52 protein-coding genes and 1 pseudogene (1 of these 53 running past the window's edge) are annotated in these 56,738 nt (G+C 69.3%); 21 read left to right on the plus strand and 32 right to left on the minus strand.

The window, feature by feature from the left end; genetic code table 11:
* Positions 1 to 94 precede the first annotated feature (94 nt).
* On the minus strand, positions 95 to 1,060 hold the full coding sequence (locus ACFXKA_RS10240) for a hypothetical protein (RefSeq protein ID WP_354835450.1): 966 nt from the start codon (positions 1,058 to 1,060) through the stop codon (positions 95 to 97).
* Positions 1,061 to 1,161: 101 nt separating this feature from the next.
* Here ACFXKA_RS10240 and ACFXKA_RS10245 point away from each other — a divergent pair, with 101 nt between their 5' ends.
* Entirely contained in the window at positions 1,162 to 1,797 is a 636-nt protein-coding gene (locus ACFXKA_RS10245) for a TetR/AcrR family transcriptional regulator (RefSeq protein ID WP_354835452.1), read from the plus strand.
* A gap of 83 nt (positions 1,798 to 1,880) precedes the next feature.
* Here the strand turns inward: ACFXKA_RS10245 and ACFXKA_RS10250 are convergent, their stop codons facing one another.
* From ACFXKA_RS10250 to recO, 3 genes are all read right to left on the minus strand, one after another.
* On the minus strand, positions 1,881 to 2,288 hold the full coding sequence (locus ACFXKA_RS10250; RefSeq protein WP_379426930.1) for a hypothetical protein: 408 nt from the start codon (positions 2,286 to 2,288) through the stop codon (positions 1,881 to 1,883).
* Positions 2,285 to 3,088 (minus strand): isoprenyl transferase, encoded by an 804-nt coding sequence (locus ACFXKA_RS10255; protein ID WP_354835454.1) that lies wholly within the window; start codon positions 3,086 to 3,088, stop codon positions 2,285 to 2,287. The genes ACFXKA_RS10250 and ACFXKA_RS10255 overlap by 4 nt, the downstream gene beginning before the upstream one ends.
* A 268-nt stretch (positions 3,089 to 3,356) precedes the next feature.
* Entirely contained in the window at positions 3,357 to 4,148 is a 792-nt protein-coding gene (gene recO / locus ACFXKA_RS10260) for a DNA repair protein RecO (protein ID WP_379426931.1), read from the minus strand.
* A gap of 307 nt (positions 4,149 to 4,455) precedes the next feature.
* On the opposite strand from recO, the gene ACFXKA_RS10265 reads away from it, so the two are divergent.
* Positions 4,456 to 5,865 (plus strand): amidase, encoded by a 1,410-nt coding sequence (locus ACFXKA_RS10265; protein WP_379426932.1) that lies wholly within the window; start codon positions 4,456 to 4,458, stop codon positions 5,863 to 5,865.
* Between the two features lie 190 nt (positions 5,866 to 6,055).
* Here ACFXKA_RS10265 and era read toward each other — a convergent pair whose 3' ends face one another.
* The 10 genes and pseudogenes from era to hemW all read right to left on the minus strand — a co-directional run bounded on the left by era (position 6,056) and on the right by hemW (position 16,109).
* A complete protein-coding gene (gene era / locus ACFXKA_RS10270) occupies positions 6,056 to 7,009 on the minus strand; it encodes a GTPase Era (protein ID WP_354835460.1) in 954 nt (317 codons plus the stop codon).
* Between the two features lie 137 nt (positions 7,010 to 7,146).
* Positions 7,147 to 7,464, minus strand: a pseudogene (locus ACFXKA_RS10275) (cytidine deaminase); the annotation flags it as partial.
* Positions 7,457 to 8,782 (minus strand): hemolysin family protein, encoded by a 1,326-nt coding sequence (locus ACFXKA_RS10280; protein WP_379426933.1) that lies wholly within the window; start codon positions 8,780 to 8,782, stop codon positions 7,457 to 7,459. The pseudogene ACFXKA_RS10275 and the gene ACFXKA_RS10280, both read right to left, overlap by 8 nt.
* Positions 8,779 to 9,336 carry an rRNA maturation RNase YbeY gene (gene ybeY, locus ACFXKA_RS10285; RefSeq protein WP_379426934.1) on the minus strand — a complete coding sequence of 186 codons (558 nt, stop codon included), beginning with the start codon at positions 9,334 to 9,336 and terminating at the stop codon, positions 8,779 to 8,781. The genes ACFXKA_RS10280 and ybeY overlap by 4 nt, the downstream gene beginning before the upstream one ends.
* A gap of 22 nt (positions 9,337 to 9,358) precedes the next feature.
* Positions 9,359 to 10,429, minus strand: coding sequence for a PhoH family protein (locus tag ACFXKA_RS10290; protein ID WP_354835996.1), 1,071 nt, complete (start codon positions 10,427 to 10,429; stop codon positions 9,359 to 9,361).
* 209 nt (positions 10,430 to 10,638) lie between these two features.
* A complete protein-coding gene (locus ACFXKA_RS10295) occupies positions 10,639 to 11,379 on the minus strand; it encodes a 16S rRNA (uracil(1498)-N(3))-methyltransferase (protein ID WP_354835463.1) in 741 nt (246 codons plus the stop codon).
* 4 nt (positions 11,380 to 11,383) lie between these two features.
* The gene (dnaJ, locus tag ACFXKA_RS10300) at positions 11,384 to 12,538 is read right to left on the minus strand and encodes a molecular chaperone DnaJ (RefSeq protein WP_354835464.1); all 1,155 of its coding nucleotides are present in this window, start codon (positions 12,536 to 12,538) and stop codon (positions 11,384 to 11,386) included.
* A 37-nt stretch (positions 12,539 to 12,575) separates the two neighbouring features.
* Positions 12,576 to 13,619, minus strand: a complete 1,044-nt coding sequence (gene hrcA, locus ACFXKA_RS10305) for a heat-inducible transcriptional repressor HrcA (protein WP_379426935.1) — start codon at positions 13,617 to 13,619, stop codon at positions 12,576 to 12,578.
* 196 nt (positions 13,620 to 13,815) lie between these two features.
* Complete coding sequence (locus ACFXKA_RS10310; protein WP_379426936.1) at positions 13,816 to 14,670, minus strand: lipase family alpha/beta hydrolase; 855 nt, start codon at positions 14,668 to 14,670, stop codon at positions 13,816 to 13,818.
* 272 nt (positions 14,671 to 14,942) lie between these two features.
* The gene (gene hemW, locus ACFXKA_RS10315; RefSeq protein WP_379427209.1) at positions 14,943 to 16,109 is read right to left on the minus strand and encodes a radical SAM family heme chaperone HemW; all 1,167 of its coding nucleotides are present in this window, start codon (positions 16,107 to 16,109) and stop codon (positions 14,943 to 14,945) included.
* Between the two features lie 205 nt (positions 16,110 to 16,314).
* Here hemW and ACFXKA_RS10320 point away from each other — a divergent pair, with 205 nt between their 5' ends.
* The 7 genes from ACFXKA_RS10320 (at position 16,315) to ACFXKA_RS10350 (ending at position 23,167) form a co-directional block, all read left to right on the plus strand.
* Positions 16,315 to 17,178, plus strand: coding sequence for an immunity 49 family protein (locus ACFXKA_RS10320; RefSeq protein ID WP_354835467.1), 864 nt, complete (start codon positions 16,315 to 16,317; stop codon positions 17,176 to 17,178).
* Between the two features lie 166 nt (positions 17,179 to 17,344).
* Positions 17,345 to 17,437 (plus strand): Ms4527A family Cys-rich leader peptide, encoded by a 93-nt coding sequence (locus tag ACFXKA_RS10325; protein ID WP_354835468.1) that lies wholly within the window; start codon positions 17,345 to 17,347, stop codon positions 17,435 to 17,437.
* Positions 17,438 to 17,558: 121 nt separating this feature from the next.
* The gene (locus ACFXKA_RS10330) at positions 17,559 to 19,349 is read left to right on the plus strand and encodes a nitrite/sulfite reductase (protein WP_379426937.1); all 1,791 of its coding nucleotides are present in this window, start codon (positions 17,559 to 17,561) and stop codon (positions 19,347 to 19,349) included.
* A 15-nt stretch (positions 19,350 to 19,364) separates the two neighbouring features.
* Positions 19,365 to 20,075 (plus strand): phosphoadenylyl-sulfate reductase, encoded by a 711-nt coding sequence (locus ACFXKA_RS10335; RefSeq protein WP_354835471.1) that lies wholly within the window; start codon positions 19,365 to 19,367, stop codon positions 20,073 to 20,075.
* Positions 20,054 to 20,980, plus strand: a complete 927-nt coding sequence (cysD, locus tag ACFXKA_RS10340) for a sulfate adenylyltransferase subunit CysD (protein WP_379426938.1) — start codon at positions 20,054 to 20,056, stop codon at positions 20,978 to 20,980. Before ACFXKA_RS10335 ends, cysD begins: the two co-directional genes overlap by 22 nt.
* Entirely contained in the window at positions 20,980 to 22,269 is a 1,290-nt protein-coding gene (locus ACFXKA_RS10345; protein ID WP_379426939.1) for a sulfate adenylyltransferase subunit 1, read from the plus strand. Before cysD ends, ACFXKA_RS10345 begins: the two co-directional genes overlap by 1 nt.
* A gap of 181 nt (positions 22,270 to 22,450) precedes the next feature.
* A complete protein-coding gene (locus tag ACFXKA_RS10350; protein ID WP_379427210.1) occupies positions 22,451 to 23,167 on the plus strand; it encodes a sirohydrochlorin chelatase in 717 nt (238 codons plus the stop codon).
* Positions 23,168 to 23,182: 15 nt separating this feature from the next.
* On the opposite strand, the gene ACFXKA_RS10355 is transcribed toward ACFXKA_RS10350, so the two are convergent.
* Positions 23,183 to 23,890: a TIGR00266 family protein gene (locus ACFXKA_RS10355; RefSeq protein WP_379426940.1), complete on the minus strand. Its 708-nt coding sequence runs from the start codon at positions 23,888 to 23,890 to the stop codon at positions 23,183 to 23,185.
* A 136-nt stretch (positions 23,891 to 24,026) separates the two neighbouring features.
* On the opposite strand from ACFXKA_RS10355, the gene ACFXKA_RS10360 reads away from it, so the two are divergent.
* The 3 genes from ACFXKA_RS10360 to ACFXKA_RS10370 all read left to right on the plus strand — a co-directional run bounded on the left by ACFXKA_RS10360 (position 24,027) and on the right by ACFXKA_RS10370 (position 26,146).
* Complete coding sequence (locus ACFXKA_RS10360) at positions 24,027 to 24,593, plus strand: hypothetical protein (RefSeq protein ID WP_379426941.1); 567 nt, start codon at positions 24,027 to 24,029, stop codon at positions 24,591 to 24,593.
* Between the two features lie 24 nt (positions 24,594 to 24,617).
* Positions 24,618 to 25,265, plus strand: coding sequence for an HAD family hydrolase (locus ACFXKA_RS10365; RefSeq protein WP_379426942.1), 648 nt, complete (start codon positions 24,618 to 24,620; stop codon positions 25,263 to 25,265).
* 116 nt (positions 25,266 to 25,381) lie between these two features.
* Positions 25,382 to 26,146, plus strand: a complete 765-nt coding sequence (locus ACFXKA_RS10370) for an SDR family NAD(P)-dependent oxidoreductase (protein ID WP_379426943.1) — start codon at positions 25,382 to 25,384, stop codon at positions 26,144 to 26,146.
* 717 nt (positions 26,147 to 26,863) lie between these two features.
* On the opposite strand, the gene ACFXKA_RS10375 is transcribed toward ACFXKA_RS10370, so the two are convergent.
* From ACFXKA_RS10375 to ACFXKA_RS10405, 7 genes are all read right to left on the minus strand, one after another.
* Positions 26,864 to 29,110 carry a hypothetical protein gene (locus ACFXKA_RS10375; protein WP_379426944.1) on the minus strand — a complete coding sequence of 749 codons (2,247 nt, stop codon included), beginning with the start codon at positions 29,108 to 29,110 and terminating at the stop codon, positions 26,864 to 26,866.
* 689 nt (positions 29,111 to 29,799) lie between these two features.
* Positions 29,800 to 31,383: an FAD-dependent oxidoreductase gene (locus ACFXKA_RS10380; protein WP_379426945.1), complete on the minus strand. Its 1,584-nt coding sequence runs from the start codon at positions 31,381 to 31,383 to the stop codon at positions 29,800 to 29,802.
* A gap of 16 nt (positions 31,384 to 31,399) precedes the next feature.
* Positions 31,400 to 32,404: a diiron oxygenase gene (locus ACFXKA_RS10385; protein ID WP_379426946.1), complete on the minus strand. Its 1,005-nt coding sequence runs from the start codon at positions 32,402 to 32,404 to the stop codon at positions 31,400 to 31,402.
* Between the two features lie 157 nt (positions 32,405 to 32,561).
* Positions 32,562 to 33,572, minus strand: a complete 1,011-nt coding sequence (locus tag ACFXKA_RS10390) for an Hsp70 family protein (protein WP_379426947.1) — start codon at positions 33,570 to 33,572, stop codon at positions 32,562 to 32,564.
* Between the two features lie 334 nt (positions 33,573 to 33,906).
* Positions 33,907 to 35,685 (minus strand): N-acetylmuramoyl-L-alanine amidase, encoded by a 1,779-nt coding sequence (locus ACFXKA_RS10395; protein ID WP_379426948.1) that lies wholly within the window; start codon positions 35,683 to 35,685, stop codon positions 33,907 to 33,909.
* Positions 35,686 to 36,051: 366 nt separating this feature from the next.
* Complete coding sequence (locus ACFXKA_RS10400; RefSeq protein ID WP_379426949.1) at positions 36,052 to 36,513, minus strand: ubiquinol-cytochrome c reductase iron-sulfur subunit; 462 nt, start codon at positions 36,511 to 36,513, stop codon at positions 36,052 to 36,054.
* Positions 36,514 to 36,645: 132 nt separating this feature from the next.
* On the minus strand, positions 36,646 to 37,203 hold the full coding sequence (locus ACFXKA_RS10405) for a sigma-70 family RNA polymerase sigma factor (RefSeq protein WP_379426950.1): 558 nt from the start codon (positions 37,201 to 37,203) through the stop codon (positions 36,646 to 36,648).
* 184 nt (positions 37,204 to 37,387) lie between these two features.
* Here ACFXKA_RS10405 and ACFXKA_RS10410 point away from each other — a divergent pair, with 184 nt between their 5' ends.
* Positions 37,388 to 37,768 carry a hypothetical protein gene (locus ACFXKA_RS10410; protein WP_379426951.1) on the plus strand — a complete coding sequence of 127 codons (381 nt, stop codon included), beginning with the start codon at positions 37,388 to 37,390 and terminating at the stop codon, positions 37,766 to 37,768.
* Between the two features lie 113 nt (positions 37,769 to 37,881).
* Positions 37,882 to 38,634: an alpha/beta fold hydrolase gene (locus tag ACFXKA_RS10415; RefSeq protein ID WP_379426952.1), complete on the plus strand. Its 753-nt coding sequence runs from the start codon at positions 37,882 to 37,884 to the stop codon at positions 38,632 to 38,634.
* A 15-nt stretch (positions 38,635 to 38,649) separates the two neighbouring features.
* Here ACFXKA_RS10415 and ACFXKA_RS10420 read toward each other — a convergent pair whose 3' ends face one another.
* The 4 genes from ACFXKA_RS10420 to ACFXKA_RS10435 all read right to left on the minus strand — a co-directional run bounded on the left by ACFXKA_RS10420 (position 38,650) and on the right by ACFXKA_RS10435 (position 42,925).
* Complete coding sequence (locus ACFXKA_RS10420) at positions 38,650 to 40,023, minus strand: phosphatidylglycerol lysyltransferase domain-containing protein (RefSeq protein WP_354835501.1); 1,374 nt, start codon at positions 40,021 to 40,023, stop codon at positions 38,650 to 38,652.
* A gap of 112 nt (positions 40,024 to 40,135) precedes the next feature.
* Positions 40,136 to 41,098: a DUF5996 family protein gene (locus ACFXKA_RS10425; RefSeq protein WP_379426953.1), complete on the minus strand. Its 963-nt coding sequence runs from the start codon at positions 41,096 to 41,098 to the stop codon at positions 40,136 to 40,138.
* A 28-nt stretch (positions 41,099 to 41,126) separates the two neighbouring features.
* A complete protein-coding gene (locus tag ACFXKA_RS10430) occupies positions 41,127 to 41,783 on the minus strand; it encodes an FMN reductase (RefSeq protein ID WP_354835505.1) in 657 nt (218 codons plus the stop codon).
* Positions 41,784 to 41,791: 8 nt separating this feature from the next.
* Positions 41,792 to 42,925 carry an LLM class flavin-dependent oxidoreductase gene (locus tag ACFXKA_RS10435; protein WP_379426954.1) on the minus strand — a complete coding sequence of 378 codons (1,134 nt, stop codon included), beginning with the start codon at positions 42,923 to 42,925 and terminating at the stop codon, positions 41,792 to 41,794.
* Positions 42,926 to 43,230: 305 nt separating this feature from the next.
* Here ACFXKA_RS10435 and ACFXKA_RS10440 point away from each other — a divergent pair, with 305 nt between their 5' ends.
* The gene (locus ACFXKA_RS10440) at positions 43,231 to 43,593 is read left to right on the plus strand and encodes a hypothetical protein (protein ID WP_379426955.1); all 363 of its coding nucleotides are present in this window, start codon (positions 43,231 to 43,233) and stop codon (positions 43,591 to 43,593) included.
* Positions 43,594 to 43,867: 274 nt separating this feature from the next.
* Here the strand turns inward: ACFXKA_RS10440 and ACFXKA_RS10445 are convergent, their stop codons facing one another.
* The 3 genes from ACFXKA_RS10445 to ACFXKA_RS10455 are packed head-to-tail and all read right to left on the minus strand — an operon-like array spanning position 43,868 to position 47,280.
* The gene (locus tag ACFXKA_RS10445; protein ID WP_354835519.1) at positions 43,868 to 44,980 is read right to left on the minus strand and encodes a zinc-binding dehydrogenase; all 1,113 of its coding nucleotides are present in this window, start codon (positions 44,978 to 44,980) and stop codon (positions 43,868 to 43,870) included.
* Positions 44,980 to 46,104, minus strand: a complete 1,125-nt coding sequence (locus tag ACFXKA_RS10450) for an acyl-CoA dehydrogenase family protein (RefSeq protein ID WP_354835522.1) — start codon at positions 46,102 to 46,104, stop codon at positions 44,980 to 44,982. The genes ACFXKA_RS10445 and ACFXKA_RS10450 overlap by 1 nt, the downstream gene beginning before the upstream one ends.
* 9 nt (positions 46,105 to 46,113) lie before the next feature.
* On the minus strand, positions 46,114 to 47,280 hold the full coding sequence (locus ACFXKA_RS10455) for an acyl-CoA dehydrogenase family protein (RefSeq protein WP_354835524.1): 1,167 nt from the start codon (positions 47,278 to 47,280) through the stop codon (positions 46,114 to 46,116).
* Positions 47,281 to 47,407: 127 nt separating this feature from the next.
* Here ACFXKA_RS10455 and ACFXKA_RS10460 point away from each other — a divergent pair, with 127 nt between their 5' ends.
* On the plus strand, positions 47,408 to 48,361 hold the full coding sequence (locus ACFXKA_RS10460; protein ID WP_379426956.1) for a patatin family protein: 954 nt from the start codon (positions 47,408 to 47,410) through the stop codon (positions 48,359 to 48,361).
* Positions 48,358 to 48,942 (plus strand): QsdR family transcriptional regulator, encoded by a 585-nt coding sequence (locus ACFXKA_RS10465; protein ID WP_379426957.1) that lies wholly within the window; start codon positions 48,358 to 48,360, stop codon positions 48,940 to 48,942. The genes ACFXKA_RS10460 and ACFXKA_RS10465 overlap by 4 nt, the downstream gene beginning before the upstream one ends.
* Positions 48,943 to 48,973: 31 nt before the next feature.
* Here the strand turns inward: ACFXKA_RS10465 and ACFXKA_RS10470 are convergent, their stop codons facing one another.
* Positions 48,974 to 50,128: an alkaline phosphatase family protein gene (locus ACFXKA_RS10470; protein WP_379426958.1), complete on the minus strand. Its 1,155-nt coding sequence runs from the start codon at positions 50,126 to 50,128 to the stop codon at positions 48,974 to 48,976.
* 37 nt (positions 50,129 to 50,165) lie between these two features.
* On the opposite strand from ACFXKA_RS10470, the gene ACFXKA_RS10475 reads away from it, so the two are divergent.
* The gene (locus ACFXKA_RS10475; RefSeq protein ID WP_379426959.1) at positions 50,166 to 50,768 is read left to right on the plus strand and encodes a GNAT family N-acetyltransferase; all 603 of its coding nucleotides are present in this window, start codon (positions 50,166 to 50,168) and stop codon (positions 50,766 to 50,768) included.
* A gap of 293 nt (positions 50,769 to 51,061) precedes the next feature.
* On the opposite strand, the gene ACFXKA_RS10480 is transcribed toward ACFXKA_RS10475, so the two are convergent.
* A complete protein-coding gene (locus tag ACFXKA_RS10480) occupies positions 51,062 to 53,578 on the minus strand; it encodes a heavy metal translocating P-type ATPase (protein WP_379426960.1) in 2,517 nt (838 codons plus the stop codon).
* 134 nt (positions 53,579 to 53,712) lie between these two features.
* Complete coding sequence (locus ACFXKA_RS10485) at positions 53,713 to 54,006, minus strand: hypothetical protein (protein WP_379426961.1); 294 nt, start codon at positions 54,004 to 54,006, stop codon at positions 53,713 to 53,715.
* A 208-nt stretch (positions 54,007 to 54,214) separates the two neighbouring features.
* Here ACFXKA_RS10485 and ACFXKA_RS10490 point away from each other — a divergent pair, with 208 nt between their 5' ends.
* The 3 genes in view from ACFXKA_RS10490 to ACFXKA_RS10500 are tightly spaced (at most 41 nt apart) and all read left to right on the plus strand, a layout consistent with a single transcriptional unit that may run on beyond the window.
* Complete coding sequence (locus ACFXKA_RS10490; protein WP_354835538.1) at positions 54,215 to 54,568, plus strand: YciI family protein; 354 nt, start codon at positions 54,215 to 54,217, stop codon at positions 54,566 to 54,568.
* Complete coding sequence (locus ACFXKA_RS10495; protein ID WP_379426962.1) at positions 54,565 to 55,797, plus strand: RNA polymerase sigma factor; 1,233 nt, start codon at positions 54,565 to 54,567, stop codon at positions 55,795 to 55,797. Before ACFXKA_RS10490 ends, ACFXKA_RS10495 begins: the two co-directional genes overlap by 4 nt.
* A gap of 41 nt (positions 55,798 to 55,838) precedes the next feature.
* On the plus strand, positions 55,839 to 56,738 hold the 5' portion of the coding sequence (locus ACFXKA_RS10500) for an alpha/beta hydrolase family protein (RefSeq protein ID WP_379426963.1). It continues 216 nt past the right edge of the window; 900 of the gene's 1,116 nt are visible here — the first part of the coding sequence; it begins with the start codon at positions 55,839 to 55,841; its stop codon lies beyond the right edge, outside the window.

Consider the following 56,738-nt stretch of genomic DNA (forward strand, 5'->3'; position numbering starts at 1 on the left):
CCACAACCCCGCCCACACCCGCTCCCCGCCCCCCGCGCCGCCCCCCCCCCCCATCGGGCGGGGGCGCGCGGCTTCTGCTGTCCGGATACCGAGTTCAGGCCGCCGGCACCAGGTCCGGGGCGAGGGCCGGGACGGTCCGCCGAGTGCGGGCGATCCCCACACCGAGGAGAGCGAGACCGGCCGCGGCCCAGCACAGCAGGACCGTCAGCGGGCCCGCGATGGCGGCGTCACCGAAGAAGGCCGTCGAGCGGAGCAGCGTGGCGGCGGCACCGGGCGGCAGCAGCTGGCCGATCTCGCCCCACGGCTTGGGCAGCAGCTCGGGCGCGGAGGTGGCTCCGGAGAAGGGGTTTCCGACCAGCAGCATGGTGAGCGCGCCCAGGCCGATGCCCGCCGGACCGAGCACGGCGGCCAGACCGACCACGGTGCCGGCGACGGCGAGGGAGACCAGGCCGCTGATCGAGGCCATGGCCAGGTACGCGCCGGGGAGCAGGTGCAGCCAGCCCTGGACGATCGACATGCTCAGCAGCCCACCGGCGATCGCGAAGACGGCCAGGCCGAGAGCACGGGCGCGCAGCGACGGCACCAGCAGGGTCAGCAGCACGCCACCGGCCAGGCCGGACATGACCAGCGGGAGAACCATTGCGCCGAAACCGCTTCCGCGCGGATCGTGGACGTCGGCGGCGACCACGTCCTGCACCGGTGCCGCCTGCGCGCCGTTCAGCTGTTGCGCGAAGGCCGAGAGCTGCTGGGCCACAATCGGACTCGCGGCCGAGGCGATCAGCACCCGGGGCTGTCCGCCGGTCAGGATGGCCCCGTACACATCTCGATGTTCGATGGCGTCGCGAGCGGTGGATTCGTCCGCGACGGTGCGGATGTCGAAGCCGCCGGGCTCACGATCGGTCAGCTGCTGCGCGACCGCGGCGGCCTGCGGGCCGGTGATGGCGATGGGCAGATCCCGGGGCGCGACGCGGGCGGCGGGCCAGGCGAAGGCGATGAGCATCAGAGCCTGAATGGCGGCCGCGGCGAGACCGAGGGCGAGGGAACGCTGCACTGTGTTCATGACACATCCAAAGAAAGCGAAGGTTCGTTCTTTTATTGAGGACAAGGCTGACACCCCAATGTCACCTTGTCAAGAACGGATATTCGTTTTACTTTGGGCCCATGCCCAGAGTCAGCGAGGAACACCTGGAACGCCGTCGGCAGCAGATTCTCGACGCCGCACAGTCCTGCTTCGCCCGTAAGGGCCTGCACGCCACCACCATGCAGGACGTCTTCGCCGAATCCGGCCTCTCGGCCGGGGCGGTCTACCGGTACTTCAAGTCCAAAGACGACATCATCGCAGCGCTCACCTCCGAAGCGAGCACCGAACTACACGCGGCCCTGTACGAGGCGGTGCACAGCGACCCGCTACCCAGCCCCGCCGAGCTGATCAGCACGGTCGCGGACGCCATCGTCCGGCTCAGCGCCCCTGGCGGCCCGGTTCGTCTCATTCCCCAGGCCTGGTCGCTGGCCCTGACCGACCCCAATATCGCCGACTACGTCCGCACCACCCTCGGCGGCATCCGCCGCCTCTGGCACGAATACGCGCTGCGCATGCGCGAAATCGGCTGGCTACCACCTGATTCCGACACCGACGCGGTCGCCAAGACCATGCTGGGCATCTTGCCCGGCTTCATCCTGCAGCACCTGATCATGGGCGACGTCGATCCCGATACCCTGTACCGCGGCGTGGAACTCCTCGTCCCCGACTACCGGCGCAGCGCCGCGGTCGGCATCCCTGAAATCGCACCCACCTGACGAGGGCTGCTCAGCGCAGGCCGAAACCCACAGCGCCTGCGCAGCCCTCGACGGATCGAGAAGCCCGCGGGTCCGGTCCAGCGTCAGGGCAGCAGGCCCTGGCGGGCACGGCCCGCGCCGGAGAGGGTCAGCAGCAGGATGGTCGCCAGGGGCTCGTCCTCGAGCCCCGCGGCCGGGAAGGTGTAGCGCAGGATGACGTCCGCGAGCTTCTCGCGGGACACGACGGTGAGCGTGCCGAACTGGAGCGCGGCATTGCGTTCGGCGACCCGCTTGTGCAGCTGCGGTTTCACCGGACGGTCCCAGGCCAGGATGCACATGAGGGCCAGGACGTCCAGGCCGGGCGACAAATTGACACCGCGCAGCGAGCAGAGCGCGCCCTCGTACTCGAAGCCGAGACCGCCCTCCTCCTCGCGGACGTCGACGCCGTAGCGCATGAGCAGGGCCTTGGCACGTAGCTGGAGTTCGTCGGCCGGAGTGAGCTGGTCGGTCATTTCACGCCTCCGAAGCGACGGTCACGCTTGGCGTACTCCAGGCAGGCGTCCCAGAGGTTGCGGCGGTCGAAATCGGGGAAAAGCGTTTCCTGGAACACGAATTCGGCGTACGCGGCCTGCCAGATCAGGAAGTTGGAGGTGCGCAGTTCACCCGAGGGACGCAGGAACAGGTCCACGTCCGGCATATCGGGTTCGTCGAGGTAGCGGGCCACGGTGGCCTCGGTGATCTTCTCCGGGTCGAGTTCGCCGGCGGCCACCCGGCGCGCGATTTCCCGTGCGGCGTCGGCGATCTCGGCACGGCCGCCGTAGTTGACGCACATGGTGAGGGTCATCACCGTATTGTCCCGGGTGAGCTCCTCCGCGATCTCCAATTCCTTGATCACGCTGCGCCACAGGCGCGGTCGGCGGCCGGCCCAGCGCACCCGCACACCCATCTCGTGCATCTCGTCACGGCGGCGGCGGATCACATCGCGATTGAAGCCCATCAGGAAGCGCACCTCGTCGGGGCTGCGCCGCCAGTTCTCGGTGGAGAAGGCGTAGGCCGACAGCCACTTCACGCCCATCTCGATACAGCCCTCGACGGTGTCCATGAGCACCGCCTCGCCGCGCTCGTGGCCCGCGGTGCGGGGCAGCCCACGCTCCTGGGCCCAGCGGCCGTTGCCGTCCATCACCAGCGCCACATGCCTGGGCACGAATTCCGCCGGAATCGCCGGCGGCTTCGCCCCCGACGGATGCGGCGACGGCGGCCGCACAACACGCTGCTCAGTCGATGACTTCCGGTTCCCGATCACGCCCACCATCCTGCCCGACGCTCCGCGAGGCCGGACGGCGCCCACACCATTGCCACCGGACCTCCACATTTCCTCCACCGGACGGCGTACGGCGGCGGGGAAACCGGCATTTCCCCGCCGCCGAGTGCCCGGCCGGTCAGCTGGGCGCTGAGGACAACCCGACACGCCGTGAACTTCAGGCTCCCTGACATTCAATGGCGCTGCATCGAATCTCACTGATCCGGACCCGCTTTCCCGCGCCCGCTCACCGGGACTCCCCGGGTGATTCGCCCCAGGATCAGCCGATGGCGGCACGGGGACGCGCGGCCACGGCGTCGCGGTCGACGGCCTCGTGCGGGCGGGTGCGCTCGATGAGCGGCAGCGTGCGCAGCTGCCGCTCCAGGTGCCACTGCAGATGCGCGGCGATGAGACCGCTGGCCTGGCGGCGCATGGCGTCGGGGACGGCGTCGACACCGGACCAGTCGCCCCGATTGAGAGCGCTCATGTGGTCGAGAACGCCGACCATGGGCGTGGCCGCGCCGGGCGGACGGCAGTGCACGCACACCGCGCCGCCCGCGGCCACATGGAAGGCGCGGTGCGGGCCGGGGGTGGCGCAGCGGGCGCAGTCGTCGAGGGCGGGCGCCCAACCGGCGAAAGCCATGGCGCGCAACAGGTATGCGTCCAGGATCAGTTCGTGGGGGCGGCGGCCCAGCGCGATGGCGCGCAGCGCGCCGGCGGTGAGGGTGTGCAGGCGGGTGGCGGGTGCGCCCTCCTCGCCCGCCAGGCGCTCGGCGGTCTCGAGCACGGCGCAGGCGGTGGTGTAGCGGCCGTAGTCGGCGACGATATCGGCGGCGAAGGTCTCGATCGTGTGCACCTGGGTGACGGTGTCGAGATTGCGGCCCGGATGCAGCTGCACATCCACATAGGCGAACGGTTCCAGCCGGGCCCCGAACTTGGAGCGGGTGCGCCGCACACCCTTGGCGACCGCGCGCACCAGGCCGTGCTGGCGGGTCAGCAGCGTGACGATGCGGTCCGCCTCGCCCAGCTTGTGCTGGCGCAGCACCACCGCCTGATCCCGATACAACCGCACCGCAACAGTCTCGCACGCGCGACCGACCGGACCACGACGAGTTACCGGGTGTGTGCCGATTAGAACTTCGTTGGCCCGCGATTGGCCGCGCGACGCACGCTGAGCGCGACCCTCGGACCGAGGAGTCGGATGCGCTACACCGGCACGCCGCTGGTGTGGATCGCCGTGGGACACATCGGCCGCGCCCTCGCCGCCGATGAGGCGTGATCGACCACTGCCCGGTCGATCACGCCGCCACACGTTGGACGTGTGACCAGAATCGCGCTAGGTTACTCCCGAGTACGGGAGAGACGGGATTCACATGACAATGGCGTCGGTTGGCGAGCTCGGGCTGGCGGAACTCGCGGCGGCACTGGCGGCAGGCACACTCACCTCGGTCGAAGCGACCAGCGCGGCACTCGACCGGATCGAGGCCAGCCAGGGAGCGCTCAATGCCTTCCGGATCGTGCGACGGGCCGAAGCGCTCGCCGAGGCCGCCGACGCCGACCGCAAACTCGCCGCCGGGCACCGCGAGCCCCTGCTCGGGGTGCCGCTGGCCATCAAGGACGACACCGACTTGACCGGCACCCCAACAGCTTTCGGCTGCGGCGGCGAATTCCCCGCCAAGACCGAGGACGCGGAGTCGGTGCGGCGGCTGCGCGCGGCCGGGGCGGTGATCGTCGGCAAGACCAATACCTGCGAGCTCGGGCAGCTGCCGTTCACCAGCGGAGACGCCTTCGGGCACACCACGAATCCCTGGAGCGCCGGCCACACGCCGGGCGGGTCGTCCGGCGGATCCGGCGCGGCGGTGGCGGCCGGATTGGTACCCGCCGCACTGGGATCCGACGGCGCAGGCTCGGTGCGCATCCCGGCGGCCTGGAACAACCTGGTCGGCATCAAGCCGCAGCGCGGCCGCATCTCCACCTGGCCGCTGCCGGAAGCCTTCTACGGGCTCACCGTGAACGGCCCCTTGGCCCGCACCGTCGCCGATGCGGCGCTCCTGCTGGACGCCGCCGCCGGACCTCATCCGGGCGACCTGCACACCCCGCCCGCACTGCGTGTCTCCGACGCCGTCGGCCGCGATCCCGGCCGCCTGCGCATCGCGCTCTCCCTGCGAATCCCGTTCACCGCCACCAGGACCACGCTCGACCGCGAGGTGGAGGCCCGGGTGCACGCCACCGCCGCCACGCTGCGCCGCCTCGGTCACGAGGTCACCGTCGCCGACGTCCACTACGGCGTGCTGATGGGTGCGACCTTCCTCCCGCGCTCCATGGTCGGCATTCGCGAGGCGCTGGACCGCCTCCCCGGCGCGCAGGTGGATCCGCGCACCATCCACAATGCCGCCGTGGGCCGCATCCTCTCGCCGCTGCTGTTCGCCGCCCGCCGCGCAGAACCCCTGCTGCGCATGCGAACCGGCCGCATCTTCGACGACTTCGACCTGGTGCTGGCCCCGACCACGGCCACCCCGCCGCCGGGCGTCCACGAGATCGACGACATCGGCAGCTGGGCCACCGACGAACTCATCACCGCGGCCTGCCCCTACACCTGGCCCTGGAACGTCCTCGGCTGGCCCGCCGTCAACATCCCCTCCGGCTTCACCGCCACCGGCCTCCCCGTCGGCTCCCAGCTCATGGGCCCCGCCAACTCCGAACCGCTCCTGGTTTCGGTTGCGGCCCAATTGGAATCGGAGCTGGAATGGCACAAGAACCGCCCGACACCCTGGTGGCCCCAGCCCTGACCCGCGGCCAGGAGGCGACCCGTCCGATGCACTGACGGCCTGGACTACGCGCCGACGCGTCCGCCCCACAGGGACTTACGCCCAGCCGACACCTGGCCCCGCGCTGCGGCGACCCCGAAATCACCGACGGCACAGAGCGATCCGCCGAATCTGCCCGCGGCCGCTCAGGTGGCCGCGGGCAGGCAGCGGGTCAGAAGCCGAGCTTGCCGAGCTGTTTCGGGTCGCGCTGCCAGTCCTTGGCGACCTTCACGTGCAGGTGGAGGTAGATGCGGGTGCCGAGGATGTGCTCGATCTGCTTGCGGGCGTTGGTGCCGACCTCCTTGAGGCGGGCGCCGCCCTTGCCGATGATGATGGCCTTCTGGCTGGGCCGTTCGACGTAGAGGAGGGCGTGGACGTCGAGCATGCCCTCGGCGGAGCGGCGGCCGTCGGTCTCCTGGTCCTCGTTCTCCTCGCGTTCGAGGACCTCCTCGATCACCACCGCCAGCGAGTGCGGGAGCTCGTCGCGGACGCCCTCGAGGGCCGCCTCGCGAATGAGCTCGGCCATCAGGACTTCCTCGGGCTCATCGGTGAGTTCGCCGTCGGGGTAGAAGGCCGGTCCCTCGGGCATCTGGGAGGCGATGACGTCGACGAGCACCTCGACCTGCTCGCCCTTGACCGCGGAGACCGGGACCACCTCGGCCTCGGGGCCGAGCAGCTGGGACACCGCCATGAGCTGGTGGGCGACCTGGTCGCGACTCACCTTGTCGATCTTGGTGACCACACCGAGCAGGGTCGTCTTGGGCGCCATGGTCTTGATCTGATCGACGATCCAGCGGTCACCCGGACCGATCTTCTCGTCCGCCGGAATGCAGACGGCGATGACGTCGACTTCCGAATACGTGTCGCGCACCAGGTCGTTGAGGCGCTGGCCGAGCAGCGTGCGCGGCCGGTGCAGACCGGGGGTGTCCACCAGGATCAGCTGCGCGTGATCGCGGTGCACGATGCCGCGAATGGTGTGCCGCGTGGTCTGCGGCCGCGAGGAGGTGATGGCGATCTTCTGCCCCACCATGGCATTGGTGAGCGTGGACTTGCCGGTGTTCGGCCGGCCCACGAAACACACGAAGCCGGACCGGAATTCACCGCTGTCCTGACCCTGGCCGCTCACTCGAAAACCTCCGATTCGGTCTCCACGTCGAAGCCCGCCGGGACCTCGCGCTCACCGGCCGCGTCACCCGCCATGGGCTGCTGTGCCGCAATGGGATTCTCGACGCCGTAATCCGCGGGCGTACCGGCCTCCAGCACGTCGAACACCGCGCCCTTGGCATCGGTGAAAATGATGCGCGCCGACGGCGAAACCTCACGCACGGCCGACACCCCGGGATCCGACAGCTTGCCCGCGACCACCACGGCCGCCTCGAAACCGCCTGCGCCACTGGAGATCGCGGCCGCCACCGCCGACTGCAACGCGGTCAGTTTCAGCGCGGTCAGCGCCACGGTTCCGGCCGCGTAGGTGCGTCCGTCCGAATCACGCACGGCCGCGCCGCCATTGCCGCCGGTGCGGCCCATGGCGCCACGGGCGAGGACCAACAGCTTGTTGTCCTCCGCATCCAACTCAATCATCGGCCTCTCCATCCTCGTGTGCGCCGTCGGCCGGTTCGTGTTCCGCCGGTTCGGTTCTCGTCTGCTCCGGGCTCTTGCGCACCACCACGGTGTGGATCCGCATGCGGCCGCGCGCGTCGGCCGCGCCCTCCCCCTTCAGTTGCAGGCCGTGGATGACGGCCTTGGAGCCGGGCAGCGGGACGCGGCCCAGGGCGTGGGCGAGCAGACCGCCGACGGTGTCGACGTCCTCGTCCTCGATCTCCATGTCGAACAGCTCGCCCAGGTCGTCCACCGGCAGTCGCGCCGAGACCCGGAACTTGCCCGGGCCGATCTTCTCGATCGGCGCGATCTCGTCCTTGTCGTACTCGTCGGCGATCTCGCCCACGATCTCCTCGAGGATGTCCTCGATGGTGACCAGCCCGGCGATGCCGCCGTACTCGTCCACCAGCACCGCCATATGGTTTCTGCGCCGCTGCATTTCGTCCAGCAGCGCATCCAGCGGCTTGGAGTCCGGCATGAACACGGCGGACCGCATGACCTGCCGCACCTTCACCTTCCGGCTCCGATCCGCGTACGGCACCAGGTCTTTCAGGTAGACGACACCCAGAATGTCGTCGACGTTCTCGCCCACCACCGGAATTCGCGAGTGCCCCGACCGCACCGCCAGCGACATGGCCTGCGCCGCAGTCTTCTCCGCCTCGATCCACACCATCTCGGTGCGCGGCACCATGACCTCGCGGGCCGGGGTGGTGTCGAGCTCGAAAACAGACTGGATCATGCGGCGCTCGCCGGCATCCACCACGCCGCGCTCCCCCGCCAGATCCACCACCTCGCGCAGCTCGATCTCGGAGGCGAAGGGGCCGTTGCGGAAACCCTTACCGGGGGTGATCGCATTACCGATCAGAATCAGCAGCCGGCTGACCGGGCCCAGCAGCGAGCCGATCGCCTGCAACGGCAGCGACGCGCCCAGCGCCAGCGAATACGCGTGCTGGCGGCCCAGCGTGCGCGGCCCGACACCGATCACCAGATAGTCGACCAGCACCATGACCGCCGCGGTGATCAGCAGCGCCGGGCCCTCGTCCAGCCAGTCCATGAGCACCGCCGCCAGCAGCACCGTCGCGGTGATCTCGCACGTGAGACGCAGCAGCACCATGAGATTCACATAGCGCGGCCGATCCGCGATGATGCGCGCCAGCCGCGCCGCGCCGGTCCGATCGGCACGCACCAGATCCTCCACGCGCGCAGGCGAAATCGTGTTCAGCGCCGAATCCAGCGCTGCGAACACGCCACCGGCGGGGACCAGGACGATCGCCAGCAGGAGCAGAACGAATGAATTCACGCCGGGCCCAGCGGATCACCGGCGGTATCGGTGAATCCGGTCTTGCCCAGCAGCCGCTGGTCGCGCTCGGCGAGCTCCGCGCGGCGCATTTCCTGGCGCACGTTCTCGTACCAGCCCTCCAGCAGGGAGGCCTGCAACGCGAACATCTCCTTCTCCTCCTCCGGCTCGGCATGGTCGTAGCCGAGGAGGTGCAGGACGCCGTGCACGGTCAGCAGCGCCAGCTCGTGATCCATGGAGTGCCCGGCCTTCTCGGCCTGCTGGGCCGCGAACTCGGGGCAGAGCACGATGTCGCCGAGCATGGAGGGGCCGGGCTCGGCGGCATCGGGCCGCCCGCCCGGCTCCAGCTCGTCCATGGGGAATGACATGACATCGGTGGGACCCGGTAGGTCCATCCAGCGCATGTGCAGATCCGCCATGGTGTCGAGATCGACCAGCACCATCGACAGCTCGGCCGCCGGATGCACATCCATCTGAGCGATGACGAACCGCGCGACGCTGACCAGTTCTTCTTCGGATACCTCGATACCCGATTCGTTGGCGATCTCGATACTCACCCGAACAGCCTAGAGGGAGAGGTCAGCGTCGCTCTCCTCGGCTCGCGGCACGTCGCTGTGCCCGATTGCCGGGGTAGTGGACCGCGGCCGGGGGCCGCGACTCCGCCTCGAACCGGTCGTAGGCGTCGACGATCTCCCCGACCAGCCGGTGACGGACCACATCGGCGCTGGTGAGCTCCGCGATATGGATGTCGTCGATGCCGTGCAGGATCTCCGTCGCCGCGCGCAGACCCGAGCGCGCGCCGTGCGGCAGATCGACCTGGGTGATGTCACCGGTCACCACGATCTTGGACCCGAAGCCCAGGCGGGTGAGGAACATCTTCATCTGCTCGGCCGTGGTGTTCTGCGCCTCGTCCAGAATGATGAACGAGTCGTTGAGCGTGCGACCGCGCATGTAGGCCAGCGGGGCGACCTCGATGACACCGGCCTGCATGAGCTTCGGGATCGCCTCCGGATCCATCATGTCGTGCAGGGCGTCGTAGAGCGGGCGTAGGTACGGGTCGATCTTCTCGTTCAGCGTGCCCGGCAGGAAGCCCAGCCGCTCCCCCGCCTCGACCGCGGGCCGGGTCAGGATGATGCGGTTGACCTGCTTGGTCTGCAACGCCTGCACGGCCTTGGCCATGGCCAGATACGTCTTGCCGGTACCGGCCGGCCCCACCCCGAACACGATGGTGTGCGCGTCGATGGCGTCGACATAGCGCTTCTGATTGAGCGTCTTGGGCCGGATGGTCCTGCCGCGCCGCGACAGGATGTCCAGGCTCAGCACCTCCGCCGGAGAATCCGAGGAGCCCTCGGTGAGCATGGAGTAGGTGTGCCGCACGGCCTCGGGCGAGACCACCCGATTACGCGCGGTGAGCGCGACCAGCTGTGCCACCACTCGTTCCGCCAGCGCGACATCGGCCGGTTTGCCGGTCAGCGTGACGGAGTTGCCACGAACGTGGATGTCGGCATCGAGGAGGCGCTCGAGCTCACGCAGGTTCTCGTCAGCCGAACCCAGGAAACCGAACACCGATTCCGGTGCCAATTCGATACTGGAACGAACGGTCCGTCCCGCCGGTCCGGAACCGTTGACGCCGGCGCCGATGCCGGCAATGGGTGTGCTCTGATCGCCGATTTCGCCTGGTGTTCTCAAAAGTGGCTATGGCCTGCTTTCCGGTCTCGATGCCGTTTTCGTTGACAGAAGTTTACCGCCGCCCACCGACACCGCCCAGTGAATAGACGGCTACCAGCAGGGGTAACACACCGGTGTCATCCAACTGCCGCACCCCCGAATCCATTCCGTGGCGAACGGCGCGAGGCGGCCTACCAGCGCGGGGTGAGCGCGCCCAGCGCGCCGAGGGCGACGGCGGCCGCGGTGGAGGTGCGCAGCACGGTCGGGCCGAGCAGGACCACGTCGGCGCCGGCATCGGCGAGGGCCTTCAGTTCCGAGTCGTCGAGGCCGCCTTCGGGGCCGACGATCAGGACCACTTCGGGGACGCCGGTGAAAGAAAGGTCGGTCAGGCGGGATTCGCCGGACTCGTGGAGGGCGGCGACGATAGCGCCGTTCGCCTTAGCGGTGCGGACCAGGTCCAGGAGGTCGCGCGTGGTGTGGAGGTCGGCGACGTCCGGGATGTAGGCGCGGCGGGATTGGCGGGCGGCCTGTTTGGCGGCGGCGCGCCACTTCTCGACGCCCTTGCGGGCCTTGGCTTCCCAGTTGGAGACGCAGCGCAGGGCCTGCCAGGGGACGATGGCGTCGGCGCCCGCCTCCGTCATGAGTTCGACTGCCAGTTCCGAACGGTCGGACTTGGGCAGGGCCTGGACCACCGTCACCTGCGGGGTCCAGGGCGGTGCCACCCGTTTGGCCAGCACCTCGAGTTCGAGGCGATCCTTCTGGGCCGCAACCACTTCCGAGTCGGCGAGGATCCCGTGCCCGTCGGAGAGGGTGATGGGTTCCCCGACCCGGATGCGGCGCACCGTGGCGGCGTGGCGGCCCTCGGGGCCGTCCAGCACCGCGGTCGCACCCGGTTCGGGAATGTCGTCGAGGTAGAAGACGGTGGCGGCCAACGGATCAGCGTCCGCTGAAGGAGGCGCGCAGGCGTGCGAACAGGCCCGAGTTGTGCTCGGACTGCGCCGAGAGGACCTCGGTGTGCTCGTTCACCCGCATGCCCTTGTACTTGCGCAGCAGGTCGGCCTGCTTGGAGTCGAGCTTGCTCGGCACCACGATGTCGAGGTGCGCGATCAGGTCGCCGCGCGAGTTGGCGCGCAGCTTGGGCATGCCGTGGCCGCGCAGCACCGACGCCTCGCCGGGCTGGGTGCCCGCCGGGATGGTCAGCTCCACCGGGCCGTCGAGGATGGTGTCGATGACGACGGTCGTGCCGAGCGCGGCGTCCACCATGGGGACGCGGATGGTGCAGTGCAGGTCGTCGGCGTCGCGCACGAACGTGTCGTGCGGCTGCTCGACGATCTCCACGTACAGGTCGCCGGCGGGGCCGCCGCCGGGGCCGACCTCGCCCTGCGCGGCCAGCCGCACCCGCATGCCGTTGGCGACACCGGCCGGGATGGGCGCGGCGATCTCGCGGCGCGAGCGCACGCGCCCGTCGCCGCCACACTTGCGGCAGGGGTCGGGGATGGTCTCGCCCGCGCCCCGGCAGGTGGGGCAGGGGCGGGAGGTCATGACCTGGCCGAGGAAGGAACGCTGCACGGTCTGCACCTCGCCCGCGCCGCCACAGGTCTCACAGCGCACCGGCTTCGAATTGCCGTTGGTGCCGGAGCCCTGGCACAGGTCGCAGAGGATGGCGGTGTCGACGGTCAGGTGCTTGGTGACACCGACCGCGCACTCCTGCAACGACAGTCGCGTGCGCAGCAGCGAATCCGCGCCCGGCTGCACGCGGCCGCGCGGCTTGCGGGTGCCGCCGGAGGCGTTCATGCCGCCGAAGAAAGCCTCGAACACGTCGCCGAGGCCACCGAATCCGGCGCCGGAGAAGCCGCCGCCCATGCCGCCGGCGGATTCCAGCGGATCACCACCGAGGTCGACGATGCGCCGCTTCTCCGCGTCGGACAGCACCTCGTAGGCCGTGGAGACCTCACGGAACTTCTCCTGGGCCTCCGGGTCCGGATTGACGTCGGGATGCAGTTCACGCGCCAACTTCCGGTAGGCGCGCTTGATCTCCTGGTCGGTCGCACCGCGTGCGACTCCGAGCAGTGCGTAATAGTCCCGTGCCACGTGCGCTCTCTAGTCCTGTTTCGTCCTTTTACGCTGCTCACCGTTCGGCGAGCACCTCACCGATGTATCGGGCGACAGCCGCCACCGAGGCAATGGTCCCCGGGTAGTCCATGCGGGTCGGTCCGAGCACCCCCATACCTCCGAGCACCGTACCGGTCAGCCCGTAACCGGTGGACACCACGGCCGTCCCGCGCATCTGCTCGACCTTGGTCTCCTCGCCGATCTGGACCGTCACGGTACCGGGGACCTGTGCCGCGGCCAGCAGCTTCAGCACGATCACCTGCTCCTCGAGGGCCTCCAGGACCGAACGCAGCGAACCCGGGAAACCATTCCCGGCGAAGTCGGAGGCATTGCGGGTGAGGTTGGCGGTACCGCCCAGCACCAGGCGCTCCTCCGGATGCTCGACCAGCGTCTCGACCAGCACGGTGGAGACGCGGATGAGCACATCGCGGAGCTTGGGCGACGGGGAATGCTCGGGAAGTTCGGCGACCGACGCGGACGCGGCGGCCAGGCGCTTGCCCTCCATGGCCTTGCCGAGCATGCCGCGCAGGGCGGCCAGATCGTCCTCGCTGACGACGGCGCCCAGATCGACCAGGCGCTGGTCGACGCGGCCGGTGTCGGTGATCACGACCAGCAGCAGGCGGGCCGGGTTGAGCGCGACGACCTCGATGTGGCGCACGGTGGACGCGGACACGGTCGGGTACTGGACCATCGCGACCTGCCGGGTCAGCTGGGCCAGCAGGCGGACGCCGCGGCGCAGCACGTCGTCGAGATCGACGCCGCTCTCCAGGAATTCCATGATCGCGCGGCGTTCCGCGCCGGACAGCGGCTTGACCTCGGAGATGTGGTCGACGAACTGCCGATAGCCCTTGTCGGTGGGGATGCGGCCGGAGGAGGTGTGCGGCTGGGCGATGTAGCCCTCGGCCTCGAGCACCGCCATGTCATTGCGGACGGTGGCGCTGGAGACACCCAGATTGTGCCGTTCGACCAGGGTCTTGGACCCGATGGGCTCCTTCGTCGCGATGTAGTCCGCGACGATGGCCCGTAGGACCTCGAGCCGTCGTTGCTCGGTGCTCGACATGATGGCCCCACCTCCTTGCTCGCCCTCGGGTACGCCTCGTGCACGCCCGAGCCCTCCGCGGCAGGAAGCAGCCGATCATTCGGCACCGGCCACGCGGATTTCCCGGATTATCTCCCCCAGTTTAGTGTCCCCGGCGCAAGTCGCTGTGCCACCGCCCGCCACCTGCGCGGAGTCGGCGCATGTGCGGTGCCCGCTGTCACTGACCGGCGGCGGCCTCCACGACTGCGGCCACGTCGGCCGGGTGGGAGACGAGTCCGGCGTGGGAGGCGTCGATCGAGGAGGTGTGGGCGTTCATGCGCTCGGCCATATCCCATTGGGACGCAGGGGGAATCACGCGGTCGGCGGTGCTGACCAGATACCAGCTCGGCGTGGCGGCCCAGGCGGGCGAGCCCGAGGGTTCGAGGTTGGCGGACAGGGCCAGGGAGTGCTGGCGGGCGGCCATGGCGGCGGCGGTGGTCGGATCGACGTCCTGGGCGAAGACGTCGGGGAAACTGGCGGGGTCGATGTAGGCGTCCACATTCCCGCCCGCGATCCCCTGCTGGTCGGTCACCACCTTCAGCCGCAGGGCGAGGGTGAGTTGCGAGCCGGGGTACTGGATCGGATTCAGTTCCAGCAGTGCGGCTTCACCCTGGGTCGGCGCGAAAGCCGAGATGTAGACCAGGGATTCGATCTTCGAGTCGTGCACATTGCTGATCACGGTGCCGCCGTAGGAGTGTCCGACCAGCACGATCGGACCCGCGATGCCGTCGATCGTGCGCTGGATCGCCGCCGCGTCGTAGGCGGGACCGCGCAATGGATTCTCCGGCGTCACAACGGAATAGCCGTCGGCGCGCAGCCGGGCTGCCACGCCGTCCCAGCTGGAGGAGTCGGCGAAGGCGCCGTGCACCAGGACGATCGTGGGCATGGGCGCAGCCGTGGCCGGCGCCGCGGCGAGTGGGGTCACGACGAGCGCCGACGCTACCGCGGCTGCGCTCACGCGGCCGGCGGTGTGACCGGCGCGGGCACGAAGGCGATGCAGGAGTTCGACGGGTCGCACCAGTGGCTTCACCATGAGATGTCCTCGGGCCGAAGGTTGTTCGGGGCGCTGCGGAAGTTGTTCGGGACGCTGCGGACGTAGTTCGGGACGCTTCAGTGCGCGGGCCGCGGCCGAGGCTCCGACCGCGATACGGACCGGCTGTACGAAATCTCCGTCCGTCAATCTAGTCCGGACCGACCGGTTCTACCGGATGTTCGCCGATCTCCGCAGGTCACAGCCCGAGTCCGACCGCGATCCGGAACGGAAACGATCGGTCCGGCCGGCCCCATCGGGCGCAGGCGCCGAGGTCAGCCCAGGAGGGTGCGGACAACACCGTCCGCGAGCAGTCGGCCGCGGTCGGTGAGAATCAGGTGGTCGTTCACCCGTTCGGCCAGGCCATCGGCGATGACGCCGTCAGCGGCGGCGCGGCCGTCGGCATCGAGATCGGCCAGCGGGAGGCCCGTCCGGAGCCGGACGGTGAGCATGACGCGCTCGGTGTAGCGCTCCTCGGGCGTGAGGGACTCCCAGCCCGCGGCGGGGAGGGCGCCGGTGGTCACCCGATCCGCGTAGCGCGCCGGGTGTTTCACGTTCCACCAGCGGACGCCGCCGACGTGACTGTGCGCGCCCGGCCCCGCGCCGAGCCAGTCGCCGCCGTCCCAGTAGCCGAGGTTGTGGCGGCAGCGGGCCGCGTCGGAGGCGGCCCAGTTGGAGACCTCGTACCACTCCAGGCCGGCCGCGGCCAGACGGGTGTCGATGCGCTCGTAGCGGGCGGCGAGCACGTCGTCGTCGGGGGCGGGAAGTTCGCCGCGCCGGACCCGGCGGGCCAGGGCGGTGCCGTCCTCGACGATCAGGGAGTAGGCCGACACATGGTCGACCCCGGCGGACAGCACGGCATCGAGGCTGGCGTCGAGGTCGGCGTCGGTTTCGCCGGGCGTGCCGTAGATGAGGTCCAGATTGACATGCGCGATGCCCGCGGCGCGAGCCTCCTTGGCGGCGGCCACGGCCCGGCCGGGCGTGTGGGTCCGGTCCAGGATCTTCAGCACGTGCTGGGCGGCGGACTGCATGCCCAGCGAGACGCGGTTGTACCCGGCCGCGTGGATGCGATCGAAGAATCCGGGCGAGGTGGATTCCGGATTGGACTCGGTGGTCACTTCGGCCCCGGGCGCGAGCGTGAAGTTGTCGCGAATGGCGTCGAGCACCCCCGCGAGCCCGTCCCCACCGAGCAGCGACGGCGTGCCACCGCCCACGAACACGGTCTCCACCGCCGGCGCGGCGGACGGCAGCCCGTCGAATTCCCGTGCCGCCGTGGCGAGTTCACCCTTCAGCGCCTCGAACCAGGATTGCGGCGACGACGAGCTCCCCAACTCCCCAGCCGTATAGGTGTTGAAGTCGCAATACCCGCACCGCGTCGCACAGAACGGTACGTGGATGTAGATGCCGAACGGCCCGCCCCCGAAATCGCGCAGCACCGGCACGTCGGCGGCGGCCGCCGCGGCAGTGCCGGAGGTCTGTTGGGGAGCAGTCGAGGTCACTCATCCAGTGTGACCGGTTGCCCCGGTCACAGCGCACCCGCCCGCGCGGGGACGCTGCTCGGACTGCGCGGCACCTCGAATCCGGATACATTCCAAGGGATTTCGGCGAGCCGGGCGATCGGCTCCAGGTGCGGACGGGGACGGGCCGATGATCGAGGTACCTCGGCACGGGGTCGATGCCAGGTCGATCAGGGAGGTCGACGAGGGCTCCGTGGCGCCGGTGGTCTATCGGTCGCGGCTGCCGGTGCGGCCGGAGGGCCCGAACTTCTCGCGGTCGATGGACGGCGTGCTGCTGGCCACCATGCTGATGTCGGATCCGCCGGCGTTTCGGGCGCGGACCTGGTATTTCGCGCATTCGACCGAGCAGACGGTGACGCGGCGTTTCCGGGCGAGCGGTATCGAATCCGGCTTCGACAGGTACGACCGGGTCGCGGGCTGGCGGGCGGCGTTCTGGTGGACGCTCGTCGCCCGCGATGCCGAGGCCATGGGTGAGCTGGTCGAATATCCGATCGAGCGGCTGCGCGAGTTCGGTGACGGCGCCTTCGACGACTTCCAGTACGAGTGGGTGCGGCTGCTGCAGACGGCCTGGCGGTTCGGCCCGAAGAGCGTGTACGAGGCGGCGTGGGCGCTGGACACCACCAGCCGGGTGGGTGCGCAGCGGGTGACGGACCTGCTGTTCCGGCCGGCCGTGGAGGTGTTCCTGCGCCTGGCGGACGGCGATTCCGAGGGCTTCGACTGGGAGATGACGAACGCGCTGCGGCTGCATCGCGCCTTCTTCGACAACGACACCTGGCGCAACGATCCCGAGGGCGTCTTCGCGCTGCCGCTGCTGGCTCTGGCCTGCTGGGCGCGGGATCTGGGCTATCGGACGGCCATCCGTTCGCCGTACCTACCGGCCGGATTCATCGATCGGCCGGACTGGGCGATCTCCCCCGAACTGGCCGATGAACTGGGCCGGCTGGCGGCGGCCAAGGCCCGCCTCGCGGCATCCGACGCCGATCGGATGACGTAGCCTCGCCGGCACAGCCGTTCAGGTCAACCGTTCAAAAGGCATGCCGGGCGTTGATCTATGATGCCCGTCACAAATCGGACAATATATCCAGGGGATTTCCCGGGAAACTGCGGAAAATTCGATCCGGCAGTCGGAGCGACCCTTCTGACGTGGCACAATAAGCCGCATGACTGGACTTGGAGTGCGACTCGTGGCGCGTCGCCATGTCGACTTCAAGCGTGTCTGCAGCGCGAGCTGTCTGCCGGGAAGCCTCCGGTAGATCGGCTCCCATTCTCCCGGAATCCGGCGTCCACCTGACGCCGTAAGAGCCGGTTCTCTGATATCGGAGGCGTGAGCCAGCCCCTCCCGCCTGCCCGCAAGACCCTTCAGGAGCGACCCCCATGACGTCGAGCACCGACGCCACCAGTTCCGATAACGCTCGACCCGCCCGGCCCGACAAGCCCGCCGCGGAGCGACGCGTGCGTCCGGATCGCCCGCGGTCGGAAGCGCCCGTCGCGCCGCGGGAGCGCACCGCGCGACCGGTGAAGCGCAAGTCCGAGGGACAGTGGGCGCTCGGGTACCGCGAGCCGCTCAATGCCAACGAGCAGAGCAAGAAGGACGACAATCCGCTCAACGTGCGGGCGCGTATCGAGAACATCTACGCCAAGGGCGGATTCGACTCGATCGACAAGAGCGACCTGCGCGGCCGTATGCGCTGGTGGGGTCTGTACACCCAGCGTGAGCAGGGCTACGACGGCACCTGGACCGGCGACGAGAACATCGACATCCTCGAGGCCCGCTACTTCATGATGCGGGTGCGCTGCGACGCCGGTGCGCTGAATCTCGAGCAGCTGCGCACCCTCGCGCAGATCTCCACCGAGTTCGCGCGCGACACCGCGGATCTATCCGACCGCGAGAACGTCCAGTACCACTGGATCGAGATCGAGAACGTGCCGGAGATCTGGCGGCGGCTCGAAGCGGTCGGCCTGCAGACCACCGAGGCGTGCGGCGACTGCCCGCGCGTGGTGCTGGGCTCGCCGCTGGCGGGTGAATCCCTCACCGAGATCATCGATCCCACCTGGGCCATCGACGAGATCGTCAAGCGCTACATCGGCAAGAAGGAATACTCCAACCTGCCGCGCAAGTTCAAGACCGCCATCTCCGGTCAGCAGGATGTGGTGCACGAGATCAACGACGTCGCCTTCGTCGGCGTCGTGCACCCCGAGCACGGCCCGGGCCTGGACCTGTGGGTGGGCGGCGGCCTGTCGACCAACCCGATGCTGGCCCAGCGCGTGGGTGTGTGGGTGCCGCTGAACGAGGTGCCCGACGTGTGGGAGGCGGTCGTGTCGCTGTTCCGCGACTACGGCTACCGCCGCCTGCGCACCAAGGCCCGCCTCAAGTTCCTCGTGAAGGACTGGGGCATCGAGAAGTTCCGCGAGGTGCTCGAGACCGAGTACCTGAAGCGGAAGCTCATCGACGGCCCGGCTCCGGAGCAGCCGAAGCGGCCCATCGACCACATCGGGGTGCAGAAGCTGCGCAACGGGCTGAACGCGATCGGCTTCTCCCCCATCGCCGGTCGCGTCTCGGGCACCATCCTGAGCCAGGCGGCCGACGCGATCGAGCGCGCGGGCTCCGATCGGGTCCGTTTCACCCCGTACCAGAAGCTCATCGTGCTCGACGTCCCCGACGACAAGGTCGAGCAGCTGATCGAGGAGCTGGAACCGCTTGGCCTGCACGGCCGTCCGTCGCACTGGCGGCGGAACCTGCTGGCGTGCAGTGGCATCGAGTTCTGCAAGCTGTCGTTCACCGAGACCCGCAAGCGGTCGCAGGTGCTGGCGCCCGAGCTGGAGACCCGGCTCGCGGATATCAATGCCGACCTGGACGTGCCGATCACGGTGAACATCAACGGCTGCCCCAACTCCTGTGGCCGGTCCCAGATCGCAGACATCGGCTTCAAGGGCCAGCTGGTCGACGACGGCGACGGGAATCAAGTGGAGGGTTTCCAGGTTCACCTGGGCGGCTCCCTTGGCCTCGACTCCGGCTTCGGCCGAAAGCTCCGGCAGCACAAGGTGACCAGCGAAGAGCTGGGCGACTACATCGAGCGCGTGGTGCGCAACTTCATCAAGAACCGTGATGAGGGGGAGCGTTTCGCGCAGTGGGCGGTCCGAGCCGATGAAGCAGACCTGCGGTAGCTGGGAGAAACGTCAATGACCACAACGAAACTCGCGGAATCCGAGCTGCGCGCCCTGGTCGAGAAGGGCAACGCCGAACTCGGCCCGAACGCGACCGCGCAGGAACTGCTGCAGTGGACCGAGGACACCTTCGGCGCGAATTACATCGTGGCGTCGAACATGCAGGACGCGGTGCTGGTGCAGCTGGCCGCCCAGGTGCGCCCGGGCGTGGATGTGCTGTTCCTCGACACCGGTTACCACTTCGCCGAGACCATCGGCACCCGTGACGCGGTCGAGCTGGTGTACGGCGTGAACATCGTCAATGTACAGCCGGAACACAGTGTGGCCGAACAGGATCAGCTGCTCGGTAAGGACCTGTTCGCGCGGGACGCCGCCGAATGCTGCCGCCTGCGCAAGGTGGTGCCGCTGAAGAAGTCGCTGACCGGGTACAACGCCTGGGTCACCGGCATCCGCCGGGTGGAGGCGCCCACCCGCGCCAATGCGCCCTTGATCTCCTTCGACGAGGGCTTCGGCCTGGTGAAGATCAACCCGATCGCCGCCTGGTCCGACGAGGAGATGGCCGCCTACATCGAGGCGAACGGCATCCTCGTGAATCCCCTTGTCGAAGAGGGATATCCGTCCATCGGTTGCGCTCCGTGCACGCGGAAGCCGGAACCTGGATCCGATCCGCGATCCGGCCGCTGGGCCGGGCTCGCCAAGACCGAATGCGGGTTGCACGCATCATGACTTCCATCGAGACCGATTTCGACACTCTGGCCGCCCTGGAGTCCGAGTCCATCCATATCTTCCGTGAGGTAGCGGGCGAGTTCGAACGGCCCGTCATCCTCTTCTCGGGCGGTAAGGACTCCACGGTGCTGCTGCACCTGGCGATCAAGGCATTCTGGCCCGCGCCGCTGCCGTTCGCGCTGCTGCACGTGGACACCGGGCACAACCTGCCCGAGGTCCTCGACTTCCGCGACAAGGTGGTCGAGAAGTACGGCCTGCGACTGCATGTCGCATCGGTCGAGGACTACCTCGCCGACGGCCGCCTGCAGGAGCGCCCGGACGGCATCCGCAATCCGCTGCAGACCGTGCCGCTGCTGGACGCCATCAACGAGAACCGCTTCGACGCGGTCTTCGGTGGCGGCCGCCGCGACGAGGAGCGGTCGCGCGCCAAGGAGCGCATCTTCTCGCTGCGCGACGCCTTCGGCCGCTGGGACCCGAAGCGGCAGCGGCCCGAGCTGTGGAACCTGTACAACGGCCGGCACGCTCCGGGCGAGCACGTGCGCGTGTTCCCGATCTCGAACTGGACCGAGCTCGACATCTGGCGCTACATCGCCCGCGAGGACGTGGAGCTGGCCAGCATCTACTACGCCCACGAGCGCCCGGTGTACCAGCGCGACGGCATGTGGATGACCCCCGGCGTGTGGGGCGGCCCGGCCGACAACGAGGAGCTGCTGATCAAGTCGGTGCGCTACCGCACCGTCGGCGACGGATCCACCACCGGCGCAATCATTTCCGACGCCGCCGACAATGACGCGATTCTCGCCGAGGTCGCCGCGTCCCGGCTCACCGAACGTGGCGCGACGCGCGGCGACGACCGCGTCTCCGAAGCCGCCATGGAAGACCGCAAGCGAGAGGGTTACTTCTGATGTCCGACCTATTGAGACTGGCCACCGCCGGATCGGTCGACGACGGCAAGTCCACCCTGGTCGGACGGCTGCTCTACGACACCAAGTCCGTGCTGGCGGACCAGATCGACGCGGTGACCCGCGCCTCGGTCGACAAGGGTCTGTCCACGCCGGACCTGTCGCTGCTGGTGGACGGCCTGCGCGCCGAGCGCGAGCAGGGCATCACCATCGACGTGGCGTACCGCTACTTCGCCACGCCCAAGCGGTCTTTCGTGCTCGCCGACACCCCGGGACACGTCCAGTACACCCGCAACACAGTGTCCGGCGCGTCCACCGCGCAGCTGGTGATCCTGCTCGTCGACGCCCGCAAGGGTGTCATCGAGCAGACCCGCCGGCACGCCGCGGTGATGGCGCTGCTGGGGGTGCCGAAGCTGGTGCTGGCCGTCAACAAGATCGACCTGGTGGACGATCCGGCCGGCGTGTTCGACAAGATCACCTCCGAATTCGCCGAGCTGACCGCCAAACTCGGCTGGTCGGCCGACGATGTGCAGGAGATCCCGGTCTCCGCGCTGCACGGCGACAATGTCGCCTCGCGCTCGGAGAACACCCCGTACTACAACGGACCCTCGCTCATCGAGCACCTGGAGTCGGTGCCGGTGGACGCGGACGTGCACGGCCGCCACGAGGTGGGGCTGCGTTTCCCGGTGCAGTACGTGATCCGGCCGCGCACCGCCGAGTACCCGGACTACCGCGGCTACGCGGGTCAGGTCGCGGCGGGTGTGGTGTCCAAGGGCGACGAGGTCGTGGTGCTGCCGTCCGGCACCCGCACCACGGTCGAGCGCATCGACACCCCGAACGGTGAACTGGGTTCGGCCCAGCCCGGCCGCAGCGTCACCCTGATCCTGGCCGATGACGTGGATGTCTCGCGCGGTGACGTGATCGCCGCCGCCACCGGTGCTCCCGAGCCGATCGAGGCCTTCGACGCCACCGTCTGCTGGCTCGGCGACAAGCCGCTGCGCCCGGGCGCGCGCCTGCTGCTCAAGCACGGCACCCGCACCACGCAGGCCATTGTCGGCGCGCTGCTGGAGCGTTTCGACGAGCAGCACCTGGCCGCCGATCCGGACCCGGAGTCGCTGACGCTCAACGACATCGGCCGCATCTCGGTGCGCGTGGCCGACCCGATCGTGGCCGACGACTACAGCGTCAACCGCCACACCGGTTCGTTCCTGCTGATCGACCCCGCAGGCGGCAACACCCTGGCCGCGGGCCTGGTCGGCGACGCGCTGACCGCGGTCGAGGTCGGGGCCTGAGATGAATCCGCCCGGCAACGGCGCAGTTCCGGCCGTCCCGCCGGGCGAAGCGGCCGCGCACCGCGCACCGGGGACGCTGTCCACGGTGTGCGGCGGCCCGGCCCGCCCCTTCCGGATCGAGCACGCGCCCGCGCTCATCGCCGTGGCGCACGGCAGCCGGGATCCGCGCTCGGCCGCGACCATGCGGGCCGTGGTCGCGCGGATCGCGGCCCAGCGGCCGGATCTCGATGTGCGCCTGGCGTTTCTGGATCTGAGCACGCCCTCGGTGGATCAGGTCGTGGATGAGGTTGCGGCCGATGGACATTCGCATGCCATCGTGGTTCCACTGCTGCTGGGCAGCGCCTTTCATGCCCGGGTGGACCTGCCCGGGATGCTGGAGGCCGCTCGCGCCCGGCATCCCCGGCTGCGGCTGACCCAGGCCGAAGTGCTCGGCCCCGATCCGCATCTGATCATCGCCCTGCGCGATCGCATCGTCGCGGCCATGACCGCGGACGCCCCGCCCGCGACCCTGACCGACGTCGCCCACGACGCGAGCCGGCCCGCCGGTCCACGCTGGGGCATTGCCGTTGCCGCCGTGGGCTCCTCGTCCGCGGCCGCCAATACCCGCACCGGTGACGTGGCACGGCTGCTGACCGCGATGACCGGCTGGGACACCGAAATCTGCTTCGCCACCACCGAACCCACGGTGCAGCGGGCGTTCGCCCGGCTCCGGGCCCGCGGCGCGGACCGCGTCCTGGTCGCGCCCTGGTTCCTGGCCCCGGGCCTGCTCACCGACCGGCTGCACGACGCCCTGCCGCAACTGCCGCACGCCGAAACCATCGGCGCGCACCCGCTCCTGGCCGAAGTGGCCCTGGACCGCTACGCCGCCGCCGCCCTCCCCCTCGAACTCTCGGCCTGACGTCGCACGGCTGCGTCAGCGCTGCTGGGCGCCGACTTCCGGGATGGGCAGATACGGGATGAGGGAGTGGGCGAGGTTGGTGATGGTCAAGGACTGCAACCAGACTCGGCCGGGGCCGGTGAGGGCGGCGAGGAAGAGGCCGTCACCGCCGAAGAGCACATTGCGGATGCCCTTGACCATGGTGATGTCGAAATCCACCGAGGCGTCGAACAATCCGACGTGGCCGGGGTGGACGCGGAGGGTTTCGCCGGCGGCCAGATCGTATTGGACCACCTCGCCGGAGAGCTCGACCCAGGCGTAGCCGTCGCCGCTCAGGCGCTGCAGCGTGAAGCCGGTGCCGCCGAAGATGCCCGCGCCCAGGCGGCGCTGGAAGCTCAGGGCGACACGGACATCACCTGCGGCACAGAGGAATCCGTGCCGGTGCACCAGGTATTCACGCCCCTTGCCGATCTGCACGGGCAGGATCTGGCCGGGGAGTTTGGCGGCGAAGGAGACTCGGCCGGGATCACGGTGGGCGGTGTACTCGGTCATGAACAGGCCCGCGCCCGCCATGGCGCGGCGGACCGCGCCGAAGACGCCGCCCGCGGCGCCGCGGGTGGAGGTGCTGAGGCGGATGGAGTCGGTCATCCAGGAGAGCTGGCCGGCCTCGGCGATGAGCCGGTCACCGGGGTCCAGTGCGACCTCGAGCACCGGCATGACGGTTCCGCGAATCCTGGCGTCCATCAGGTTCTCCCCTCCCGCGCACGACAACTCACACCAGTGTGCCTCGATGCGAGCCGCCACGGGATCGTTGCCGACTTGCCACCGGGACGACCTTCTCAGTAGTTTAGGATTCCCTTACCTAACAGAAAGCTCGGCCATGCTCCAGACCAGTGACGCCCGGCATCACACCGGGACGCCGGGACTCCCGCACGATTCGTGGCGGATCGTGTCCGCCGCGGCGCTACTGGCCACCGGCGCCTTCGCGGCCGCCGTCTGGATCGCCGCCCATGTCACCACCAGCCCGGCTGTGCACACCGGCGGGCTGTTCATCCATCTGGCCTCGCTGGTGGTGGGTTTCGGCGGGGTGCTCATGGCCGACTCCTTCGTCCTGCGGTGGGCCGCAGGACGTCTCGGACTGGCGGAGACCCTGCGGGCGGTCGGCCGCCTGCACGTGCCGATCTGGCTGGGCCTGGCCGGGCTGGTGGCCAGCGGCTGCGTGCTGGAACCAAATCTCGCCTCCACCATGACCCGCACCAAGCTGGCGCTGGTACTCGTGCTGACACTCAACGGGATTCAGGCGTGCGCGCTCAACCGCCGCCTGCAGGCCCGCGGCGAGCACCCGCTGACGCCGCGGCTGCTGGCCTGGGGCGCGGCCACCGGACTGGTGTCGCAGCTGTGCTGGTGGGGCGCGACCGCCATCGGCTTCCTCAACGCACAACGCTGAACCACCGCCCGATACGCTGAGCGAATGATCAAGGCCGCGGTATTCGATGTGGGCGAGACGCTGATCGACGAGACGCGCATCTGGTGCCGATGGGCCGACCGACTCGGCGTGCCGCGCTTCGCGTTCCTGGGTGTGATCGGCGGCATGGCGGCCACCGGACGGCCATTAACCGACGCCTTCGAATTGGTGCGGCCGGGCATCGATATCGAGGCCGAGCAGGTCGCGTGGGCCGCCGAGGAGCCGGAGAGCCTGCGCAACAACTTCGACGCCGACGACCTGTACCCGGATGTGCGGCGGGCGCTGGGCGAGCTGCGGGCGCGCGGCATCAGCGTGATCATCGCGGGAAACCAACCGCCGCAGGCGAAATCGGCACTGGAGCGGATGGAGCTGCCGGTGGACGCGGTGTACACCTCGGCCGAATGGGCGCTGGAGAAGCCGGATCCCGAGTTCTTCGCGCGGGTCGCGGAGGTGGCGGGGGTCATGCCCGGCGAGATCTGCTACGTCGGGGATCGGGTCGACAATGACGTGCTGCCGGTCCTGGCGGCGGGCATGATGCCGGTGCTCATCCGGCGCGGGCCCTGGGGTTACCTGACCGCCGAGCAGCCCGACGCCGCGCGGGCGACGGTCGTCGACGGACTCGACGAACTGCCGGATCTCCTCGCACCGGCTTGATTCCTGTTAAATGACACATCAAGTGTGACGGCCGTTTTCCGCCAGCTACCGCTCCCCTCGCGGCGTTGACTATGACATGTCAACGAAAACAGCTCTACCACAAGGGGAATGCGGTCATGACGGATGCTCGATTCGAATCCAAGGTCGTTCTGATCACCGGCGCCACCTCGGGGGTCGGTGCGGCCGTGGCGCGGCGGATCGCCGCCGAGGGCGGGGCCGTGGCACTCGGGGCACGAGGCAAGGACGCCGGTGACCGGATGGCGGAGGAGATCCGGGCCACGGGCGGACGCGCGCTGTTCGTGCCCACCGACGTCACCGTCGAAGCCGACGTGGAACGGCTGACGGGGGCCGCCATCACCGAATTCGGTCGCCTGGACGCGGCTTTCAACAATGCGGGCGCCGTCAATGCCTTCGGTCCGGTGCAGGACATCGACGAGACCGGGTGGCGCGCGGATCTGGAACTCAACCTGACAGCCGTCTATTACGGTCTGCGCCACCAGGTTCCGGCGCTCGCGGCCGGCGGTGGCGGCGCGATCCTCAACAATGCCTCCAACCTCGGCGTCGTCGGCATGGCGCAGGTCGCGCCCTATGTCGCCGCCAAACACGGTGTGGTGGGCCTGACCCGGGCCGTCGCCATGGAAGCGGCCGACCGGTCCATCCGGGTCAACGCCCTGGTCTCCGGCGCCGTCGACACCCCTGCCTTCCGCGCCTCCATGGGCGCCACCCCGGAGGGCGAGGCCGCCATCGCCGCCCTGCACCCCCTCGGACGCATCGCGCGCCCCGCGGAAATCGCCGCCTTCTGCGCCTACCTGCTCAGCGACGAGGCGAGCTTCATCACGGGCGCGGCCCTCGCCATCGACGGCGGCTTCACCGCCCGCTGACCCGCGACTGGCCCACCACTGCGCCCAGGCACAGGAAACGCGAGGTGGGCCGGTCACTTTCGACGATGGGACGCGGACGTTGCAGGTCCGCCACTCCCCCATCGCCGGTCCGTGCGGGCGAGCTGCCGCCCGCCCGAGCCCGGGGACGAGGTGGGGCGGGTTGGTCAGTCCCGCCGGCCACCTACGTCACCGTGGGGAGCGGGCCGATGGTGGGACGCCACCGCCCGATCTCCCCCGCAACCCCCACCGGCGTGCGGGAGGACACGCCCGATGGAGGATTCGCCGAAAAGCCTTCGCCCACAACGAAGCGAGGCCACCACAGGTCCAGCATCCGAACAACGCAGGCGCCCGGCGAAGATCAGTGCCGCCAGGACCGCCGCCGCCGGACCGGCGGTGCGGCCGGACGACCCCAGCCGACGGGATACACAGTGCCGCAAGGGATCAGTGGTGGCCACCGCAGGTCCGGCATCCGAACGACATAGGCGCCCACCGAAGATCAGTGCCGCTAAGACCGCCGCCGCCGGATCGGCGGTGCGACCGGACGACCCCAACCGATGGGATGCACAGTGCCGCAAGGGATCAGTGGTGGCCACCACAGGTCCGGCATCCGAACGACATAGGCGCCCACCGAAGATCAGTGCCGCCAGGACCGCCGCCGCCGGATCGGCGGTGCGGCCGGACGACCCCAACCGACGGGATACACAGTGCCGCAAGGGATCAGTGGTGTCCACCGCCGCCACCTCCGCCCTTGCCGCCGCCACCCATGCCTCCGCCGCCTATACCGCCGCCACCCATACCGCCGCCACCCATGCCGCCGTGGCTGCCGCCGGGTGAGGAGCCGCCAGGGCTGCCGAAGCCGCCGCCGAGGCCGCCGCCCTTGGGGGAGCCGCCGCCGGAGGCGTTACCGCCGGTGTTGGCGCCGCCGGTATGGGTGCCGCCGCCGATCGAGCCACCAGGGGAACCGCCACCGGGGGTTGAGCCTCCGGGAGCGATTGCGCCCGCGCCGGTTCCGCCAGGCTTGGAGCCGCCCGGGTTCGAGCCGCCCGGGTTCGAGCCGCCCAGGTTGGAGCCACCGGGGTTCGAGCCACCGGGGTTGGAACCACCCGGGTTGGAACCACCCTGAGAACCGCCCGTGTTGGCTCCCGCCGGGTCGCCGGTTGCGCCGCCCGGAGTGCTGCCGCCACCGCCTGCTGGGGTACCGCTGCCGGGGGTCGAGGTGCCGGGCTTACCGCCGGTGTTGGTTCCGCCGGTGGAGGTGCCCGGGGCGGAACCGCCTGGTTTCGAACCGCCCGTGGTTCCGTCTCCGGGTGTTCCACCGGGGGTACCGGGTTGGGTTCCGCCCGAAGTACTTCCGGGACTTGTGCCACCAGGCTGGCCTGCGCCGGGTTGACCGGTGCCGGGCTGTCCAGCGCCGGGCTGACCGGTACCCGGCTGACCCGCGCCGGGCTGACCACTACCGGGCTGACCTGCGCCGGGCTGACCGGTACCCGGCTGACCCGCGCCGGGCTGACCACTACCGGGCTGACCGGAACCAGGCCGACCCGCGCCGGGTTGGGTTCCGGGTTGCGTTGCGCCGGGGAAGGTTCCGCCGGGGAGGGTGCCGGGGACGCTGACCTTGGGGACGTGGCCGGAGTACGAGCCGACGGTCCAGCCGCCGGGGGCGGGGTTCTGGAACGGGAGGGGGTTGGTGAACTGCGCCGGGTTGCCGTAGGTGCTGGCCGTACCTGTGACAGTTCGGGTTTCGCAGTGGGTGCCGCCGCCGGTGGAGTCGACGGGGTGGCCGGCGACCCAGGTGGGGGTGACGGTCGCGGCCACCGGGGAGTAGGCGCGGACGGCTGCCACGGTGGCGATGGCGTGGGTGCCGGTGCCGGGCGGCGCGCCGGCATCGTCGAGGACGATGACGTCACGGGTGCCGAGGGCCGGGGTCCCGGCGGACGGGTCGGCGGGTTCGGGGGCGGCCTGGAGTCCGGGCGGTCCGGCGACGGGCCCGCCGAGTACGGTGGCGGCGGACATGGCGAGCGCGGAAGCCACTGCGGCGCCGGAGATCACGGCGGCGCGGGGGGCGTACCGGGCGATGGCGGAGCCGGTGTCCGCGCTGTGAAAGGCGGCGATGGACGCACCCACCGCCACGGTATTGGCCGGATCGGGCGACATGACGACCGGGCAGCCCAGATCCGACAGCACGCGGGCCACCTCGGCGGGGCGGGCCGCGCCGCCGATCAGCAGGACCCGGTCGATCTCCTCCATGTGCAGCCCGGCCCTGTGCACGACCGAGCGCACCAACCGTAGCGAATTGCGAATGTGCCAGCTGCGCAGGCGATTCGTGTCGGAGGCGGGCACCACGGCCGAGACCGGCTGCGTCGAGCCGGGCGCGATGCTGCGCGCGTAGCGGGCCAGCAGGGTGCCCAGCGGCCGTCCGCCGTAGTCATACGAGCGTTCGGCCCGCCCGAGGATGCCGCGTTCGTCGCGATCGGATTCGGTGCGCACGACCGCGACGTCCAGGGCGTTTCCGCCGAGGTCGTAGACCAGGGTGAGCCCGGATTCGGAAATGCCGTATTCGTCGTCGAGCCATTCCACGGCCGCCACCGGCTCGGGCATGAGCATGACATCGGCGGCGCCGGACCAGTCCAGTGCCCGCCGCAATCGCGTGACGTGTTTGTCCGAATAGCAAGCGGGATAGGTGGTTACGGCGGGGGCCTCGGGGGCGTTGGTCTCGATGAGCCCGTTCACCACGGCCGCCACCAGGTCCGCCGGGGACCAGATGCGACCGCCGATGACCACCGGGTCCGGCTCGCTGGTGAGATCGGCGAAGTCGGTGACCACCGGGACGAAGTGGGGAATGCCCCCGATCTGCGGGCCGCCGGCGCTGTCGAAGGTGACAGCGGTCCGGCGAACACGCACCGCGGGCCGGTTCCGATCACCGGCCGTGGTCGCCCAGACGGAGTTCACTGTGCCGATGCTCATGCCAAAGCCAACTGTCATTGCCATCCCGTCAACGCACCGAGACCACGGCCCACGGGCGTACCAACCATGTGGTCGCGGTCGTTTTCCAAACAGCGCGTTCAGGTTAGCTGGCTATTGCGGTACTCGAATATCGGATTGGGAGAAAAGATTTCGCGTCCAGTAGCGAAGATAGCGAATCTACTGGTCACGCAACTGCCCGAACAAGATCGAATCCAACTGCACAGTGAAAGCAACCGAACAGTCTTTCTGGGTAGCTACAACCCAGCGAACAAATAATTCATACCGACCGGTAGGCGAAGAGTGTCCGAAAAATCAGACCGCAACATCAGTACGGGGGTGTGGACTACCGATCACTGGTCGGTAGCTGCCTCGGATTACCCCACGCGAGCCGCTTCACCGTCCGTGATTCGCCATGAAATCTTCTCTACTACCTGAGATGTCGCAGCGAGCAAACACAGCATTACAACTCGCACAACAACATCGGTACAGTGCCTCCGCACCGCCGCGAAAATTCGCAGCCGAAGCGCGACCGAATACGTTGCCCAGCACAAAAAGTCATCACCCATTACACGAGAACCCCACCGAGGCAGAGGAATACCAGCCGCAAAAAGGACGAATCGGCGAAGGCCGCCGCACGCGCAGGGGGTTGGCGTGCGACGGCCTTCATGGGCGGCGCTGACAAGGGTGGGTCAGCGGCGCACCATCAGGGAAAGCTTGCGGCGGGGACGGTTGACCGCGCCGCCACGGATGGCGTGCGGTTGACGCTCACCGACCAGTCGGTCGAAATCGCCTGCGCTGTGCGCCGGTTGCGCCAGGCGGCCGGCATTGAAGTCGTCCACCAGCTGACGCACGGTCTGCTGCGCGCAGGACTTGTTGGTGCCGATGAAGCCGGTCGGACCGCGCTTGATCCAGCCGGTGACATAGGCACCCGGCACCACCGAGCCGCCGGACTCCTCGAGCACCCGGCCGTCCAGATTCGGGATGACCCCGGCCCGCTCGTCGAACGGCACGCCCGGCAGGGCCACGCCCCGGTAGCCCACCGAGGTCAGCACCAGCCCGGCGTCGAGGGTCTCGATCTCCCCGGCCGGGACCGCGTGCACCGCACCGTCATCGCCGGTGACGAGCTCGTTGCGCACCACCTCGACCCCGGTCACCCGGTCCACGCCCGCGATCGCGACCGGGGCCGACAGATACTGGAAGACGATCCGCTTGCGACCGCTCACGGGCCGATCGGCCAAGCCGCGCAACAGCTTCAGCTTGTGCTCGACCTTCTGCGACATGCCCTCGACGATCTCGGGAATTTCGCCCTCGACCACGATGTCGACATCCGCGCCCAGCAGGCCCACGAATTCCGGCACGGTGAAGGCGGATTCGGCCGGACCGCGCCGACCGAGGATCACAACCTCCTCGATATTGCTGCGCCGCAGGGCATTCAGCGCTCGCTGCGAGACATCCGTGCCGGCCAGCAGTTCCGGATCGGCGGTGAGAATCCGCGCGACGTCCAGCGCCACATTGCCGTTGCCCACGATCACCGCGCGCCGGTGCGACAGGTCGAAGAACCGGCCCGCCTGATCCGGGTGCCCGTTGTACCAGGCCACGAAGTCGGTGGCGGAGGTACTGCCCGGCAGCCCCTCCCCCGGAATCCCGAGCTTGCGGTCCGAGGACGCACCGACCGCGTAGATCACCGCGTGGTGGTGCGCCAGCAGCTCCTCGTGCGAGACATGCTGTCCCACATTCACATTCAGATAGGACCCGAAGCCCGGCTGCGCCGAGATCACATCGAAGAGGTCCCCGACCCTGCGGGTCTTGGTGTGATCGGGCGCGACACCGAAGCGGGCCAGGCCGTAGGGCGTGGTCACCTTGTCGAACACGGTCACGGAAACACCGGGCTGCGTGAGCAGTTCGTCGGCCGCGTACATGGCCGAGGGCCCGGAGCCGATGACCGCCACCCGCAGCGGCTCCCGCCCGGGCTTGACCTCCGCGGCCGGAATCGGCTGCGCCAGCAGCGGCCGCGGCCGCTCCTGCCGGTAGAAGTCGGCATTGATCTCGATGAACGGCAGCTGCTCGGAAGTCAGCTTCTTCGACGACGTGATGGCGTCCACCGGGCACGCGGTGGCGCACGCCCCGCAGTCCACGCAGGCCTGCGGGTCGACGTAGAGCATCTCCGCGGTCAGGAAGTCCGGCTCGTCCGGGGTCGGATGGATGCAGTTGACCGGGCAGGCGTAGACGCAGGACGCGTCGCTGCAACAGGATTGGGTGACAACGTACGGCACTGTACGTCCCCCTCCCCTACGCGGCCTTGCCGGAGCGGATCGGCTCCGAGCGGTAGCGCGAGGCCCGGCCGTCGATGCCGAGCAGCTTCCAGACCCGCTTGGAGATCGGGTTCATCAGGCCGATCTCGTGGGCCAGCGCGCGCACGTCGATGAAGTAGTCGCTGAAGACCTGCTTGGCCTCCTCGGAGCCGTAGAACAGCTCCTTGCGCACCTGCTCCGGAATGTCGAACTCCTGGAAGAACTTTTTCGGCGGGGTCGCGATGGAGCGGCCCAGGATGAACATGACGATCGGCATGGCGATCGAGAGGATGAACCGGTTGGCCGCGTTCTGCTCCGGCACATGGTGCTTGAGGAACTCGTGCGCGAAGGAGATGTGCCGCGCCTCCTCGGCGACGTGAATGCTCATGACGCCGCGCATGATCGGGTGCACCTCCTCACCCGAGCGCAGGATCTGCTTCTGGATGTGGTCGATCGGCTCCTCGCCGGCGAGCACGGCCATGAAGAACAGATTCGGGAACGCGATGGCGACCGGCACGCCGAACAGGCGCAGCTGCCGGACGAGCGGGCCCATGCCCGGGACGTCCGCGCCGATGCGATTCACCATCTCCTGGAACATCAGGGTGTGGTTGAGTTCCTCGGCCATCTCGTGGGTGCAGTAGCGGAACTCCGCGTCACCGTTGGGCAGCGAGAAGGTGTGGTTCACCATGCCGCTGATCAGGATGGACTCGAACTGCAGGCCGACCTTGGCGATATTGGCCTGCCGGTACTTGCCCACCTCGATCTGCCGCTCCACCGGGAGCGACTGGTACCAGTCGTGGCGGCCGAGGGGGTCCGCGGACTCCGGCAGGATCCAGCGCTCGGGGCGGGCGTTGGCGTCGAAGTCGGGGTTGTCCCAGTCGATGTCCTCGTAGGGGTCGAAGTGCTTGTTCACCGACCCTTCCGAGAGCAGCAGCAGCTTGTTGGCATACTCCTGAGCTTCGGCAACCACGGGGTCGTCAAGGGGGGTCGTGGTCGGAGACATCGTCGTCACCTCTCCAGTCAGTGGCGTTATGTGTACCCCATAGTTACACCAAACAGGAGAGGCGTCAACAGCCCGTTCGCACGATGCTTGCACGAGTTAGCGCCGATTAGCACGCGAGGCCGCGGCGAACCGGCGAGTAGCAGGACAAATGATCACTTCAGAGCGCTGCCGCCCTGGTGACGCGCCGGAACAGCCCCGTCAGCGAACGAGGCCGATGGGTCCCCGAATCCTGGGCGATCAGCGCCTGCCGGGCCGCGATGGCAGCGCCATCGGCGATCGTGCGCTCCGGATCGGAGGCCACCATCACCGGACGCGCCAGCTCCTCGGCGAGCACCTGCGCCACCTCCGGCGGCCGCGCCGCGCCGCCGACCACCAGGATCCGATCCACATCGGCCATGGTGACGTCCGCGATGCGCAGGCACCGGTAGACCAGCGCCAGCGAACGGCGAATGTGCTCGCTGCGCAACTCGCCCGAATCGGCGTCCGAGAGCCCGCGCGGCACCACCTGCGATCCGGCCGTGCGCCGCAGTGTGCGCGCTACCAGGTCCCCGAAGGCCCGGCCCCCGTATTCGACCGAGTGCAGCGACAATCCGACGATGGGATTGCCCGGCGCGCCCATGCCCACCCGCAGCAGCGTGACATCCAGCCCGGACCCGCCGAGGTCGTAGACCAGCGCCAAACCCGGTGTGAGCGGCCCGCGTTCGGCGGCCAGCCAGGACGCGGCGGCGATCGGCTCGGCCACCAGGGCGGCCCGGGTGAGGCCGACACCGTCGAGGGCGGTGCGCAGCTCGGCCACCAGCGCGGCGGGGTATCCGGCCGGATGGGTCACCGCGATTCCCGTGTCACCGGCGCCCAGCGGCCCCGCCGGCGCCTGCCCCAGCACCTCCGCCACCACGCTGTAGGCCACCGTCGCCACCAGATCCGCGGCCGACAGCGCCCGATGCCCGACCCGCGCGACCGGAGCCCCCCGCTGGGTGAGGTCCGCGAATTCGGTGATGACCCGCCCGTGCCGGGGAATGCGGCCGACCCGGGCGGTGCCCGAACTGTCGAAGGTGAGGGTGGTACGCCAGGTGGCCGGAGGCGCACCTCGACGGCCGTGCGGAAGCTTTCCGGATCGATCCGCCGCCGTGGAGCAGACCGTATGCACCGTGCCGATACTCAAACCCACACCGAGCGCCATCATCCACCTCGATCGACGAGTCGATTACGCCGGCCGTTCGACCCGACCCGAATTCATGCAACTCCCGCGCCGGATGCTTGCCAACCACCGGACACGCGGTTGTCCGCTCATGCGCCGGTGAGCTGCCACGACCACGCTGTCCAGGCAGTCGATGGCGAGTCGCCCTACACGCTTTCGGATCGCGGAATGTTTGCCCGATGTCGGCTGTTCGCCCGATACGGGATACCGGATGCCGAGCGGTTCGGATGGGGCGATGTGGACGAAAATCGCCCCCGCTCCCGAGGATTCGGAGCGGAGGCGATTCGTACCGCACTGATACGGACTACTTCGTGGCCGTGCTCAGCAACGTGCTGCTCAGCACCGACACCAGGCTGTAGGCCAGGTTGACCACGTCGGAAGCGAGACCGGAATCGCCCGTGAGCATCTTGGCGAGCGGGCCCAGGAACTTGACCGCCAGCTGCACCAGCGAACTCACGGAAATCCCGTTCAGCCGAGTGGTTTTGGAATTCTTGTCGGTCGCCGGGGCCTGCGCGCCCGGAACCTGCGCACCCGGGGCCTGCACGCCCGGGGTCGACTGCGTACCCGGGACGGCCGGCGCTGCCGGAGTCCCCTGACCGCCCGTAGTGCCCGGCGATTGCCGTTGCGGCGCACGCTGATCCGCGATCGGCAGCGCGACGGGCTTGGTCTGCGCAGGCGGTGCGGGCTGCACCGCCTGCGGCTGGGCGCCGGTCTGCGGCGGCGTGCCCGGCTGCGGCGCGGACTGCGGCTGGGTACCCGGTGTCTGCGACTGCAGCCAGGTCTTCAGGAACTGATCGGCGAGCTGCTGGGCGACCTGCAGACTGCCCTCGAGCGCCGCTTCACCCGGCTGCTGCGCCGGCGCCGGATTCTGTGGCGCCGGAGCCGGATTCAGTTGCAACGGTGCAGGAGCCGCCGTATACCCGGGAAGCTGCTCCGGGAACGTCGACGTCTGCCCCTGCTGGGCGGGCGTCGGCTCCGGTTGCGCCGGGGCCTGTCCCACCTGGGCCGGAGCCTGCCCGGGCTGGGCGGGCGTCGCCGGAACGGTGGCCTGGGGTGCCTGCGCCGGCACCACGGCCGGCTGCGCCTGCGGAACCACCGCCTGCGGAGTCTGCGCCGCAGCAGGATTCTGTTGTGCCGCCGCCGGATTCGGTTCCACAGGAGCACCGGCCTGCGGCGCCGGCGCCGGGACGGGGGCATGCGCGGGCTGCGGCTGCGGCTCGGCGGGCTGCGCCGGGACCTGTTGTCCCGGTAGCGTTCCCGGCTCCGACGCCGGCCCGGCGTCGGCGGGCACCGGCACGCCGAGCAGGTAGGACGCGATCCCGGTGGTGATGGTGACGGCGTGCTTGAGCTGTCCCTCGGGGGATTCCAGCTGCTGCGCGTCCTCGGCATTGGCGCCGTTGCCCATTTCGAGGAATACGTCCGGCACCGCGGTCAGCGCGGGCCCGGCGATATCGGAGCGGGTCTGGAGTCCGTCGACCGCGCCGTTGTAGGTGGCGACCTGATACCCGCTCTGCACGTAGGCATCTCGCATGGCCTTGCTGGCGGTCAGCCCGGCGCCGCCCTGCACCTCGTTGACCTTGGCGTCGGCGACGGGCAGCGCCGGCACGATGAGGTGGAAGCCGTGCCCGTCGGCGGGACCGCTGTCGGCGTGGATGCTGAGGGCGATATCGGCGCCGGAGGCATTGGCGGCCTTGGCCCGATCGTCGATGCAGCCACCCCAGCCGGCGTCGTCGGGGCGACTCATGACCACGTGCGCGCCCAGGCCCTCGAGCGAGGTGCGCACCAGCTGCGCGACATTCCAGTTGATGGTGTGCTCGGCAATGCCGTGCAGGCTGGTCATGCCGGTGGTCTGGCACGCCTTGGTGCCACCGCGACCATCGCTGACCTGCTTGTTCTCATCCTGAGTGTGATTGTCGCCCTGATGGCCCGGGTCCAGGAAGATGGTCTTCCCGGCGAGCTTCTGGGGCAGCTCCGGCAGCGCGGGAGCGGCCAGGGCGGCGACCGGGACGATCCCGGCCACGGTGGTGATCGCCGCGGCGGTGACGGCGGTGCAGATTCCGGCCTTAGTGATGCTTGGCTTCATAAGCGGACGGCGCTCGGGGCGGAGCGCCCCTCCCTTCCCACTAGTAACACCAGACCCAGCTGTTCACTCTGGCAACACCAGTTACTTTCTGGCAAGCTTCGTGATGGAACCGTTACCAGTGGTCAGACGTCCGAAAATCACCATCCTGGGCGCAACCGGCCGCAATGGGCAAAAGACCACTGCGCCCACTATCCCGCACTTCGCAGCCCCCACCCGGGCGACGCGCCCGGACAGAACCCGCCCCCGCAGCTCGAGGCGTGCGGGGGCGGTCAGGTCGGTGCTGAGAGCAGGTAGCTCGACACGCCCCGAGCAGAACTCGGGGCGGCTCGACACTCTCCCCGGCGTCGAGCTCGGTGACGGGTGGGATCAGGCCGAGACGATCTGATCCCCGTCGACGGCGATGGCCCTGGGGTCCAGCGCGCGCGGCGCGGGCCCGCCGGCGACCGTGCCGTCCAGGTTGAATGTGCTGCCGTGGCACGGGCACTTGATCAGGCCGCCCTCGACGGCATTCACCTTGCAGCCCAGATGGGTACAGGTGGACGAGAACCCGTCGAAGGTGCCGGCGACGGGCTGGGTGATCACCGTGTCACCGCTGATGATGCCGCCGCCGACCGGAACGTCGCTGGTATTGGCCAGGACATTGCCCTGTTTCTTGGCGGCGGCCGGATCGTTCTTGGCGGGGGCCGGATTGGGTGCGGCCGCAGCCGATTTGTCGGAGGTGCTGCTGCAACCGGCCACGGTGAGCGCGGTCGCGGCGACCGCGGTGGTGGCCAGGGCGGTCCGGCGGTCCATGCGGAACCCGCCGGGGGCCGGGGTGGTGTCGGTCATCGGTAACTCCTCGCTCAGGGCCGAGCCGATGTGGATCGGCCGCTGCTTGTTCGACGTGTGGAGGGGGTCCGTGGGTTCACCTGTCCGCGACATGCCTGCGGCCGCCGGCAAACTACCTCCTCCGGCGTCGGGTCACGCGCTGATCGGCAATCGGCGCAGCGAGCGCAGGGCGTAGTGCACCCGGGTCTTGACGGTGCCGACCGGTATGCCCAGGTCGGCGGCCACATCCTGGTAGGCGCGATCACGCAGGATCACCTGCACGATGGCGTCGCGCTGCGGCGGCGGCAGCTGGTCCAGCAGGTCGGCGACCAGCATCCCATCGGCCAGCGCCTCGGTGAAGTCGGGGCGGGCGCAGCGGTTCTCGGCCTGCTCCCCGATCTGGTCCCAGCTGGTGTCGCCGGGGCGGGCGGCCCGGAAGCGGGCGGTATCGATGAGCACATTGCGTTCGATGGTGAGCAGCCAGGTGCGCACGCTGCCCCGATCCGGGTCGTAGCTGGCGCAGGCGCGCCACGCCCGCAACAGGGTCTCCTGCACGGCGTGTTCGGCGAGGCCCGGGTCGCCGAGGCGGCTCATGGCCCGCCAGTGCAGCAGGCCGCGGTCGGCGGCCAGGACGGCCGCCAGGCCTGTGTCGGTGCACAGCCGGGCGCAGTGGTCGGCGCAGCCGGTGCTGACCGGGCGAAGACTTCCCATGTTTGAATATCGTCGCGGGAGCCGAAAGGGCATCGCTCGAGTTTGTGAATTCCCCGAAACCAACCGATTTCCCGCAAACAGACCGGAATTTCTGATAGACCCTCCCCCGGGAGATGCGGGGATCTCTCCCGACACCGCACGCCGGGAACCGTGCGGTGCAGAGAGCTGCTCAGGGAGGAACACCGTGCGTGCAGGCGCGCTCATGGTCGCGGGAGCATTCGCTTCCGCGCTGACAATGGCCGCAACCGGAATCGCGGCCGCCGAACCGGCCACCGATATCACGGTGGACGGGACATATCTGGTCAATGTGGATATCGAGCCGGGCACCTATATCGCCGACGGGACGCCTGATCCGGGCGCCGGCGCGTGCTTCTGGCGGCGACTGTGGAAGATCCAGCAGCCGGGCGACTACCCGGACCCGAACTACTACATCATCGCCAGCGACTTCACCCGGACGAAGCCGATCACGGTGGAGATCAAGGCGACCGATGTGGGGTTCTCGACCGAGAGCTGCGGCGCCTGGCACCTGCAGCCCGCGCGGCCCAGTACGGGCTCGTTCGGGTGACCACGGTTCGGGAAGGCCGGGCACCTGGTGCTCGTCTCGTCGATGAGCGCGGTGCGCGGGCGTTCGGCGCGAAGACTGTCGCATGATCGAATCGCACCGATAGCATCGCGGCCATGGCGAAATTCACCACCTGGGACGGCTTGGAGCTCAACTACCGCGTGTGGGAGGGCGAGGGAGTTCCAGTGGTGCTGCAGCACGGAATCGTGGCCGACACCAATGCCAATTGGATGAGTGTGGGCGTGGTCTCGGCGCTGCAGCGGGCGGGCCGTCACGTCATCTCGCTGGATGCGCGCGGCCACGGCCGCTCCGAGAAGCCGCACGACCCGGCCCGTTACTCGTGGCAGGCCATGGCCGACGACCTGCGCGCACTGTTCGACGAACTCGGGCTGGATCGCGTCGCGCTGGCCGGCTATTCGATGGGCGCGATCATCTCGCTGCTGGTCGCGGGCGCCGACAAGCGGGTGGAGCGGCTGGCCATCGGCGGCATCGGCAGCGGTGTGGTGGACTGCGGCGGAATCGACTGGCGCGTCATCGACGCCGCGGACCTCACGACCGCGATGTCCGGTGACGGCTCCGGTGCGGTCCCCCAGGCTCGCATGTTCCGCATCCTGGCCGACGCCCTGGGCGCGGACCGCGACGCGATCGCGATGCTCGCCGCCGGATTGCGTGCGGCCCCGATCGAATCCCTGTCGGGCGTCACCATTCCCACCCTGGTGCTGGCGGGCGACAACGATCCGTTCGCGGCCGAACCGGAACGCCTCGCCGCCGCCCTGCCCGATGCCACCTGTGTGGTGGTCCCCGGCGATCACCTCGCCGCCGTCGCCAACCCCGCCTTCTCCGCGGCTCTGGTCGACTTCCTGCGGTGAGAGCCCGAGAGGTGGCTAGTACTGCTTGCGGTGGGGGACGAACTCCAGGGTGAGCAATGCCAGCGCGGCGATCAGGACCTCGCGCCAGCGGATCAGGACATAGCGCTGATCGCCGAAGGCGTTGAACTTGCGCAGGAATCGGTACAGCGATTCCAGCCGGATGAGCGGATCGCCCAGCCGCACCGCGAGATACACCGTCTGCATGGTCCGCGACCGGTGCTTGTCGGCGAAGATCTCCGGAAACGCCGCGAAGGCCAGCGAGATTCGCTTGATCCCGTGTTCGCGCGCGTACTCCACCAGGTCCACGATCATGCGCTCGTCGAGCCCGTTGGGTGCGTCGCGCCGCCGCCACGGCACGTCCAGGCTGAGGTCCTGGCCGTTGCCGGAGGCGCCGTAGCGCTGGAATCCCACCACCTGGCCGTCGGCGTCGCGGGCGATCACCACCAGCATGCCGGGGTGCCGGCCGTCGAGCAGGTGGTCGAGGATCATGGAGAAGCCGCGGGTCTGCCGCCCGTTCCCCCACTCGTCGACGATGGCCAGCAGCGTTTCGCGCTGGGGTTCGGTGAGTGCGACCTCGGGGAGGATCTCGGTGGTGACGCCGAAGTTCTTGGTGCGGCTCACCGCCTGCCGCAGGTTGCGGTACTTGCGGCCGACCATGTCGAAGCGGTCGACATCGACGATCACGTCCCGGCCGACGGCGATGGCACGCAGCCCGCGATGGTCCACCGCCCGCCGCTGCCAGATCTCGGTGACCTCCGGGCTGGCGCCCAGGACCGCGATGCGCCAGCCGTGGCTGCCCGCGAAGAGCGAGAATTCGGTAAGCAATTCGGGGAACCGGCCGGGGTCGCCGATCGGATCGCCGGAGACGACCGCGATTCCGAGCCGGGCCCGGTAGGCGATGGCGGCGGAGCCGTTCTCGTTGAAGTAGTAGGTCTTGGACGAGTGCAGCGCGAAGGGGGCCAGCGGATCGCCCTGGCTGCGCCGGACCAGTTCGGCCACCCGGGGCAGCTGCTCGGGCTGCGGTTTGCTGCCCTGCGGCAGCACCAGGATGGCGCCGCTGGCGGCGAGGAAGACGAAGCCGACCACCGGGTGGTCGGTGCGATAGCTGAAGTTCGAGACCACCAGGGTCAGCGCCGCGTAGGTGAGGTGCGGCAGGGTGATGGGGCGGCGCAGGTACAGCCCGCGGGCCACGAACAGCCCGGCGAAGGACACCGCCACGAACCAGCCGTGGTCATTGCCCTCGCGGGAGGCCCGCTCGGCTGCCCAGACCAGGATCACGCTGCCCAGGACCAGCGCGCCCATCAGGCCGACACGGGTACTGGGCCCGGCGGTGAAGGTGGTTTCCCGATACGCGGTCAACGTCGGATTCGGTATGCGTTGCTCACGCATCTGGACCCCTTTTCTCCACATGCGAAAGTCTCACGGGCCCTCTCCCCATGGTGAGTCCTCCGCATCTCCCTCTCCAACACACTATGTCGGAGAGACGATTCGAGGCACCGAGTTATTCCGGCCAACCCAGCCGTGGCGAGGTGAGCACGGGGTCGGTGATGCCATTGTCGCAGGCCAGACCGACCGCGTCCCAGCCCGCGAGACTCGATCCGGCCTCGTATTGGGATTGGAAGAAGTCCAGGGCGGTGCCGACGGGGTCGGCCTTGGTACGGACGTCGTCGTAGGGCAGGTAGGCGTTGTGGCCGGACCCGGAGACCACCCAGCGGGCCTCGGCCGGCCGGAGCGGCCGATCGCTGAGTCCGGCGGGCTCGGGCGCGGTGTAGGAGTAGAAGGTCGGGGCGGGGGTCTTGTCGTCGCCGAACCAGAATCCGGCGCTGATCACCTCCCGGGAGTACGCCTCGCGGGTGACCGGATCCACGCTGTCGGGCATCGGGATCTTGCGGTCGGAGAAGCGCTGCACGGACAGGTCGAAGGTGTGCCAGAACAGCTGGACCGGGCTGATCTTGCCGGAGTAGGTGGCGCTGAATTCTTCCAGGATGCGCCCGACCTGGCTGTGTACGTGGAACGCGTGCCGGGCGGCGTCCGGGTCGTAGGTGCGGTGTTCTTCGTCCTCGTCGAAGGGCCGGCCATGGTCGGGCAGGTCGAAGGGGGTGGGGTGGGCCAGGACCACCTCGACGCCGAGGTTGCGCAGCGCGTTCCTGGCCTCGACGTAGAAGCTCGCCACCGACTGGCCCGCGAGCGGGACCTCCTCCTCCGTGCCGCGGTCGTTGCAGATCCGCAGCACGTGGTCGAAGAAGTCGAAGGAGCAGGTGAAGACCGGGCCCTCGGTGGCGGTGCCGAGCGGGACGGTGGTCCAGCCGCGGGCGGTCAGCCGGTAGGTCAGGTGCCACCAGTGGTTGCGTCTGATGCCCTTGGCCAGCGCCACCTTTCCGATGACCTGGGCGTAGCGGTGCAGGAGTTCCTTGGTGGGCCGCCACGAGTCGAGCGGGATGGCGGGCAGTATTTCCTCGGCCATGCGCTCATGCTACCCAGCGGCCGATCAGCTACCGCCCGTCTCCGGCGTGCCCGGCCAGCAGCTCGCTGAACGGGCGCACCGCGCCGACGCCGTTGCCCGAGCTGCGACGGTGGACCGGCTCGTCCTGCAGAAAGCCCTGGACGCCCGTGGGTTCGGCGACCATGAGCTGGGCCAGTTCGGCGGCCGCGCGGTGGATGCGCTCGGCCAGCCCGGTGGAGCCGAAGTCCTCGGTGGCGGCGAAGACGCCGGTCGGTACCACCACGGACCGCAGGTAGGTGAACAGCGGACGCATGGCGTGATCGAGCACCAGCGAATGCCGGGCGGTGCCCGCGGTGGCGGCGATCAGGACCGGCATGCCATTGAGCGCATCGGTGTCGAGCACGTCGATGAACATCTTGAACAGGCCGCTGTAGCTGGCCGTGAACACCGGTGTCACCGCGATGATGCCGTCGGCGTCGGAGACCTGCTGCCGGGCCGCGGCCACCGCGGGCGTGGGCAGCCCGCCGGTGGTCATGGTGGTGGCGAGATCGCTTGCCAGTTCCCGCAGTTCGATGATCTCGACCTCGAGGCTCTCCCCGCGCCCGCCCACCGCCGCGGTGACCGCGGCGGCGAGCTGGTCGGCGAGCAGCCGGGTGGAGGAGGGCTGTGAGAGCCCGGCGGTCAGCACTACGAGTTTGCGACTCATGCTCGTCCTCAGTTCTTTTCGGCGAGCAGGCGCTCGCGGGCGGGCTCGACCAGGTGGTGCGGGGCGTCCGGTCCGGCGGCGACCAGCGACGCGTGGGTGGGCGGATCGCTGGGCACTCCGGCGGGGCGGCGCGCCTCGAATTCCTTGCGCAGCACCGGAACGACCTCCTTGCCGAGGATCTCGAGCTGTTCGAGGACCAGGTCCAGCGGGAGGCCGGCGTGGTCCATGAGGAACAGCTGCCGCTGGTAGTCGCCGATATTGTCGGCGAAGCCCAGGGTGCGCTCGATGACCTGCTCGGGAGTGCCGACGGTGAGCGGGGTCAGTTCGGTGAATTCCTCCATCGACGGGCCGTGCCCGTACACGGGCGCATTGTCGAAGTAGGGGCGGAAGATCCGCTTGGCCTCGGCCTCGGTCTCGGCCATGAAGACCTGGCCGCCGAGTCCGACGATGGCCTGTTCGGCGGCGCCGTGCCCGTAGTGCTCGAAGCGGCGGCGGTACAGGTTCACCATCTGCCGGGTGTGCTGCTGGTCCCAGAAGATGTTGTTGTGGAAGAAGCCGTCACCGTAATAGGCGGCCTGCTCGGCGATTTCGGGCGAGCGGATGGAGCCGTGCCACACGAACGGCGGGGTGCCGTCGAGCGGGGCGGGGGTGGCGGTGAAGCCCTGCAGCGGGGTGCGGAACTTGCCTTCCCAGTCCACGCGCTGTTCGCGCCACAGCCGGCGCAGCAGGTGGTAGTTCTCCACCGCGAGCGCGATGCCGTCGCGAATGTCCTTGCCGAACCACGGGTAGACGGGTCCGGTGTTGCCGCGGCCCATCATGAGGTCCACCCGGCCGCCGGCCAGGTGCTGCAGCATGGCGAAGTCCTCGGCGATCTTCACCGGGTCGTTGGTGGTGATGAGGGTGGTGGAGGTGGACAGTACGAGCTTCTCGGTCTGTGCCGCGATGTAGCCGAGCATGGTGGTCGGCGAGGACGGCACGAACGGCGGGTTGTGGTGCTCGCCGGTGGCGAAGACGTCGAGGCCGACCTCTTCCGCCTTGAGGGCGATGCGGACCATGGCCTGGATGCGCTCGGCCTCGGTCGGGGTACGGCCGGTGGTGGGGTCCATCGTCACGTCACCGACGCTGAAAATTCCGAACTGCACGGGTCCTCCTCGGGTCGCTGCCATTTTGGTGGATATGGCAACCACTTGAACATAGGGGGTGGCGGGGGTATTCCGGGGCGTAAGCGGGGCGTGATTCGCGCCACTACCGCACCCGCGGAGCAACCGGAGCCACAACGCCGGAATTCCGCCGACACCTGGCCGATTCGGCCTACCGGAGACTGTGGAGTACCCGCAAACAACCTGTGGGTACAGCGAAAGACTCAGTAGTGCAAGATCTTTCGACGTATCCTGAACATTCCCCGCGCAACGCCGGAGATCTCGAGCATGGACAGGGGGTAGATCCAATGGCGGACAACACCGTCGGTACGGCATACGCCGTTGTCGTCACCGCGGTCGCCGATCCGATGCAGGTGGAGGGCCTGGAATGGGATCGTGCGGTGGAATACCTGCCCAGTATCGATTCCCGCACCTTGCAGAAGTGGGTGCGCTCCCAGGAGGACGGCCCCGATCCCCGTCGCGGCGTGGTCATTCCGGGCCCGCAGCGCCGGGTCGGGCACCGACATCCCTATCGCGAGGTCTGCGTCCCCTTGGCCGAATACCAGCTCTTCAGCGCGGCCGTCCGCACCAACCGCCGCCGCGCCCTGGCCACCACCTGCGCCGAGGACGAGGCTCGTCAGCGACCCCGCCTACTGTCCACGGCGCACTGACCCGTCCTAAATATCCAGTGACCGTCGCGCGGGCCGCTCGGGGGGTCGAGCGGAACTCGGAGACGGGTCGGCGGCGTGTCGGACTCGCGGCGTGCGCATCGCGATTCTGGGGCCGCTGGACGTTGGCCCGATCAGAAGATCGTCGACGGCAGCTGGAATCCGCCGGCGGTGACCCGGACCAACTGAATTCGACGTGGGAACCGGGCGAAGACCCGGCGAGAGGTTGGCTCGCCGGGTCTTCGCTGTCTTTCACTGCGGTGCAGCCACTCTCGATTCAGGAATGGTCGAACACGATGATCTGGCGAACCGCTGCTCCGTCGGCCAGCAGATCCAACGCTTCGTTGATCTCCTCCAGCCCGATTCGAGAGGTGATCAATTTCTCCACCGGCAGCCGCCCTTCCCGCCACATCTGTTCGTAGCGCGGAATATCCCGGGCCGGTACCGCGGAACCCAGGTAGCTGCCGACGATGGTGCGGGCCTCGGCGGTGATGCTCAGCGGCGGCAGGGTCACCGTCGAGTTGGGCCCGGGCAGCCCGACCGTGATGGTCATGCCGCCGGGTTCGGTTGCCGTATAGGCGGTTTCGAATGCGGCCGGATGCCCGGCGCACTCCACCACGTACCGCGCCCGGATCCCCTGGTCGGCGATCTGCTCCGGCGTGTACGTCTCGGTGGCCCCGAGTTCTTTCGCCATGGCGAGTTTGTCCGCCAGCCGATCCACCGCGATGAGCCGTTCCACGCCAATGGCTTTCGCGGTCAGCAGGGCGGCCATCCCGACGCCGCCGAGCCCGACCACCATGAGGCTGTCCTGCGGACGCGGATCGGCCACGTTCAGTACCGCCCCGCCGCCGGTCAGCACCGCGCACCCGAACAGTGCCGCGATCTCCGGCGGCACCGAGTTGCCGACCGGCACCAGGGAGGCCCGGTCCACCACGGCGTGTGTGGCGAAGCCGGAGACGCCCAGGTGATGCCGCACCCGGTCGCCGCCGCGCGACAGGTGCCCGGCATGGTGCAGCAGTTCACCGGCGGTATTGGCGCGGGTGCCCGCGGTGCAGGGCAGCTGCCCGTCCCGCGCGCACGCGTCGCACTCTTCGCAGCGCGGCAGGAAGGACATGACCACTCGCTGTCCGATGAGCAGATCGGCGACCCGCTCGCCGACCGCCAGCACGGTGCCCGCGGCCTCGTGTCCGAGCAGCATGGGCAGCGGGCGGGGCCGATTGCCGTCCACCACACTCAGATCCGAGTGGCACAGCCCGGCCGCCTCGATGGCGACCAGCACCTCGGTGGGCCCGGGATCGCCGAGTTCGAGCCGGCACACGCTGATCGGCCGCGACTGCGCGTAGGGCCGCTCGCGTCCGATCTCCTCGAGGACCGCGCCGCGAATGTGCATCAGATTTCGACCATCTGGTAATCGGCCACGTACCCGCCGAGGTAGCGCAGGTGGTCGGTGGAGTCACCGAGGGTGTGCTCGATGGCGGTGAGCCGCGCGGTGTAGTGGCCGACGGGGTATTCGTCGGTCATGCCGATGCCGCCGTGCATCTGGATGGCCTCCTGCCCGATGTGCCGGGCGGAGCGCCCGATCCGCAGTTTGGCGCGGGAGGCGACGACCGGATCGACGATGCCGTCGGCCAGCGACATGGACGCGTACATGCTCATGCCGCGGGCCAGTTCCAGCGACACGTACATGTCGGCGGCGCGCTGGGTCAGCGTCTGGAAGGTGCGCAGCGGCACCCCGAACTGCTTGCGCGTCTTCAGGTATTCCGCGGTGAGCCGCAGGGACTCCTCCATCGCGCCGATGGCCTCGGCGCACAGCGCGGCCTGCGCCCCGGCCAGGGCGGCCTGGATGGCGGCGGCGGCATCGACCGGCTCGCCGAGCGGTTCGGCCACCGCGCCGTCGAATGCGATGTCCGCGCCGCGCTGCCCGTCGTGGGTGGCGTAGGCGGTGCGCCGCACGCCCGGGTCGGCGGGATCGACGAGAAACAGCCCGATACCGTCATCGAGTGCCGCGCTCACGATGAGCAGATCGGCGCAATCACCGTGGGAGACCGGGTGTTTGCGGCCGGTGATGCGCCAGCCGTCCGGCTGCCGCACCGCCTGGGTGGCGGTCTCGGTGGCGGGCCAGCGCAGCCCCGGCTCGTCGTGCGCGAAGGCGAGCTTGAGCTCCCCCTCGGCGATGCGCGGCAGCAGGTCCTTGCGCTGTGCGTCGGCGCCGACGGCGGAGACGAGCCCGCCCGGCAGCAGTGCGCAGTCCAGCACGGGTTCGGGGGCCAGGGCGCGGCCGATCTCGGTCATGACCAGCATGGCCTCGATGGGCCCGGCGCCCATGCCGCCGTCCTCCTCGGCGAAAGTCAGTCCGAGCAGGCCGATTTCGGCGAAGGTGGCCCAGATCCCGGTATCCCAGCCGAGTTCGGTGCCGACGATGTCGTTGCGGCGCTCGGGGGTGTAGCCGCGGGACAGCACGTCACGCACGGTGTCGCGCAGCATGTCCTGTTCGGGGGTGAGATCGAAATCCATGGTGCTGCCTCACAGTCCGAGGATCGTCGAGGCGATGATGCCGCGCTGCACCTCGTTGGATCCTCCGTAGATCGATGTCTTGCGGTAGTTCAGGTAGGTGGCCGTGCTGCGGCGGGCCCAGTCGGGATCCGACTCGTCCTCGCGCGCAACGGAATCCGGTCCGGCGATGTCGACCAGCAGTTCGGTGACTGCCTGCTGGAGTTCGGTGCCGCGCAGCTTGAGAATCGAGGAGACCGGATTGGGCTTGCCGTCGGCCGAGCCCGCGGCCACCCGCAGCTGCACCAGTTCCAGTGCCAGCAGCTCGTTTTCGAGCTCGGCGAGGCGGGTCGCGAAGAGCTGATCCTCGAGCAGGGTCTTCTCGCCCAGGCGGGTCTGCTTGGCGTGCTCCTTGGCCAGCCACAGTTTCACCTTGGTCTGGCCGACCGCGGCGATGCCGGTGCGCTCGTTGCCGAGCAGGAACTTGGCGTAGGTCCAGCCCTGATTCTCCTCGCCGACAAGCTGATTCGCGGGCACCCGGACGTTCTCCAGGAACACCTCGTTGACCTCGTGGCCGCCGTCGATGAGCTTGATCGGCCGCACGGTCACGCCGGGGGTGTCGAGCGGGAACAGCAGCATGGAGATGCCGGCCTGCTTCTTGGGCGCGTCCGGGTTGGTGCGCGCCAGGCAGAACATCCAGTCCGCGGACTGGGCGGCGGTGGTCCAGGTCTTCTGGCCGTTGATCACGTAGCTGTCGCCGTCGCGGACCGCGACGGTGCGCAGCGAGGCCAGGTCCGAGCCCGCCTCGGGCTCGGAAAAGCCCTGGCACCACCAGATGTCGAGATTGGCGGTGGGCGGCAGGAAGCGCTCCTTGAGCTCCTGGGAGCCGAAGTGCGCGATGACCGGGCCGATCATATTGGCATTGAAGGTGAGCGGTTCGGGCACCGAGGCCAGCTGCATCTCGTCGTGCCAGATATGACGCTGGATGGGGGTCCAGTCCTTGCCGCCCCATTCCACCGGCCAGTTCGGGGTGGCCAGCCCGTGCGCGTTGAGGATGCGCTGGGTGGTGACGATGTCGTCCTTGCTCAGTTCCTGGCCGTGCCGCTGCCGGTTGCGGATGTCGGCCGGGATCTCGCTCCGATAGAACGCGCGCAGCTCGTCGCGGAAGGCGAGCTCGTCGTCGGTGAGCGCTAGTTGCATGCGTTGACCTCCAGGTTCATGGCTACCCACGCCATCGCCGGATATGATACACAGAGACACCATTGTCTCAAATAGGGTCGTATACTCGAACGGCCGCGCACACCACCGACATCCCAGGGAGCCCTCCGTGCCCGACCACGACCGCACACTCGGCGTCGGCGAGCTCATCGCCCACCGGCATCGCGAGGGCAGCGCGCCCGGGCAGCGCACGGACTCACATCGGCTGGCCCTCGTCATCGAGGGCGGCTCCTCGCGCGGCGCGTACTCGCACGGCATGGCCATGGCCATCGAGGAATTGGGCATCCTGCCCTGCTTCGACGCGGTGTACGGGGCGTCGGCGGGCGCGCTGAACGCCGCCTGGCTGCTGTGCGGGCGCGCGGTGGATTCGCGGCGGGCCTGGAATCCCGAGGTGATCAACCGCGTGATCAATCCGGCGCGCGCCCTGCGCGGCGGCCGCGTGGTCGATACCGAGTACCTGGTGCACACCGTGTACGAGCGCATCGTGCCCATGGACTTCCCTGCGATCCTCGCCAATTCGATCACCTTCCACCCCATCGCCACCGACGCCGACACCGGCGCGGCCGTCGATCTGCATCCGGAGCTCAGCGATGTGCGCTCGGTGCAGACGGCGCTGCGGGCCTCGACCTGCCTGCCGATCCTGGCCGGACGGCCGGTGCGGATCGGCGCGCGCCGGTATGTCGATGCCGGGCTCTCCGAATCCGTCCCGGTGCGAACGGCATTGACGCAGGGCGCGACCCGCGTCCTGGTGCTGCGCACCCGCCGCGCCGGCGAAACCATGCGTCCCCCTTCGGGTCTGGAATCCCGGGTGGTGGCCCGCTTCCTGTCCCGGCACGCGCCGGGGACGGTCGGACCGTGGCTCGATCGGGTCCAGCGACACCACAGCGACGAGCGGGACTTCGACTCCGATCCGGCCGTGCTGCAGATCCGCCCGCCACACAACGCGCCCGATATCGGGCGCATCGACCGCGATCCCGGGGTGCTCCAGCAGGCCCTCACCCTGGGGCGGGTGGCCACCGCCCGCACACTGTCGGCACACCTGGCCCCCAAGCTGTCCGCGTGACACGCGCGGAGGGAACCAGAGCACCGGGCCGGCCCGCCTCGGCCAGCCGCGACGATGTGCTCGAAGCCGCCATCGCCGTGTTCCTGAACGGAAAAAGGGTGGACGTCAATGCCATTGCCGCTCAGCTGGGGGTGGGCCGCGCGAGCATCTACCGCTGGTTCGGATCCCGGGACGGCCTGCTGGGCGCGGCCGTGGCGCGGCAGCTGGAGCGGGTCGTGGCCCATGCCGACCGCCGCTCCCGCGGGGCGGGCGGAGAACGGCTCACCGCGGCGCTCAACCGGACCATCGATCTGCTGGTCGAGAACGACGCGCTGCGTTCGTATTTCGACAATGAATCGACCGCGGCCCTGCGCCTGATCACCCGCGGTGACGGAATCGTGCACCAGACCGCGGTGGCCCTGGTGGAGCGGTTCATCGAGCGCGCCGAATCCGAGGGCTACCAGCCTCCCATCGAGCGCGACACCCTGGCCTACGCCCTGGTCCGGCTGTGGGAGGCGTTCCTCTACAACGACGCCGTGGCCGGCTTCCGCGGCGATGTGGACCGCCTGCGCAAGGTCCAGACCGCGCTACTGCGCACCTGAGTGCTGCAGCGAGCGCCGCACCCACTCGACATCAGGGTGTGACGATGAGGGGGACGAGTTGCTCGGCCGAGGTGCGGGCGCCGTGGTGACCCACGAGGGCGGACTCCAGGGGCTCGAGGGCGGGGCGAACCAGGACCGCGGCACCCTCGGCGACGGCGATGAGATCGCCGATGCGGGAGGTGATCACCGGTGTGGGCGGGGTCGGGCCGAACCAGTGCTCGTCGAGCGCCTGCTCGCGGGTCACGACCGTTGCGTGCGTGGACAGTTCGGCGGTCCACGCGGCGTGGGCGTCGGCCAGGGCTTCGGGGCGCTCGAGGTAGATGTGGCGGACCCGCGCCTCGCCGCCGATCAGCCGGACGTCGCGATGCAGCACGGGCCGCACGTCCAGATCGATGACGGTGTCCACGTGGATCATTCCGTGATCGCCGGTGATCAGCACCGTGCAGGTGGAGGGGAGCTCGGCGAGCAGGCCGGCGAGGCAGGCGTCGATATCGCGGAGCACGGCCAGCCACTGCGGCGATTCGGGTCCGTACAGGTGACCGTTCGCATCGAGATCGGGGAAATAGGCGTAGGCGAAACGGGACTTCGTGCCGGAATGCCGTGCGACAGCGAGGATTCCGGCGCGCAGCTCGTCGAGGGTGACGGCCGGGTGCAGGGTGCCCGGCGCACGGAAGGCGGCCCGGGTCAGACCGGAGGTGCGCTGGAAGGCGGGGATCACGTAGTGCAGCTCGACGCCGTGGGCGGCGAGGTCCTCCAGGCGGCTGGTGTGCGGCTGCACCGACTCCGGCGGGTAGGCGTCGCGGGCGTCCTCGCCGGTCGCGCTGTCGAAACTCCAGCGCAGCGCATTCAGCAGGCGGAGACGATCGCGGTCGGGCAGGGCGAAGCTGTAGCCGATGATGCCGTGTGTCGCGCAGGGCGCGCCGAGGGCGAGGCTGGCGAGACTGGTCGCGGTGGTGGCGGGAAAGCCCGCGGTGAGGGTGGTGCGGACGTGCGCGGCCAGGGTGGGTGCGCTGTCGGCGTGGCGGGCGAGAAGTTCCGCGCCGAGACCGTCGATCAGCAGCACCACCACATCCCGGTTGGGTGCGAGGGCCAGCGGATTGCGCTGGTCGAGCCCGAAGGACGCGGCGACGGACGGCAGGACGTCGGCGAGCGTGGCCGGCGACGTCTCCGAGGGTGAACTGGCCATTCGCCGACTCTATTGATCTCGGCGCGATAATTCACCGGTGTTCGAATCCGCCGACTTTTCGATCAAGCCCACCCTGACCGGCACGAAAGTTCTCCTGCGGCCGTTCATTCCCGAAGACCTCGACGCCATCCTCGCGGCCCTGCGCGATCCCGACGTCCGGCGGCTGACCGGCAGCGTTCACCAGGAGACCACCGAGTCCGTGCCGGAGGATCCGGCCGAGTACGAGCGCTTGCGCGACTGGTACGCCACACGCGAAACCCGGCCCGACCGCCTCGATTTGGCCATTGCCGACATCGCGACCGGCCGCTGTGTCGGGGAGGCCGTCCTCAATCGGTGGGATCCCGGCAATGGCAGCTGCAACTTCCGCATCCTGATCGGCCCCGATGGCCAGGGCCGCGGGCTGGGCACCGAGGCGACGCGGCTGATCGTCGGCTACGGGTTCGAGAAGCTCGGCCTGCACCGAATCTCCCTGGAGGTCTATGCCTTCAACCCGCGCGCTCGCCGTGCCTACGAGAAGGCCGGCTTCCGTCCCGAGGGCGTCCTGCGCGAATCCCTGCGCTACGGCGACGAGTGGATCGACGCGACCGTCATGTCCATCCTGTCCCGCGAATGGGCCGAGCACCGCGGCCATCCCGCATAGCCCTGCCCGCATACGCGAAAACCGCCTCCGAGGAGGCGGTTTCGTGCGTTGTGGGGCGAATCAGGCCAGGCCCCACGCCTTCAGGACGTAGGTGATGTTGGCGGCGATTCCGGTGAGGGTGTTGGCCAGGTCGATGGCGGCGGAACCGAGGTTGACGATAGGCATGTTTCAAGTCTTTCGGGCCGGGAACATGGTGCAGTTCCACTGTATTAGCGACAGCTAACTCCCAGCATCATGAATCGACTCACCCCTCGGCCGAGGTGTTACCCAGCGCACAGCGGCACCGGTCCGGCTCAGTCCCGCTCGGGCAGGCGCAAACGCTTCAGGGACAGGGCGTTCAGGGCCACGATGATGCTGGATCCCGACATGGACATCGCGGCGATCTCCGGTCGCAGCGTGAAGCCGAAGGCGGGCGCGAAGACGCCGGCCGCGATGGGCAGGGCCAGGCTGTTGTAGCCGACCGCCCAGGCCAGGTTCTGATGCATTTTGCGCAGCGTGCCGCGGCCGATGCGCAGCGCGGTGGGGACGTCCAGCGGATCGGAGCGCATGAGCACCACATCGGCGGTCTCGATGGCGACGTCGGTGCCCGCGCCGATGGCGATGCCGAGATCGGCCTGGGCCAGGGCGGGGGCGTCGTTGACGCCGTCGCCGACCATGGCGATCTTCCGTCCGGCGGACTGCAATTCGATGATCTTGGCCGCCTTGTCGCCGGGCAGCACCTCGGCGATGACGGTGTCGATGCCGAGTTCGGCGGCGATGCGCTCGGCGGTCGCCCGGTTGTCGCCGGTCAGCATCACCACTTCGACGCCCATGTCGTGCAGGTCCGCAACGGCTTCGGCGGAGCTCTCCCGGGGCGCGTCGGCGATTCCGATCACCGCGGCGGGCTCGCCGTCGACGGCGGCCAGCACCGCGGTCTGGCCCGCGCCCGCCACCCGGTCGCGGGCTACGGCCAGCTCGCCCAGGTCGACGCCTTCGCGGTCGAGCAGCCGGCGATTGCCGATGACCACGCGGCGGCCGTCCACGGTGGCGATCGCGCCGTGACCGGGGACGTTCTCGAAGTCCACCGCGCGGGCGTCGGTGGGGCCGTGCTCCTTGGCGTAGCGCACCACGGCGTCGGCCAGCGGGTGCTCGGACTCGCGTTCGACAGCGGCCAGCAGGGGTAGCAGGTCGGCCTCGGAAAGCCCGGGGCCGGTGATGATTTCGGTGACTTCCGGCTCGCCCTTGGTGAGGGTGCCGGTCTTGTCCATCACCACGGTCTGGATGCGGGCCGAGCTCTCCAGTGCCATCGCGTTCTTGAACAGCACACCGCGTTTCGCGCCCAGGCCGGTGCCGACCATGATGGCGGTCGGGGTGGCCAGGCCGAGGGCGTCGGGGCAGGTGATGACCACGACCGTAATGGCGAACAGCATGGCCTTGGCGAAGGTGGCTCCCGCCAGCAGCCACACCGCCAGGGTCAGCACACCACCGATCAAGGCGACCAGCACCAGCCAGAAGGCGGCCCGGTCGGCCAGTCGCTGGCCCGGGGCCTTCGAATTCTGGGCCTGCTGCACCAGGTTCACGATCTGCGCCAGCGCGGTGTCCGCTCCCACCTTGGTGGCGCGCACCCGCAGCGTGCCGTTCTCGTTGAGGGTCGCGCCGATGACCGCCGAGCCCGGCTCCTTGTGCACCGGCAGGCTCTCGCCGGTCACCATGGATTCGTCGACCTCGCTGGTCCCGTCCTCCACGAGGCCGTCCACCGCGATCTTCGAGCCCGGGCGCACCAGCAGCAGATCGCCGACTTTCACCTCGGCCGTGGGGATTTCGACTTCCTGCCCGTCCCGGATCACCACCGCCTGCGGCGGCGCCAGATCCAGCAGCGTGCGAATCGCGTCATTGGCGCCGCCCCGCGCCCGCATCTCGAACCAGTGGCCGAGCAGCACGAAGGTGGCCAGCATGGTCGAGGCCTCGTAGAAGACCTCGCCGCCGCCGGTCAGCGTAATGCCAAGGGAGTACAGCCATCCCGCCCCGATACCGACCGCGACCAGCACCATCATGTCCAGCGTCCGCGCTTTCAGCGCCGCCCAGGCCCCGGTGAAGAAGATGGTCGAGGAGTAGAAGATGACCGGCAGGCTGAGGATCAATTCCCAGATGTCCGAGCGCATTCCGTACGGCACCGGCAGATGCCACCCGAACATGTCGGTGGCCATCGGCGACCACAGCATCACCAGCACCGAGAACACGGCGGCCACGACGAACCGGTTCCGCATGTCAGCGGCCATGTCCTCCATGGACATCCCCGCATGCCCGGCATGTGCACCGTGCCCCATCGCGGCATGATCCATCCCCGCATGAGTCATTTGGTCCCCGCTCTCGTGCACGGCGTGATCCATGCCCGCATACGCTTCGTGGTCCGAACCCCCGTGCGCCGCATGACCTGAATCCGCATGCGCCGCATGGTCCATAACGGCGTGCGCCGCATGGTCCATGCCCGCGTGGGCATCGTGATCCGTGGCCGCGCCGGCATCGCGGGTCGCGGACGGCTGAGCGGCGTGTGCCGAGGCGGCGGGTTCGGCCAGCGGGTCGCAGACGTGGTTGGGAACCGATTGGCCGGCGCAGTGCAGGCCGCATTCCTGGATCCAGGTGCGGAGGTCGGCGACGGAGGTGTGGGCGGGGTCGAAGGTGACGGTGGCGGTTTGGGAGACGGGGTTGGGGTCGACGGCGAGGACGCCCGGCCGACGGCCGAGGACCGACTTCACCACGTTCTGCTGGCTGGCCCAGTGCAGGCCCCGGATGTCCAGGACCGTGGTCCGCTGGTCGCTCTGCCGATCCATCTCGCACTCCTCCGCCGACTGGCTCTCACCGCCTCGACCATATACCCCGTAGGGGTAATTGGCAGGGTTCCGGCAGGAACGAGCCGTCAGGGCGGGCACCGGGCCCGGTGGGGTGCGGGCCCGGACCTCGGGCGTCAGGACATGGGGACGGGTTCGCCGACCTCCACGCGACCGCCATAGGTCAGACCCGGGCAGCCGGAGGCGAGTTTCACCGCCGAGTCCAGGTCGTCGGCCTCGACGGCGACATAGCCGGAGAGCCGGTCGGGCGCGGCGGGGTTGTCGCCCAGCATGACGGTCTGGCCCACGCGATTACCGAAATCGGTGACGCGCTCGCCGATCTCGGCGAACCAGTCGGCCCACAGCCTTTCCTGCTCGGGCGTGGCTGCGCGGTTGGGGTCGTTGCGGAAGGCGAGGATGTAGGTGGACATTGTCGTTTCTCCTGTCGGGTGGACGGCCCGGTCGGCCGACTCGTGAATCCGTCGCGCGGCTCCGGCCGGGAATCGACAATCGGGTCGAGAATTTTTTCGCGACCGTGTCGATTTCGCCGCCATCCCGAACGACGGGTTGAGCGACAACGACGTCAGCAGTGACACGGCAACGGAGCCGTGCGATCCCCCCAGCGAAGGGAGCAGTGACATGCCCGAGTACCTGCTGCTGATCCACCAGGACGAACAGACCTGGCTGGCCGCGGATCCGGCCGTGCGGCAGCGCACCCTGAACGAGCACCTCGAGTTCATGGCCGCGCACGCCGACCGGCTGCGCGGCGGTAACCGCCTGCGCCCCACCTCGACCGCGACCACGGTCCGGCACGACGAGCACGGCCGCACGGTCATCACCGACGGCGTGTTCGCCGAGACCAAAGAGGTTCTGGGCGGCTACTACCTGGTCGAGGCGGCCGATCTGGACGAGGCCATCCGGATCGCCGTGGACGTACCGTCGCCGTTCGGTTGTGTCGAGGTCCGGCCGATCCACCCGCACGACGAGCCGTGACGACGCCGGAGGTGGCCGCCGCGGTCGCCGAGGCGCACCGGCGCGAGTGGGGCTTCGTGCTGGCGGCGACCGTGCGGGTGACCCGCGATATCGATCTCGCCGAAGAGGCTGTGCAGGAGGCGTTCACGCAGGCCCTGCAGGCCTGGCCGGAGTCGGGGATCCCGGATCGCCCCGGCGCCTGGCTGACCACGGTGGCCCGGCGGCGCGCCCTGGACGCCCTGCGCCGCGACATCGCGTTCGAGCGCTCGATTCCGCTGCTGGTGGAGGATCCCGCGCCCGACCCGGCCGCCCCGGACTCGGTGGCCGACGATCGGCTGCGGCTCATCTTCATCTGCTGCCACCCGGCCCTGTCGATGGAGGCGCGGGTGGCGTTGACCCTGCGCCTGCTGTGTGGTCTGTCCACGCCGGAGATCGCGCGCGCCTTCCTGGTCGCGGAACCGACCATGGCGGCGCGCATCACGCGGGCCAAGAAGAAGATCGCCGAGGCGCACATCCCCTATCGCCTCCCGTCCGACGAGGAACTGCCCAACCGCGTCGACGCGGTGCTGACCGTGCTGCACCTGCTTTTCACCACCGGCCACACCGCCCCGGCCGGCGCCGAACTGGTCCGCCCCGAGCTGGTGGAACGCGCCCTCGACCTGGCCCGCATGCTGCGCCTGCTGCTGCCCAACGACCCGGATGTGGCGGGCCTGTACGCGCTGTTGCTGCTCACCGACGCCCGCCGCGGCACTCGCACCGACGAGACGGGACGCTTCCTGCCGCTGGCCGAGCAGGACCGCGCCCACTGGGACCGCCGGGCCATCTCCGAGGGAATAGCCTTGGTGCGCAGGTCATTACGCGGCCGTGCACCGGGCCGCTTCCCGCTCATGGCGGCCATTGCCGCCGTCCACGCCGAGGCCCCCGCCTTCGACGCCACCGACTGGCACGAGATCGCCGGTCTCTACGACCATCTCATCGCCGTCTGGCCCTCCCCCGTCGTCGCCCTCAATCGCGCCGTCGCCCTCGGCCACGCCCACGGCCCGCAGCGCGGCCTGGACGAACTCGATCGCCTGGCCACCGAACCCCAGCTCACCGCCTACCACTACCTCCCCGCCGCCCGCGCCGAATTCCTCACCCGCCTGGGCAGATTCGACGAGGCCCGCCTCGCCTACCAGGAGGCCCTGCTGCTCGCCGAGAACAAGGTCGAAGCGGACTTCCTCACCACCCGCCTACACGACCTCGACCGCTGAATCGGATTGCCGCATCGCGCACCGGCGGTTAGATTCCGCTCATGGGGATCCGCGGGGCAGTGGCGCTGGGGGCGATCGCGCTGGTACTGGGCACCGGCGGCGTGGCCGCTGCGGAGCCCACGGTCGAACGCGAGTCCTTCACCTTCCAGTTCGGAGATTTCACCGGCTCGGGTGAGCTGGACTTTCCTGCGGGGTCGCGCAATGCGCCTGTCGTGGTGCTGATTCCGGGGTCGGGCCCCGAGGATCTCAACGCCGACCAAGCGTCCGGCTCCCATATCTTTCTCGATATCGCGGACGACCTGACCAGCCGCGGCTACGCCGTCATGCGCTACAACAAGCGCTATGTGCGCGGCCCCGGCGATGCCGACAGTGCCGACTACTGGACCAAACTCGACCTGAACGGCATGCGGGACGATGCCGATCAGGTCCTGCGCGCCGCCGAGCAGGATTCACACGTCGATCCGCACCGTGTCTTCGTCTACGGCTGGAGCGAGGGCAGCACCGTCGCGGCCGCCCTGGCGACGACCCATCCGGAATTGGCCGGAACCGTCTTCCAGGGCCCGGTGGCACTCCCCTGGCGCGTGACCTTCGGTTATCAGGGCGAGCAGGTCTACGCGCCGTACCTCGCGCGGTTCGCGTCGAACGGCCTGCTCGGGCCCGACGAGCTCGGCCGCGCCTTCCATGGCGACGGCGGGCTCATGGCCAAGCTCGCACTCCGCTTCGCCTGCGTGAACGCCGATGCCGGAGACTTCACCGTCCGCCCGACCTGGGATCTCAACCGAGACGGCAAGCTCGACGTGGACCTCGAGTTTCGCCCCGTCTACCAGTTCTACCTGGAGTCCGCGATGCGCCCCGGCGGCATCTACGACATCTACGACCCGGCCCGCGCCCTCCCCAGCCTTATCGAACAGGCCCCGAAACTCACCGCGCCCGTGCTCATC

The sequence above is a fragment of the Nocardia sp. NPDC059228 genome (genome assembly GCF_042754245.1).
GTDB lineage: Bacteria > Actinomycetota > Actinomycetes > Mycobacteriales > Mycobacteriaceae > Nocardia.

Excerpts from the sequence above, each read along its gene's own strand:
- ACFXKA_RS10240 (WP_354835450.1), bottom strand. The coding sequence starts at position 1,060 with ATGAACACAGTGCAGCGTTCCCTCGCCCTCGGTCTCGCCGCGGCCGCC.
- ACFXKA_RS10430 (WP_354835505.1), bottom strand. The coding sequence starts at position 41,783 with ATGAGTCGCAAACTCGTAGTGCTGACCGCCGGGCTCTCACAGCCCTCC.
- ACFXKA_RS10370 (WP_379426943.1), top strand. The coding sequence starts at position 25,382 with ATGACGGATGCTCGATTCGAATCCAAGGTCGTTCTGATCACCGGCGCC.
- ACFXKA_RS10265 (WP_379426932.1), top strand. The coding sequence starts at position 4,456 with ATGGCGTCGGTTGGCGAGCTCGGGCTGGCGGAACTCGCGGCGGCACTG.
- ACFXKA_RS10245 (WP_354835452.1), top strand. The coding sequence starts at position 1,162 with ATGCCCAGAGTCAGCGAGGAACACCTGGAACGCCGTCGGCAGCAGATT.
- ACFXKA_RS10330 (WP_379426937.1), top strand. The coding sequence starts at position 17,559 with ATGACGTCGAGCACCGACGCCACCAGTTCCGATAACGCTCGACCCGCC.
- ACFXKA_RS10405 (WP_379426950.1), bottom strand. The coding sequence starts at position 37,203 with ATGGGAAGTCTTCGCCCGGTCAGCACCGGCTGCGCCGACCACTGCGCC.
- ACFXKA_RS10255 (WP_354835454.1), bottom strand. The coding sequence starts at position 3,088 with ATGGTGGGCGTGATCGGGAACCGGAAGTCATCGACTGAGCAGCGTGTT.
- ACFXKA_RS10375 (WP_379426944.1), bottom strand. The coding sequence starts at position 29,110 with ATGAGCATCGGCACAGTGAACTCCGTCTGGGCGACCACGGCCGGTGAT.
- ACFXKA_RS10445 (WP_354835519.1), bottom strand. The coding sequence starts at position 44,980 with ATGCACATTCGCGGCGCGGTCCTCGAGGAGATCGGACGCGAGCGGCCC.
- ACFXKA_RS10490 (WP_354835538.1), top strand. The coding sequence starts at position 54,215 with ATGCCCGAGTACCTGCTGCTGATCCACCAGGACGAACAGACCTGGCTG.
- ACFXKA_RS10415 (WP_379426952.1), top strand. The coding sequence starts at position 37,882 with ATGGCGAAATTCACCACCTGGGACGGCTTGGAGCTCAACTACCGCGTG.
- ACFXKA_RS10355 (WP_379426940.1), bottom strand. The coding sequence starts at position 23,890 with ATGGACGCCAGGATTCGCGGAACCGTCATGCCGGTGCTCGAGGTCGCA.
- ACFXKA_RS10480 (WP_379426960.1), bottom strand. The coding sequence starts at position 53,578 with ATGGATCGGCAGAGCGACCAGCGGACCACGGTCCTGGACATCCGGGGC.
- ACFXKA_RS10395 (WP_379426948.1), bottom strand. The coding sequence starts at position 35,685 with ATGAAGCCAAGCATCACTAAGGCCGGAATCTGCACCGCCGTCACCGCC.
- ACFXKA_RS10385 (WP_379426946.1), bottom strand. The coding sequence starts at position 32,404 with ATGTCTCCGACCACGACCCCCCTTGACGACCCCGTGGTTGCCGAAGCT.
- ACFXKA_RS10320 (WP_354835467.1), top strand. The coding sequence starts at position 16,315 with ATGATCGAGGTACCTCGGCACGGGGTCGATGCCAGGTCGATCAGGGAG.
- ACFXKA_RS10250 (WP_379426930.1), bottom strand. The coding sequence starts at position 2,288 with ATGACCGACCAGCTCACTCCGGCCGACGAACTCCAGCTACGTGCCAAG.
- ACFXKA_RS10325 (WP_354835468.1), top strand. The coding sequence starts at position 17,345 with ATGACTGGACTTGGAGTGCGACTCGTGGCGCGTCGCCATGTCGACTTC.
- ACFXKA_RS10310 (WP_379426936.1), bottom strand. The coding sequence starts at position 14,670 with ATGGTGAAGCCACTGGTGCGACCCGTCGAACTCCTGCATCGCCTTCGT.
- ACFXKA_RS10450 (WP_354835522.1), bottom strand. The coding sequence starts at position 46,104 with ATGGATTTCGATCTCACCCCCGAACAGGACATGCTGCGCGACACCGTG.
- ACFXKA_RS10350 (WP_379427210.1), top strand. The coding sequence starts at position 22,451 with ATGCGGGCCGTGGTCGCGCGGATCGCGGCCCAGCGGCCGGATCTCGAT.
- ACFXKA_RS10365 (WP_379426942.1), top strand. The coding sequence starts at position 24,618 with ATGATCAAGGCCGCGGTATTCGATGTGGGCGAGACGCTGATCGACGAG.
- hrcA (WP_379426935.1), bottom strand. The coding sequence starts at position 13,619 with ATGTCGAGCACCGAGCAACGACGGCTCGAGGTCCTACGGGCCATCGTC.
- ACFXKA_RS10335 (WP_354835471.1), top strand. The coding sequence starts at position 19,365 with ATGACCACAACGAAACTCGCGGAATCCGAGCTGCGCGCCCTGGTCGAG.
- ACFXKA_RS10470 (WP_379426958.1), bottom strand. The coding sequence starts at position 50,128 with ATGGCCAGTTCACCCTCGGAGACGTCGCCGGCCACGCTCGCCGACGTC.
- ACFXKA_RS10485 (WP_379426961.1), bottom strand. The coding sequence starts at position 54,006 with ATGTCCACCTACATCCTCGCCTTCCGCAACGACCCCAACCGCGCAGCC.
- ACFXKA_RS10425 (WP_379426953.1), bottom strand. The coding sequence starts at position 41,098 with ATGGCCGAGGAAATACTGCCCGCCATCCCGCTCGACTCGTGGCGGCCC.
- ACFXKA_RS10345 (WP_379426939.1), top strand. The coding sequence starts at position 20,980 with ATGTCCGACCTATTGAGACTGGCCACCGCCGGATCGGTCGACGACGGC.
- ACFXKA_RS10360 (WP_379426941.1), top strand. The coding sequence starts at position 24,027 with ATGCTCCAGACCAGTGACGCCCGGCATCACACCGGGACGCCGGGACTC.
- ACFXKA_RS10400 (WP_379426949.1), bottom strand. The coding sequence starts at position 36,513 with ATGACCGACACCACCCCGGCCCCCGGCGGGTTCCGCATGGACCGCCGG.
- ACFXKA_RS10420 (WP_354835501.1), bottom strand. The coding sequence starts at position 40,023 with ATGCGTGAGCAACGCATACCGAATCCGACGTTGACCGCGTATCGGGAA.
- cysD (WP_379426938.1), top strand. The coding sequence starts at position 20,054 with ATGCGGGTTGCACGCATCATGACTTCCATCGAGACCGATTTCGACACT.
- ACFXKA_RS10455 (WP_354835524.1), bottom strand. The coding sequence starts at position 47,280 with ATGCAACTAGCGCTCACCGACGACGAGCTCGCCTTCCGCGACGAGCTG.
- ACFXKA_RS10440 (WP_379426955.1), top strand. The coding sequence starts at position 43,231 with ATGGCGGACAACACCGTCGGTACGGCATACGCCGTTGTCGTCACCGCG.